Consider the following 57,082-nt stretch of genomic DNA (forward strand, 5'->3'; position numbering starts at 1 on the left):
GTCTCCTCCTTTGGGTCCTGCTCCTCCACCGTCGCAGCCTTCAGCTTCGGAAACAGCTGCAGCACCCGCCCGCGCAGGTTCGACGCCAGCCCTTTGTAGTACTTGTCTGGAGAAGTCGGCTGCAGTGTGCCGATGAAAAGGCCCTGCGGATTGCGCTCTCCAAACTTCTTCAGCAGCGTTTGCGCCGCTTTCTCGATGAAACCTTCCATCTTCTGCGCGTTGCACGGCCAGGTGTGGTCCATCGGAAGATTCCAGCGGACGAATTTCGCCGCCTCGGAGCCGCGAATCGCCGACGGAGTCGCCGTCTTGATCAAGTAGTAATCCTGCCCCAGCTTCGTGCTCGAAACCGCGCCCAGCTTTCTTAGAACCTCGTTCGCGATCCCGGCAAAAATCTCAGGGATGCGCACCAGCCAGGGCTGCACGGCAGGGGGGGAGTCATTCTTCTCGATCTCGCTCATTCGCACCTGCCCTCGCCCCGCATTGTCCCCTTCGCAAGCCCGGGAGTTGTGTCGGCACACTCTGGCGCCTTTCATCCGCATTTGAAGGCACCGATCTTCTTCTACTGGCTCAGGATTCCTTCTGCCATCGGCAGGGTTTCTCGCGTGGGCGTTGCGTTGTTCTTGACCGTTCGCGGCAGCAGTTGCTCCAGAAGGCGCTGCAGCCGTTCCGTTTCCTGGCCTTCATCCATCAGCATCGTCCAGTGCCGCTCACCGCCAAGCCGGCGGCAGCAGATCTGCAGCCGTGCGCCACGTGGACTGCGCCCATGGATCCGCACCTGATGCTCGATCGACCAGTTCAGGATTTGCGCCTTCGTCAGGCGGCCCAGGCCGGACACCTGCACCTGTCCATGCTCACAGCAGACGAAGCGAGGCGCCGCCTGCCAGATGAACACCGCCGCACGGAACATGAAGAGGGTGAACCAGCCTGCCAGAAGACCGCACACCCAGCGTTCGGGAGAGATGTGCTGGCCTCCACCGGCCTTCCATGCCAGCACCATTAAAACCAGGGTCGTCAGCACCCATGCCGCGATCCTGCATTTCCCGCGCATCCTCGCTGCCAGACGGTCATGGCGCGCCCTGTGAAGCCTTGCCGGCTCTTCGATGCGGATCCTGATGTCTTCAGCACACGAGGGATTCGCAGCGCGCTCCCTTCGTCTGCGTTCGCGCAGTGCTTGAAAGCGGCACTTCTCCGCCACCACCTGCCCGGCTCGGGAATTTCCGGACAGCAAAAAGCCTTCGTACAGACGGGCTGCTCTGAAGTGGCTGTTCATGTCCTCCTCCTGTCATCGAATTCCTTGCTTGATGGGGTCCATTTTCTCGATCAGTCAGCGCTGGGAGAAGCTCCCGGCACCGTGTGTTCCATGCCGCCCTGGAAGGCGTTCAGGACCAGCCTCTCGTTGCCAGGGAGAGCTCGCTGTCCATGGCATAGCAGGAAGCCTCCTCCGTCTCCCGTTCCCAGAAATCATCCAGCCGGTCTGCATCCACGGGTGTCATTGGGCGTCCTTCCGAGGCATAGGCCGCCAGCAGTTCTTTCTCGGCCGTGAGCCAGTGCTCAGGACGCAGGTGCAGGCAGCCTTCGTCCTTCCAGTGTTTAAACGCGAGCAGCGCTATCTCTTTGTCTGATGGTGGCGGGCACGGAGTGGCCGTGGCGCGGGGCATGGTTGTCGCGAGGGCATTCATGGCTTAATGGGAGGTCAAAGATGAAATGCTGAACCGGGTGCTAAACGGTGTTTTATTCCGGCCAGTCTGAACCTCTACGCATTTCGACGCAATAGGACGTGTCCTTCTCGTGGCATCAGGGAAACCCTGAACGACCTGTCAGGAAATTTAATTCCAGCTTCTGCTTTCAGGCCCCTTTAATCCTTGGCGAATCCCATTCCCTTTCTACTCTCCGCGCCCCCATGTCCGTCAAGCTCCGCCTCAACACCGCCACCGTCACCAAAGTCGTTCTTGCCAAAGTCGGCAACCCTCTGCGCGAGGAGCCCCTGCAAACCTCCCGCGAAGTCTTTCAGGTCGCCGAGGGAGATCAGGAAACCCTCACCTCTCTCTTTCTGAAACCCTTCAAGGCCTGCATCGCCCACCGTTTCACCCACCACGCCTCCCTAAAGCAGCACGAGGTCAACAACTGCGCCAAGGCCATCTTCGAGGACGAGGACAAGCTCCTCGCCAAAGGCGTCGAGATCGCCCAGCGCCTCTACGCCAAGTCCAATCATCCCAACATCAAGGCCGGCGATCTCTGCATCGCCATGCTCAAGGAAGTCCACATCGAAGGAGAGCTCGTGAGCGGCATCTGCATCCTGAAAAGCGACAGCGTCGTGCCCTTCCTCACCATCACCCCGCGTAATGGCGACCTCCAGCTCAGCACCGAGCACGGCATCAATCCCGACAAGATCGACAAAGGCTGCCTCATCCTGAACTACTGGGCCGAAAAAGGCTACTACGTCCTCACCTTTGACCGCAGCGGTGGAGACACCCGCTTCTGGGTCCGCGAATTCCTCGGCGTCGAAGCTGTGCCAGACGCCGCCTTCCTCACCAACGCCTACGCCAAGATGGCCGTCTCCTTCCTCGAAGAGCAGCAGCCTGCCGATGACGACACTCCCCCCTGGGAAACCGCCACCGCCGCCAAGGATGCCCTCGACTACTTCGAAGACCGCGAAAACTTCAACCTCGAAGAGTTCGGCCAGACCGTCCTCAAAAACCCCGAAGTCATCGCCAAGTTCGACGAACATCGCGCCCGCATCGAAGAAGAGCAGGGCCAGCCCCTCGAAACCAATTTCGAAATCTCCAAGAAAGACCTCACCAAAGCCAAAAAACGCATCGCTGCCGTCCTTAAGCTCGACACCGGCGTCGAGATCCACATCAAGCCCGGCAAAAGCGAAACTGACCCCCAGCTCGAACGCGGCTTCGACGACGACAAGGGCATGAAGTACGTGAAGGTGTACTACAACAAGGACCTCAGCGCCAGCAGCTGATTGACGCTCCGCGATCACGCAAAGCAGCACGGGCAATCCAGCTCGTGCAGGGCGCCCCGCCTGCGGGCAGCATTGCCTTGCCTCCACCCCGCTGTTCAAAGATGAAATGGCGAAGTGCTGTATTAGCCATTACAGAAATCGCACCCGTCCCATGCCTCCCGATCCCGACTCTCCCCAGCGCCTCTGGAAAATGGGGCGCGTCGTCCTCCAGCGTGAAACCGCCCACCGCGGAGGCAAGACCGTCATCGTCATCAAAGACTTCGCCACGCACCTGCCGATCTCTGTCATCGAGACCATCGCCAAACGCGTCCGCTCCGCCTGCGGCTGCGGCGGCACCGTGCGTGACAAGCGCATCGAAATCCAGGGCGATCAGGCCGCCAAAGTCCGCGCCGTCCTGGAAGCCGAAGGCTTTGAAGTGCGCGGCGTGAAGTAGCGCATTGCATTTGTTTGCTGTTGCGGATTATCCTACGCAAATGCTTCGCTGTTTTGTCCTGCTCTTCTGTATCCTGCTCGGTTCCTTGCGCGCAGATCCCGTGATCCCCGGCAACGTGCTGGACCCCAAGACAGCACCGGAAGCCTGGAACGTCATCCGCCTTGCCACCACCAACGTCGAGCGCCTTCTGCAAGAAGGCCGACTTGCGGAGATCGCCGTGCAAATCGCCTACTGCAGCCCGGCTCTGCGCGTGCTGCCGCAGGTTTCCGGCAGCGCTGAAAACCTGCAAAAAGTGGGTCCGCTCTCCGAGCGCGCACTGATGCTGGTCAACACCCTGGCCAAGGCCGCCAAGGACAACAACCCCGGTGGGGCCGAGGCTGTGTACGAAAACCTGCATCAGACCCTCGATGCCATCGCGCAGCACTTCGATCCCAAGGTCGTGAAGGCAGACATCTTCTTCTGCCCCATGCACCCCAACTTCATCGCCGGTGCCGCCACCACTCCCTGCGACAAATGCGGCATGCACCTCCTCACGCGCCGCATTCCCTACAGCTTCATCTACATGAAGCCCGGCGAGCCCACCTTCCGCCTCACCGCCCAGGCCAGCGCGCCAGTCGAAGCGGGAAAAAAGCTGGAGGTGAAAGTAAGGCTCAAAAAAGCGGATGACTCGCCTGTACTCTACGAAGACCTGCTGGTCATGCACACGCAGCCCATTCACCTTCTCATCGAAGATCCTTCACTCAGTGACTATCACCACGAGCATCCGGTGGAAACAGACGTCCCCGGCGAGTACACCTTTTCATTCACCCCTCAGCGCACCGCCCCCTATCGCATCTGGGCAGACCTTGTGCCTTCCGCCACCGGCGTGCAGGAGCTGCCCTTCACCGATCTGCCCTCGTCCGGTGCCGCGGGGTCCGTCACCGACAAGGGAACCAAGTTCACGTCACAGGTGGATGGGTTCAGCTTTGTACTCACACTCGGGGCTGGCAACGGCGAGCCGCTGAAGGCGAATCAAGCCCGCCGCATGGACATCATGGTCACCGATGCGGAAGGCAAACCCGTCACGCACCTGGAACCCGTGATGAACGCCTTCGCTCATCTCGTCGGTTTTTACGATGACTACCGCACCGTCGTTCATCTCCATCCCACCGGGGGCGATGTGGTCGACCTCGCAGCCCGCGGCGGCCCCGGCCTCAGCTTCATGTTCTTCCCTCCACGTGCCGGCTTCATCCGCCTCTACTGCCAGGTCAGCGTGAACGGCCGAATGCTCTTCGCCCCCTTCAATGTCAACGTGGCTCCGTAGCTGCCCGCTGGTGAATGCCTGAAATCATGGTATTTCATGGTCAATCATGCTGCGATGACACATGGTAAACGTCCTCTCTCCACCGTGGGCAGGGAAAGCCCCCAGTTCACTCTTTGGGGAGAAGCGGGGTGAAGAGCGCCCCGGCGATGGATTTCTGCCACTCCTTGCCCCGGCACTCCTACTTCACCACCACATCATCCGACGTCCACATTTTTTTGTCCGGCCCTGCGGAATGGATCTCCATGACTGTGGCTGACATCTGATGAAAAAAGTACGGCGTGCCCCAGCGGTCCATCAATTCTCCCTTCTCATTCAATCCTTCTCCGCCTGCGGGCCCCAGCCGCGCGTGCTTGGGATTTCCTCCCATCAGCGCCGCCATGATCTCAGCGTTCGTGCCCACGGGATTCTCGCGCATGAGCGTGCGGTAGTCCCGCAGCATCAGCCCCACTTGCTCCAGTTCTTCCGCGTACTGTTTGCGTACGTCCAGCGCCATGGGGGAGATCGGCGGCGGATAAGATTTCTTCTCTGCCTCCGCCGCAGGCTTTGCTTCGACCACGGGCGCGACAGGGGCAGGCACTGGCGCCAGCGCCGTAGGCAGGGCAGGGGAGGGCGGCTGCGCAGGCGCACTCTGAACAGCGGGCTTGCGTGCTGGAGGGGACGGACGCGCGGCAACAGCCGGCAGCGGCCTGGAGGAGGACATCCTCCATCCGGCAGCCAGCGCGCCTGCCACCAGCAGGCCGAGCAGAAGCATGGGACGCGTTTGCATGACGGCTGTCAGGTCAGGTTCATGTAACCCAGATCAGAGGTCGGGAAGCGCCCGATATTTGGGAATATGTTGGAGATCTCAGACGGATCCACGCCGAACCATTTCGCCAGCGTCGCGGAATGCTGGTCAACGGAGATGGTGGGAATCCATCGCCCGAGCCCCGTGTCGTTCGGACCATTGATGGCAAAGACGGGCAGGTGGCCGTAAGTCAGCCCCCCGTTTACCGCGCCGCCCATCACCAGGTGGTGGCTGCCCCAGCCATGATCGCTGCCCTGGCTGTTTGTTGGCAGAGTGCGGGAGAAATCACTCGTCGTAAATGAGGTGACGCTGTTGCCCACGCCGAGCTGCTCCATCGCACGCTGGAACGCAAACATGCAAAGGCTCACATCCGCCAGCAGCTTGTAGTGTGCGCCGTTGGCATTGGTAGGCTGGTCCGTGCCATTCACGAGCACCTGCGAAGTGTGCGTGTCATACCCGCCCACGGAACAGAAGAAAATCTGCCGGTTCATGTTGAACGCGCCCGCTCCGCGCGCCTGGATCAACCGCGCGACCATCTTCAGCTGCGTGCCCAGCGTGGTGTTGGGAAATCCTCCCAGCCCGTTGGGTTGTGCCGCTGCTGAATAAATGCCCGTCAGCCCCGTGTTCCATCGCCACGGCGCACTGCTGTTCTGCGAGGTGTAGGTGGCGGGAGAGTCCGTGGGGTCCAGCGAGCTGGCAATGTTTGTGTTCAGCGCGTCTCCCACCGCGATCGCATTGCTGCTCACGCCTGCATAGGCTTTGCGTTGGAGGTTGGTGTGCGAGACTCCGAGGATGTTTTTCAGCGCGCGCGCACGTGCGCTGGTTCCCGACATGAGGCTGCCGCTCAGGACGATCGCGCCACTGGTGGCCACCTGATACTGGCTGATCAAATTCCCCACTTCAAACGTGTTCGCTCCGCTCAGGGACACAGACATCGAAATCGAACCCGAAGGATTTGCCACCGAGTTCAGCAGATCTGCCACCCGCCCGCCCCATCCCGTCGTGGGCGGCTGGTCGGGAATGGAAGTCTGCCATTGCGTCACCTGGTCGCTGTGGGAAAAAAGCTGCGGCGGCCGGTACGCGGCCAGTCCTGAGACATAGTCCGCGCGCGTGGTGGGCCGCACCAGAGTGCCTACGTTGAAGAGCACTCCGAGTTTCTTCTCGCCAAACAACGTCTGCAGATGCGGGCACCCGGGGTGAAAGCCATACGTGTGCCCGTCGGCGTCCGTAAAGGCGGCGTCCGTGGTGTTCGGCCCCTGGCGCAGAGGCAGCAGCGAGGACTGCGGCAGCGCCAGGTTTCCACGAATGGCCGTGTAATCCGCAAACGTGGTGTTGTCCGTCGGCACGATCCAGTTGTTCGAATCATTGCCTCCGCTCAGGAAGATGCACACCAGCGCCTTGTAGCCGGACAGCGGCCCCTGCGCGGCCATTGCCGTGTTGATCAGGCGCAGATCGCGGATCGTATGGCTGGCCACGGCGGCGCTGCCGCCCAGCACGGCGCTTCGGTGCAGAAATCCGCGCCGGGTCAGGATGTTGGGAGCTTGGAAGGGCTTCATGTCGGGTTATCTCTGGATGGTGTAGTCCGGGCTGGTCAGGATCAGGTGCAAAATGTTGCGCAGCCGGTCGCGGATGTTCGTCGTCGATGGCGATGAGTTCGTGTAGGGAATGATTCCCGCATTGGAGCTCGTCAGCACCAGGTTCGTCGTGTTGTTGCAGGTGATCGGCACGGTGAAGGTGGTGGTGCTGCCCCCCGGTACTGTGATCGTAAAGGTGGCGTTGATCGAGCTGCTGAAGTTGCCGCCCGTCACTCCCGTGATCGTCACCGAATCCCCCGTCTGCAGCCCATGCGCGCCTGGCATCGTGATCGTGCACGGATTCCCCGTGCTGATGCCGGCGATCTGCCCCCCCAGCATGTTCATGATCGCCGTTTTAGCACCGGCGGGCAGCTGTCCTGCCAGCAGCAGTGTGTTAAAGCGGTCGATCAGGGTGCTCACGTTCGAGTTGCTCGTCCACACCTCGGTTTGCACCGGCCCTGCCCCCAGCCCTTTGTCCGTGGCATTGCCCATCCATCCGCTCAGATCCAGCACCAGCGAGTTCGTGCCCGTTTTGAAGCTGCTGATTCCCGTCGTGTTGGAGGGATTGAAAATGCCGTTGTACAGGAAGTTCGCCTGGTAGACCGTGCTCGTTTCCGCCGTCAGCTGGAACTCCGGCGTCGTGATGCCCTGGGAGGCCAGCGTGCCGGAGAACTTGAACCCCGGCAGGAAGTAGTTGAACACCGTCGGCGAATACAGCGGCGTCTGCACCAGTTCCAGGTCCGTGTTGTCCATCGTGAAGGTGGAGGCCACGCTCTTAATCGTTCCGTTGCGCACCAGCGGCTGGGACTTCTGCGGGAAGACCACCACCTGGTCGTCACTGTTGATCGCCGCATTCGCCGCGCTCCGCGCCGTTACCTTAAAGGTGGTCGGATCCGGCACGCTCACGATCGTGTACACGAGGTCATTCTCCGTCGAAGTTTCGTTGAACGATGTGGTGTCGCGCGAATTCGTAAAGTTCAGGAAGACAGAGTCTCCCACCGACAGTCCGTGATTCGCCATCCCACCATAGACCGTGGTGCCTCCGTTCGAGGTGTCGATCGTGATCGTTCCTCCCGCTCCCGTGCACGAGTAAGACCCCGCAAATCGCGCGATCATCACATTCCCGCTGCGCGCCGTGGTGTCTGGCGCAGTGAGTGTGAAGGTGCTTCCAGACACATTGCCCACGCCGCTCGGCGTATCGAAAGCGGTGGAGGTCACCACTGTCAGCACCTGGGTGTCCAGGGAGGCGTTTCCATTCGCCGAGCCACTGGTGAAGTCAAACCACGCCTTCCCGCCCGCAGGCAGCCAGTGGCCGTTCATGGTGACTGTGATCGTGCCGGAGCCTGAGACCTGGCTGTACGTGCCCGTCATCCATCCAGGAGAGTTGATGTTGTATTGCGTCGTGCTGCCGATGCTCGCCACCGAATACGTGCCATCGGCCGGAGGCGTGTTGCCGGAGGTGTCGGTAAAGCTCAGCTGCGTGTTGTTCCCTGACTGCAGCAGATGCGCCGCGCTCGTGGCGATGGTGATGGCGTTGGTCCCATTCTGCGTGTATGTGCCCGTCAGATCCGCGGGGCGGAACGCACGTGCTGCCGCCGTGATGCGCATCAGAGGCTCCCGTTGCTTGCCAAAGGCCGGAATGCCGACGAGGTCCGGGCTGCGTGCCTCATAGTCCAGCAGGATCGCCTTGATCACCGCCTTCATGTCCCCCCGCACACCGGAGCCGTTGTCATTGAACTTCTGCACCACGCGGTACAGGTAGTCACGCGAAGGGTTGCTCGTCACCAGCCGCTGAATCAGCTGGCGGCAGATGAAGGGCCCCACGTTGGGGTGGTTGAAAAGCATGTCATGCACCGCATTGAACTCCTGTGCCGGCAGTGCGCGGTACGCGGCGTCCTGGTAATGCGTCGGGTTGTGCGTTGCATAGGGATCCAGCGGCTGGCCGCCTACCGTGCTCAGGCCCGGCAGCACTTGATTGTTCAGCACGCGCTTCGTTCCCATGAAGTGGCGTGCCGGAGTCTCGCGCATTGGGCGCATCCAGTTCGTGGCAGAGGAGAACGAGGTGTGCATGTCGCCGTCGTAGCCGTAGTCCCAGCCCGTGAAGGTATGCGCCAGCCCCACCACCTCGCGCTGCGAGTAAGTGTCGATCGGCGCGTCCTGGGAGCTCAGCATCAGCGTGCCGTCCGGCCACATGCGGTACAGTCCTATGGAGAAGAGCTGCTTGATCTCTCGCGCGTAGTTTTCGTTCGCCGTGCGTCCCACCGTCAGGTCTGGCTTGTCATTGCGCAGCATGTCCAGGTACCGCCCCATACCCGGCGTCAGCGTGGTACCGGCCAGAATGTCGCGGAAGTTCCCAAACGCATTGCTCAGGAGTGTATCGTAGAAATGGGAGATCGCCTGCGAGTTGTCCTCCAGCGGCCCCTGTCCGGACACCACATGGATTTCGCTCAGCGCAAAAGCGATGCGCTGGCGCAGCTGGTCCGCGCCGGTGATCGAGTTCTTCCACCACGTGTTCGAGCTCAGCTTCGTGTCGAACGAGCCAAACACATCCGCCAGCTCGTGGGAAAGCACCTCGGGCAGATGTTGAGTGGCCGGCTTGGTGAACTGGTCGTCGATCCATGCCTCATAGCTCGCCATTCCTTTCAAAGCCGAGATGTCGCCCAGACTCGGGCCAAACGTGGCCTGTGTGAGGAAGCGCACCGCCCCGTTGTCTGTCGTGTGGTCATCCGCAAACGTGGGCGGCGCCGGCGGAGCCGAGAAGGTGCGCGTGCCATTTGCCAGGGTGAAGTTGCCGCGGATTTCTCCGTTGGGATAGGCCGCCGTGTGCAGATTGATGTAGGCCTTCCCTTCCTTGATGATTTCGATGATGTCAGCCTTCGTCAGCGTGCCCACTGGCAGGATCGTCCACTTCCAGCGCCCGTCCGGCTGCAGGCCGTCACCTGCCGTGACTGGCGTGTCGATGTCGAAAACGATGATCGAAGGGTGTGTCAAATACGGGTCCACATGGATGTGCTCGGAGGTGATCGGTCCGGTCAGCCCGCTATAGGTTCGCGTCAGGTATGCGGTGTTCTCATCCTCGCTCACCCTTAGCGTGGCATTGCCCACACCGGTTGTCGTTGCACCATTCTGAGACAGCATCGTGGCCACATACAGCTGCCCCGGCGTGGAGCCCGCGGCTGGTGCCACGTAAGGATTCAGCACATAGCCCGGGATCACCTCGCTCGGCGCTGTGGCCGCCTCTCCCGGCTTGCTCCAGCCCACGGCCAGATTGTCCGTGCTTCCCGTTCCCGCCTTGTGCAGCACTTCAAAGTAATACCTCTGCCCCTGCTCCAGCGCCAGCCAGGGAGACTGCTGCCCGGCTTCATTGGTCCAGTTCCTCGGCGTGCTGCTGCCCGTGCTGACCGCCGCACGGCGGAAAATGTTCACCGGTTCGTCATCGTTCGAGATCCACAGCTCCGCGCTGTTGTTCGCGGCGATCCAGAAGTAGTAGTTTCCGCTCACCGGTGCGGTGATGTAGCCGCGAATGCGCGCGCCATAGTCAGAGCCGGAATTCGTCGGTCCTTCCAGCGTCGTCAGGTCTCCCGTGCCGCTGCTGGGAGAGGTGAGGGGAATGCTTGCCACGCTGTTGCCGCTCACGCTGTCCCAGTGCTCGCGCGGCACCGTGCCTGCATTCTGGTCCACGTGCAAGTTCAGCACCGAGGTGCCCGTTCCCGCGCCGTTTGTGGTGGTGATGATCACCTGGTAGTCTCCTGCCGATCCCGCCGGGGGCGTCCCGCTCAGCACCCCGTTGCTATACGTCAGCCACGCTGGATTCCCGCTCACACTGATGTTTGCCCCGTTGCTGCCGCCGATCTGGTACGAGAAGCTTCCCCCCGTCAGCGCAGTCGCGGACGTATCGCTGATGTGCGCCGGCGGCGCCTGCGGCACGCTTGAAGGATAAAGGCGCTCCGCCGGAATGATCTGCTTCGTCTGGCTCTCGCTGTACCACGAAAGGAAGCACCGCGCCGCCGCGCTGCTCTCCATGTAGTCCAGCTGAATATCATACCGCACTCCCCCGATCATCGGCATTCTCACATAGCGTTCGTTGCCCATCGAGGACCAGTCCTTCAGCGGCTTGTTCACGATGTCCACGCTCATGTTCCCGACGCTCCCGTTTGCGTATTTCCCGGTGCCCATGTTGAAGGCAAAGCCCGAGGTCTGAGCCAGCGGGATGGGACCGCCCGGCTGGGCGCGGATGTTGATGGTGCCCGTCCCTGTGGAGAAGGCCCCCGCTCCGAAGCTCACCGTAAATGTCGTGCCGCTCGTCGCGGTCACAGTATAAGGCGTCGAAAAGAGTCCGTTGAGATTGCCGGAGGTAGGCATCAGTTCCACGCTCGAGTTCACCGGAAAGCTCCCTGCCGCCACGCCCGTCAGGTTCGTGTAATCAATCACCGCCAGTCCGGTGCCGTTGTTGTAGCTGTAGGAGCTGCCCGTCGCATACAGCTTTGTGATCGCTGCATTGCGCGTGTCCGCCACCGTGATGTTGCCCGTCCCGCTCACATACACGCCTGTCCCAAAATTCACCGTGAAGGTGTTTCCTGACACCTCAGTGATCGGATAGGCCACCGTGCTCAGAGCGCTCAGGCTGCCGCTGGTGGGGTCCAGCTCGATGTACTCTCCCACTGCAAAGCTCCCCGCCACGACTGTACCGCCCGGCTGTCCAACAACGAGGTTCGCGTAATCGATCACCGCCAGCCCGGTGCTGCCATCATAGGTGTACGTCGGAACTGTGGCAGGCGCGTGTGAGAGGTTTCCGGACGTGGGATCCAGCCGCACCGTCTCGCCGATCAAAAAGCTTCCAAACGCCGCGGCCAGTGCCGAGTAGTTGAACACCACCTCTCCCGTGCCCGCATTGTAGAGGTAGTTGCTCGTGCCGCCCACGCTCGTGGACGGCGCCGGCATCAGCGTTTGCAACTGCCCGTTGATCCTCAATGTGCAGCCGTCATCCGACTGCACCACGAACGTGTAGTCCTCGCTGAACTGCGGCTGCACCTGCCCGGTCCAGCGCGCCGAAAAAGTATCCGGCTGGATCTTGGCCGCATCCGGAGTTCCCGTGTACCAGATGCCATTGTTTCCGCTCGTCACTGCGGAGTCCACCCCAACGCGGCCCGGTGAACCGCTGAAGCTCGTGTTGGCGTAGCAGAGATTGTACAATCCGGTCGTGGTGCTGCTGCTGTTGCCCAGGATAAAGCCGTTGCCTGTGAGTGTTCCCGTGGCCGGCAGCGCCGCCGTGATCGTCGTGTTCGCCTGCGTGGTCACACTGGTGCCCGTGGTGATCGAAAGCAGCCCTGGGGCGATCGCCGTGATGAGTTCGCCTGCAGGCAGTCCCGTGCCGGTCACCGCCATGCCCGTGCTCAGCCCGTTGATCGATGGCACAGTCACCGTCGGGCTGCCTGCGGTCGTCGCCGCGCTTGCGATGGGGATGGTAAATCCGCTCACCGGCACCGTAAATGCAGTCGTCCCGTTCACAGCGGAAATGGTGTACGTGCCGTTGTAAGTGTTGGTGACGCCCGGCGTGAACATCGCTCCCGTGGAAAACGCCAGCTGCACCGTGTTGCCCACGCTGTAGCTGTGCCCGCCTGTCGGCGTCACCACCAGGTTGCCACCCGAATAGCTGTACGACATCGCCTGCGTATGCGTGAACACGTTTGCCTGCGGGATGTTCGCATAGCTCGTGGTGCCCGGCACCAGCCATTGCAGCCGGCAGCGCGCATCTCCCGTCGTTTCCACCTGGTGTACCACCAGATGGTAGCGCTGCGCCGGGCTCGCCGGAATTGCGAGCGTGATTGCTGCGCTCTGCTTGAAAGTCCCCACAGCATCCGAACCCGGCGTGGTCCAGTTGTGCTGCACGATCTGCGTCAGCCCTGAGCCTGTATCAAGCAGCACCTCCGCCTTGTCATCGGCATCCAGCTGAAAGGTGTAGTTGCCTGCCACGGTCGGGTGCAGATAGCAATCCCAGGTCGATGAGTAGTTGTCCGGCGAATTCATCGGCGAGATCGTGACGCCGTTCGGCGTCCCATACTGCCAGTCAAAGTTCACCGTCGAGTCGATGCGCTCCACGATTCCCGGGTGCGGGAAGGACTGGATGTTGAAGCTGCAGCTACCGTTGGTGGAGGTCGTCCCCCCGAACGAAGTAGCCGAGGAAAGAGACACCGAGAAGGTGGAAGCGGTCACTGCCGTCACCGAGTAGATCAGCAATCGTGCCGCCTGTGTAGGTCACCACGGCCGTTCCCGTGGTTGTAGGGCTTGCAGACCGCGTGAAAGCATACATCCCCACCTGTCCGAAGTTCGCCGCATCCACATACGTGGAGCTGGCCGTGTCATAATAGCGCGCCGTCAGGCCCGTGCCCGTCGCAGCGGTGGAGGAGTTGATGATCACCGTCGCAGCTTTCTGCGCCCCCAGTGTGTAGGCATTTCCGGTGTCCGCCGCCAGCGTTGCCGTCACCGAGCGCCCGCCTTTCACCGCGCTTTGGATTTTCGGGTTCACAAAAATATCCGCCGTCGCAGATCGCCCCGCCGGAAACGTCACCGTTCCCGCCAGCGGAGTGTAGTCTGTGTTCGGCTGCGCCGTCCCCCCCACGCTGTAGCTCAGTGTCAGCGGAAACAGCGTCTGCGTCCGCGTCACCGTCAGCCTGCCCGCAGTGGGGCCGTCCTCGGAGGCAAATGCCTCCGGCGCATTGATGGACACCACATTCGTCAGCGCCACCTGCTGGCTTACATACGTGTAGTCATCCGTGCCCGCAACCGTCTGCGCCTGGTTCGGACTCAGCGCCACCGCTCCCTCCAGCCAGTCGCCCAGCCCGTCCGAGTCCGTGTCAAAATCCGTCACCACGATCCGGTAAAACGAATTCGCCAGATACGGCGCGCTCAGCGTCATCACCGTCCCGTCGCCCAGCGTCTGCACCGGCGTCGCATGCAGCGCCCAGGTGGTCGAAGCACTCATCGCAGTCGCATACTGCACCTGGTACAGCTTCCCCAGCTCCGTTGGAAACTGCATGTCGACCGAGGCACCATTCTTCACGATGTTCTTCACCCGGATCGTCTTTTGTGAGTCAAACGGGTTCGTCCCTGCCGTGATCTCGTCCGAATTCTTCAGCCCGTCCCCGTCGCTGTCCTTCGACATCCACGTCGCATCGATCATTTGCGCATCCGTGACTCCATATTTCAGCTTCCAAGTCGAGCGGGTGAGGCTCGAGTCGATCGCGTTGCCGGCTCCCGTGCCGGCCAGCCAGCAGGCGCAGAGCAGCAGCCACAGGGCTGGGCATGAGGGCAGGGCAAAACTGCGGAACAGCGGGTGACAGCTGCGGTTCTTCATAAACGGTTGGAATTGAGCGCCGCAATTTTGCGGCACTTAATGAGAATACCCAAAAGCCACATCCCATGTCCAGCCTGCAGTTTTTGGCAGTGCGTCTAGTTTAGCGCCCCGTGCAGGGCGGACAGCAGCGAGAGCTCCCCCTTCGCATCCGAGTTCAGCGACCAGATCATCACCCCGCCAAACCCTTGCTCCCGCACCAGCCTTGCCTTGGCCTTCATCGTTCGCAGTCCGTTGTACCAGATCGTATCCCCCGTCTCATCCACCTCCGCAGCCCTGGCATCCTGCTTCACCAGGTCCGCGTAACAGTACTCCTCCTGCCGGAAAGCCTTGCCAAAGCCCCAACCATAAAACGGCACCCCCAGCACCAGCCGCTCCCTGGCCATGCCACGTCCCAGCCAGTAGTCCAAGTTCTGCTGCGCAAACTCCAGCGATGAATGCGGGCCGCCTTTCTTCGGCTGCCACGGTCCCGTCGCGTCGTACGCCATCACATTCACAAAATCAAAGCACCCCAGCGCCGCCTCCGGCACATCCTTGCCACCGTACCCCTTGGACAGCGCCGCCGTCAGCAGTTTGTTCTTCGCCTTCAGGGCGGCCGCCAGCTCCTGAATAAACGCCCCATAGTCCCCGTTGATCGCCGGCCCTTCGAGATCCACGTCCATGCCGTCAAACTCATGCGCGCTCACGTAAGCCGCCAGCCTCGCCACAAACCCCGCACGCTTCGCGGCGCCGATCAGCTCAAAGTACCGCTTTCGCATCCCCTCGTTCTCCGAGGCTGATCCGCCACCTATCGATACCAGCACTTTGACGCCATGCGCATGAGCTTCCTTGATAACCACCTCATCCCCTTCATGAAACGAAAGCGAGCCCTCCGCATCCCGCGGATTCTCAAACGCCAGGTTGATGTGCGTGATCTTCGCGTAGTCGATCTGCGGCGCAAAGACCTTCAGGTCCGTCCAGTTCGGCACATACGCCACCACCTTCGGCTGCGCCCCAGCCACGCCGGTGAGCACGAAAGCCACAGTGGCGAAAAACAGCCGGAACGCTGAAAGAGGGGCGGAAAGCATGGAGAACACAACAGCAGACAATACTCCGAATAAATCAATACCGCAGGAAATGTAATCTCAGAGCTCCAGCGCTCAAGGCTGCTTGAGTGTGGCACAAAAAGTAACAGTCAAAGTTGCTCGGAAGTCATTGATGTAAAACCTCCGTCTCCGAACTTTTTACCACTCATCCATTACCAGCATCCTCACCAACCCTCGAGACTCTTGACCGCAACGAAAGTGATTCAGGAGCCCTCATTCAGAAAATATTCTCTGCGGTCTTCTCATCTCTTGCGTTGCAAAATCACTCGCTCCCTAAATTCCATTTACGCCACCCTCCAGTCGTGACACAATCCCCAACATCATGAGCAGCCGCATCAGCTTCGGGATCATTGGCATCACAGCCATCGCCCTCGCCGCCATGCTGTACTCTCAGCTCCATCAGTCGGCAGCCACAGCCCGCGCCATCCGGGAAAAGACAGCGGAGGAGGCACCGTCAGTTCAGACCCCGCTGCCACCAGCCCCCGTCATCCTGCCCGATCTCGTCCCCGCTCGTCCCGCACCCGCAAAGAAAGGCAAGCCTCCACCCCAAGACCCTGCGGCGCGCGCCGCCCTCAGCCTGGTGGGAAAAGACGCCACAGCAGAGCAGATCTGGCTGGAGGCCATCAACAATCCAAACCTCCCCAGGCAGGAGCGCTCAGACCTCATCGAAGACCTGAACGAAGACGGCTTCTCCAATCGCAAGCAGCCCACCCCTGCCGATCTCCCCCTCATCGAAGCCCGCCTCAAACTCATCGAACGCCTCATGCCCGAAGCCACCGACGAGACCAACCTCAACGCCTTCGGCGAAGCCCGCAAAGACCTCATCAATCTCCGCGCCAAGCTCGGTCAATAACCACCTCAGGCCACTTTCGCTGGCATCATCTCATGCCCACCGCATCAAATGCCGAAATCGACCCACCCGGCGCCGTATGGCAGCAGCGACTTCAGCAGGCTCCGGATCAGGCGCACTCACGTCGGCCCTCTGAAAGCCCGTAGGGCTGTCACAATCGTAGCCGTGGGTGCCAACCCACGGACCTGCATCACCCACACCCCTCAAATCGTGGAACCGCGTAGCGGTGACACAAACCTCCCTCCGCTCTCAACTCTCAACCCCCAGCTCACCAGCATCTGCACCTCCTGAATCTCTCTTCAACTTCCGGCCATAAGCCCACGAGAACTCGATACATCCTGCAAATCATGGCCAGGCTTGCCGCATGAAAACGGCTGATGATACAGCATTTTAAAATTGCCTCTCATCCCGGTTTTCACGGAGGATAGTCCTGATGCACCTCATCAGACACTTCATCGCGCTGACGGTCTCATTCCTCTGCGTGGCTTCCCTCAGTAGGGCCCAAACAATGGCGACGCAATTGTTTCTTCCGAACGGTACTTTGGAAAATAGACCTGCAATCGGCGAGCACTCCACTGAGGTCATTTGGCATCCTAAAAGTGGTGGGCACGAGCACGTGCACACCACAAGTGGCGGAGATAACAATGATTGGACGATTGAGGCAGCATTTGCATCCGAGGGAGTTCTGTCTCTGTGCAGAGGCGCCAGCACTGGAGCGCTGGAGCATTGGCAGTTCAGAAAGAGCGGTTCCGATTGGAAGCTCGCGGCCCGGGCGTTTCTTGGCAGCGGAACCGATGTATATGGTGTCACCATGCCAGACGCTCAAACCATCGAATTCGGGCGCAAAGATCGCACTATCGACAGATTAACCGTCTCAAATCGGCCCATCGGTGGAAATTCGCTCTATCGAGAGGTGATGATCAATGGGAAAGAACTCAGGCCATACAGTCGAGATGTAAGCGTGATAGTAATCACGGGTGAAAAGGTTCCTGAAGGGTCCAGTCCTCAGAGCGCTGCGCCACCTCTCAAATCCGTGCCAGCGCTTCCATCAGTAACGCCCCAGAAAGCCCCTTCATCTGTGCCGTTATCTCAAGCCAGCGAAGTCCCGATCTCAGCCACTGCTTGGAGCTTCATCGCAGCCCTGGCCGTGGTTGCGCTGGGTCTTGTGTGTTTGCTGCTCAAGCGGCGTGGGTGATGCAGGGGGAAGCGGGCCAGGGTGCAAAAAATCAAAAATACCCTCTGACGAACCATCATCAACTCCTCCTCCGCTCTTCTTCATCCACTTCTTCCCCTCCCTCTCTTCCGGACAAACCACCGTCAACAACAGTCAACCACCGTCAACCATCGTAAACTCCCGCCTCCTCTACCGCCCCACATGCACCCGCGTGTCATACTCAAAGCACACCTGCCCTGACACCTCATAGGCCTCAAAGATCCGACGCAGTTCCGCCAGCATCTCCTCATGCCTCGGCTGTCCCTCCGCAGGCGCATAGGAGCTGGAAAGCAGCCGTCCCTTCAGCCCCTCAAAATCGAAGCGCTGCTCATTCGCAAACGTGTGCGTCACATACGCCCCCTGGAAGAACGCACTCAGCGCATCCGCATTCACGTTCTCATGCCGGATCGCCGTGTAGTCCGTGCCAAACGTCAGCAGCAGTTGCTCAAAGGCCTGCAGAAACGGCGTCGCATCCAGCTTGCGCTCATTCCAGATCAGCACCACCCGCCCTCCCGGTTTCAGAATCCGCGTAAATTCCGCCCGCGTCTCCGGCGTGTTGAACCAATGAAACGCCTGCGCCGCCACAATGAAATCCACGCTCGCATCCGCCAGCGTCGTCTCCTGCGCGCTCGCTGCCACACTGTGAAAATTGGGAAAATGCGCCAGCAGCCGCTCCGCCGCCTCCCTCATCTCCCGGTTTGGCTCCACCGCATGCACCCCATTCCCCGCACGCAAAAACAGCTCCGCCGAAATGCCCGTCCCCGATCCCACATCGGCGACCACCGACTGCGGCACCAGCCCCGCCTCCCGTTGCAGCATGGCGATAACCTCCTGCGGGTAGCTCGGGCGATACCTCACATAGTTCTCCACCCGGTCGGAGAAGCGTTGTTCAGGGGCGGCGTTCATTGCATCACCCGAAACACCGTCTTGTCATTCTCCTCTTCGTGGAAACTGCTCCACGTGTAGTCAAAAACATACTCCGCTGTGCGCTTGTCCGCCCAGGTGATGCGCATCTTGTTATTCGCCAGCGTCTCCCACTGCGGCAGTCCTTCAAAGCCATAGCCCGTGGCCGTGTGATCAGCATGAAACTGCAGCTCTCCCTTCTCAGCCTTCCAGCGGCTTTCCGGCAGCCACTTCGTCAGCTCATTCGCATCCTGCGGCCCATAAAAACTCTCCGGCAGAATGTGCTCGTTTTCATACCGCCGCACCTCATGCCGCACCCCATCCTTCACATACGCGATCCACAAGCTCTTCTGCCAGTAAGGAATGGGATCAACGCCCATCGACTCTGGATTGAGCGCAAACCACGTCCTCTTCTCCTCCACCAGTTCCTTCAGCTTCATCGTCACGTCCGCATTTCGGTCCCCGCTGCCCCACATCCCATACAAGATCTGCACCGGCCACCGCTTCGGCGTCACCAGTTCCTTTGGCGCCGCAGGCTGCGTCACCTCTTTGACCGGCACCGATTCCACCACCGGCTTCGCCTGGCCTTTCGGCGCCACATACTTGATCCACGTCGAAGCCCCGCCACCCCACAGCGGCTTGCCCGAAAACCCCGCCCCCGCATTCTGCCTCATGTGCTCATCCCCCTCCTCCCAGGGCTTGGCGATGGCGCTCGCCCGCACCTCCGTCCCCTCATCCCGGCGGCGGATGAAGTCCCTCACCCGGTCCGGATCATCGCACGCCGACCAGGCTTCCATTGCCGGATCCGACACAAAACCGAACTCATTTTCACCCAAAATTCCCGCCACCGCGAAGTATTTCGAGCCGCCCCAGCGCAGGTGATTATTCACCACATGAAACACCAGCCAGTCCCCCGGCCGCACCTCCACATCCATCCGCTCCACCGTCGCCCCAAAGATTTCATTCAAAAGCACCCTCTTTCCATCCTCAATGCGCTTCCCGTTTTTGTAAGCCTCCACCACAAAGTCATCCGTCACCGTGATCAGATGTCTGGCCACCACATTTTTCCTTTCTTTGCCCTCCTTTGCCGCTCCCTGCGCGGAAATGTCGGCAAGGAGCGGCGCAGCGGCTCCCAGGTAAATCAATAGACTCAGCAAGATCGAGGCATTCATAAAGGCAGGAGGTGGAAAGAAGATGAAAAACGGCGCAATTTACCATCGGCGGTCATCCAAGACACGAACTCATTTCCTCCCTTCTTGGGGTGCGGGCCGGATTCCAGCCGGGGAAAACCAGTTGCCAGCCCCCCTTCGGCTGCTAACGCTCAGCCACCCAATCTATGATCGTCGCCCCTAAAATCCGCGGATTCATCTGCACCACCGCACACCCCACCGGCTGTGCTAAACACGTCGCTGAACAGATCGCCGTCGTAAAGTCACGCGGCCCCATCGCCAACGGCCCCAAGAAGGTGCTCGTTGTTGGCTCTTCGACTGGTTATGGCCTCTCTTCCCGCATTGCAGCTGCGTTTGGCTCCGGTGCCGCCACCATGGGTGTCTTTTTTGAGAAACCCGGTGAACCAGAGCGCTGCGGCACCGCGGGCTGGTACAACTCCGTCGCCTTTGAAAACGAAGCCATGGCCGCCGGACTCTACGCCCGTTCCTTCAATGGGGACGCCTTCTCCGACGCCATGAAGACCACCGTCATCGACGCCATCAAGGCGGATCTCGGCCAGGTCGATTGCGTGATTTACAGCCTTGCCTCCCCACGCCGCACCCACCCGAAAACTGCCGAGGTTTTCAAATCCGTCCTCAAGCCCATCGGCTCCGATTCATACACGAACAAGAACCTCAACACCGGCAACGGCGTGGTGAATGAAGTGACCATCGAGCCCGCCAACGAAGACGAAATCGCGCAAACCGTGGCCGTCATGGGTGGTGAAGACTGGGAAATGTGGATCGATGCGCTGCAAAGCGCCGGCGTTCTCGCCGAAGGCGTGCAGACCGTGGCCTACAGCTACATCGGGCCCGAAGTCACCTGGCCCATCTACAAGAACGGCACCATCGGCCGTGCCAAGGAAGATCTGGAGCGCGTGCAGCGCGTGCTGGACGGCAAGCTCGCCCTTCTGAAGGGCAAGGCCTGGGTCTCCGTGAACAAGGCCCTCGTTACGCAGGCCAGTTCCGCGATTCCCGTGGTGCCTCTCTACATCTCCTTGCTCTACAAGGCCATGAAGGCCGAGGGCACCCATGAAGACTGCATCGAGCAGATGGACCGTCTCTTCCGCGAGCGCCTCTACAACGGCAATCCGCAGCCTGATGAAGCTGGACGCATCCGTGTGGACGACTGGGAGATGAAACCCGCTCTGCAGGAGCTTGTGGGTCAGCGCTGGGCCGAGGTGAACACCGAAAACCTCGCGCAGCTCGGCGACTTCGAAGGCTACCAGACCAGCTTCCTCCGCCTCTTCGGCTTCGGCCTCGCAGGCGTGGATTACAACGCCGAGGTGGACACTGGCATCGCCGTGCCATCGATTGCCTGATTTTTCCCATGGAGACGAACCGGCTTGAGGCTTTCAGCGATGGCGTGTTGGCCATTATCATCACCATCATGGTGCTGGAGCTGAAGGTGCCGCATGGCGCCGATCTGGAGGCGCTCAAGCCGCTGCTCCCCGTGTTTCTCAGCTACGTGCTGAGTTTTATCTACGTGGGAATCTATTGGAACAACCATCACCACCTGCTGAAGGCCTGCCGCAGGGTCACAGGCCCGATCATGTGGGCGAATCTGCACCTGCTCTTCTGGCTCTCCCTCTTTCCGTTCGCCACCGGATGGATGGGGGAGAACCACGTCGCGCCCCTGCCCACGGCGCTCTATGGCGTGGTTCTGCTCTGTGCTGCCATCGCTTACTACATTCTGCAGAGCTGCATCCTGAAAGGGCAGGGGGACTCCAAGCTCGCCGGAGCCTTGGGCAGCGATCTCAAAGGCAAGCTGTCACCGTTGGTCTATCTCGCCGCCATCGGCGCCGCCTTTTACCAGCCCTGGATTTCCGCCAGCTTCTACGTCGCAGCCGCTCTTGTCTGGCTCATCCCAGACCGCCGCATCGAGCGTGTGATCGCGGAATGCGAGTGAGCCCTATTTTTCCTTCGCCAGGTCCAGGAACACGATGCTCGAAGGATTGCCCACCGCAGCATAGTGCCCGGTGAAGGTCAAAGCTCCGGTTTTCTTATCCACGCGGAAAATGGCCACGTTGTCACCACGCTGGTTGAGGCAGTAGAAAAACTCGCCGGTGGGGTCAAAGTTGAAGCTGCGCGGATAGTCCCCATGAGTCCATTCCTCGCCCACAAAGCTGAGCGTGCCGTCTTTGCCCACCGAAAAAATGCCAATGCTGTCGTGCAGACGGTTTCCGGCATAGACATATCGGCCGTCCGCGGAGACCAGGATTTCCGAGCAGAAATTGCTGCCCGCAAACCCAGGCGGCAGGCTGGAGATCGTCTGCCGTGAGCTGAGGCGGCCTTTGTCAGCATCATAGTCAAACAGCACCACCGTGGAGCCTTCCTCCTGAAGCGAGTAGAGCCAGCGGTTGTTGGGGTGAAACGCAAAATGGCGCGGACCGTCTCCTGGCGGCAGCGACACATGGGGCGGATCATTGGGTGTCAGTTTGCCCTGCTTTTCATCAAATTTCCAAACGAGGATCTGATCCAGCCCCAAATCGACGGACAGCACATGACGCCCCGAGGCATCTGCCGCGATCATGTGCGAGTGCGTCTGGTCATGCCCGCTGAAGGCAAAGCTGCCGGGAGGCGCATTCGTGGCCTTCTTGGGGCCGATGGTGCCGGCATCCTGCTTGAAGTCCGTGGCTTCGCCCAGGCTGCCATCCGCCTTGATCGGCAGCACTGAGGCGGAGCCGCCGAAGTAATTGGCCACCAGCAGATAGCGTCCTGAGGGGTGCAGGCTCACATACGTCGGACCCTTGCCACCAGAGCTGACTGTGTTCAGCAGTGTCAAATGACCATCCTTGGGATTGATCCCGAAAGCGCTGACAGATCCAGCTTCATTTTCGCCCTGATGGTCCGTTTCATTGGTGGAATACAGGACCGTCTTCGCAGCGTTGAAGGTCAGGCAGTTCGGGCTGGTGCCCAGCTTGTGAATGCCGATGGGCTTCATGGCCCCGGTACTGCGATTCACTTCAAACAGGTGAATGCCCTGTCCGTTTCCAGGCGGCAGGTCCACCTGTGTGGGCTTCATGTTTTGCAGCGGAGAAGTGAAGGTGCCCACGTAGGCGATCAGCGGCGCCGGGTCCTTGGCATGAACCGTAAGGGCTGCGCTGGCAGCGAGCGCTGTGCTGAGGAAAGAACGGCGTGAAATGAGAGAGAGCATGAAGTGGTGGGAATGATTATTTGATGATGGGCAGAATCACGCGGGAGGAATGCGCTGAGTCATGCCAGATGGTGTTGATGGCGCTCACGCCGGGTTCGGTGATGAAATGGCTGATGGGGGCGCCGGTCTGCGTATTGGGTTCAAAGTAGGGCGCGCCAGTGCTTCCCATGGTGATGCGGATGCGGTGGCCTTTGTTGAAGATGATGCTGACCCAGCCGATGTCCCAGGAGAGCTTGGCCACTTCTCCCGGAACCAGCAGCTTCTGATGATCGAAACCTTCACGATATCGTGCGCGCAAAGGGTAGTCCACGATCAGGATGGAGCGGCCGTCCGGATAGACGTCCGTCACGCGCAGGAAGAAGTCTGTATCCTTGGCGGTGGAGGAAACAAAAGCCTCGGCCTTGATGCGGCCGGTGACTTCCAGCGGTTGCGTCAGCACCTCGCTCGTCCAGGTGCGGACCTCCGCCTGTTCTTCAAAGCCGCGTGCATCGCGTGCTCCGGGAAAGCCGGTGTAGGGCAGGCTCATCGGATGCACGGGATCGCTGAGATAAGAGGTGCTCGCTTTGGCGGCGGACGGCTTGGCGGGGGCCAGTTTGCCATCTGGCTGCAGGAACCAGTCAGCACTTGTGCTGGCGGGAGGAAAGTCTTTGGCCTCGCGCCACACATTGCCGGGTGCGCCTTCCTCGCCGGTGGCACCCATGACGTAGTACTTCACCGGTGTGTCTTTCTCGATGCCATTGTCCTCACCTTTGAGGTAGTGGTTGAACCACTTCGTCATGTGCGCATAGACGTCGAACATGGCATTCTCAGGGAAGACCAGTTCACCGATCTTGTTCGACTTTGGATAGCCGCCGTGCAGCCAGGGGCCGATGATGAGCTGCTGCTGGCCGCGTGAATTAGGGCCGCCGTGCTGGTTGCGGCCGATGAAGCTGGCCACGCTGCCCTGGCACATGAAGTCAAACCAGCTCCCAATCGTGAAGCAGGGGTAGTTCATTTTGTCGAAATGCAGGGAGGCATCTTCGTCCTTCCAGTATTGGTCATAGTCCGGGTGCTGGTCCCACTCGCGCAGCATGTCCTCATTGTCCTTGATGTCGCGAGCGACGGCACCGCCCTTGATGAAGCGCTGCGGCTTGGTGGCGCCGCCGATGCGGTAGCCCTCATGATACAAGCTCAGTCCTGTGTCTGTCATGTACTGCGCCACGAGATGCGGCGGCTGGGTGACGGCGAGATAGTTCTGCGCATAACCGGCCTGGGAGCCGCCATAAGTGCCGATCTTGCCGGTGCACCAGGGCTGGGCTGCCATCCACTCGCAAACATCATAGCCATCGCGCAGCGGGCCCCATTGCAGGCCGCGGTAGCCGCGGTACACGCCCTCGCTCTCATGCGTGCCGCGGTAGTTCACGAGAGCGATGACGAAGCCGCCTTCGGCAAACTTTGCGGCGGCCTTGCGCGATCCGGCGCTGCTGATGTCCGCGTAGCGCTGCTCAAAGATGGCCGGGAATTTGCCCTCACCTTTGGGAAAGAACACGTAAGCGGAGAGCTTCTTGCCATCGCGCATGGGAATCATGAGGTGCTCCTCACGAACGGTGCCGAAGTCGATCTTGGCGGGAGCCGCGGCGTGCAGGGAGGCGCAGGCGGCGAGGGAGAAAAAGAAAGCGTGGCGCATCAGTCCATTACGGGTGCCATGGACGGCACGTTTCAGCCACATGCTATGCGAAAGAGGCGAATCCTGATACTCTCAGCTCGCGCCGATGCCACGAATCACCGCAGGCAGCGTTTGCGCCAGGATGCGCAGATCCAGCCAGAAGGACCAGTTGTCGATGTACTTGAGGTCCAGCGCGACCCATTCCTCGAAGTTCTTGATGCCGTTGCGTCCGGTGACCTGCCAGAGACAGGTGAGGCCGGGTTTCACGCTGAGGCGGCGGCGCTGGGCGTGCTTCTCGATGCGCTGAATTTCATAAACAGGCAGGGGGCGCGGGCCGACGAGGCTCATCTCTCCGCGCAGCACGTTAATGAGCTGAGGCAGTTCATCGATGCTGGTGCGGCGCAGCCAGCGGCCAAAGGCAAAGATGCGAGGATCATTCGTGATTTTGAAGACCGGTCCGTCCATCTCATTGTGGGCCTCCAGTTGCTGGCGCTGAGATTCCGCGCCCACGTGCATGGTGCGAAACTTCCACATGGTGAAGGGCTTGCCGTAATGACCGGCGCGTTCCTGCTTGAAGAACACCGGGCCGCGCGAGCCCAGCCGAATGCCGATGATGGCCACCAGCCATACCGGAAGGGAAAGCACGAGAAGAATGAGCGCTCCGACGAAATCCACGATGCCTTTGGACAGAAGTTCCCAGGAGGCTTGCGGAGTGGAATGAAACACCAGCATGAGACGACCGCCCAGAACATCAAAGGTGGGCCGGGCGATGGCGGTCTGGAAAAAGTCCGCAGCGATCCATGCCTCCACGCCTTCCGTTTCACAGGCCTGGACCGCTTCTTCGATTTTGCTGAAATGCACATGCTGTGCCGCAAAGAGTACGCGGCTGATGGAGTGCTCATGGAGGGCCTCCACCAGGTCAGAGATCGGGCGCTGCATGATGTCGATCTGTCCTACGATCTCGATTTCGGCACTTTGCGTGCTGGTCATGCTGGCCACGAAGGCCTCCAGGTCTTTCTGAGCCCCTGCGATGATGACGCGTTCACGTCCTTTCCCAGAGGCCATCTGCCGCCGCAGGATGTCGCGCTGCCAGGCCTCGCGCAGCAGCAGTGACAGGGCGCCGAGCGCGACGGAAAACACGACTACGGCGCGGCTTTCCACCGTCCATTTGAAAAACACGATGCAGAAGGCGATGCACATGCCGATGACGGCCAGCGCCTCAGCCAGCTGGCGGAGCGAGCGTGCGGGGGTCTTGTTATAGATGTTGGAATAAAACCCCCGGGCTTCCAAAATGATAGGCGTGAACGGGGCCACCAGCGCGATCACCCAATAAAATCTATCGATGGGGGGGATTTCAACGGCATCCGGAAAAAACACCGGCACAAGATCGGCACGCAGATAATGACCGAACCACAGACAGAACGCCAGCAGCGTGGTGTCGAGCAGTTCGGTGAGCTGCAAATTGATTTCTTGCTTCCGGCCCAGCATAATGCGCGTAGGATACTGAAACTTCTTTAGATTTATTAAAATTATACTCAAACTAGCCAATGGGACAACTTGTTTCCAACAAAAGCCTGCTTTTCTCCTCCCGTCCCCTAGCCGTGGGGGTGCTTGCAGATGCTGCTGCCTTTGAACACTTTACCTCGCTCGATCCGGCCAACCGCGCCAACCTCTGCGATGTGGCGGAACTGCGTCTGGATCAGTTGAAAATACCGGCGGCAGATCTGCGTGCCGCATTGGCAGGCAACGAAATACCGCTCCTTTTGACCGCAAGACATCCGGCGGAGGGTGGCCAGGCACCGGAAGATCCGGCTGCCCGGGCAGCCATGATCGAGCCCCTGCTGGATCTTGCGACACTCATTGATGTGGAGCTGCGCAGTGCGGCACAGATGCAGGGGACCCTGCAAAAAGCGCGTGCGGCCGGCGTGGGCGTGGTGGGTTCCTTCCACGACTTCCAGGCCACTCCGGCTGATGAAGTACTGCGTGGCGCGGTGAACTTCGCCCAGCAGGCCGGTCTGGACAGCGTGAAACTGGCCACCTACCTGAACACTCAGGACGATCTGGCACGGCTCATGAAACTTGCAGGGGACACCCACCGGCTGCGCCTTTCGGTCATGGGAATGGGCCCCCTGGGGCGGGTTTCCCGGCTGGTGCTGGCTAAATGTGGCAGTCTGCTGAATTACGGCTTTATTGGTGCCTCAAATGCTCCCGGCCAGTGGCCCGTGGCCCGCCTGAAAGAAATCCTCGCTGAACTTTGAAATGATGACCTCCCGAAAGTTTCATCCCCTCCGCCATGGTCTGCTGGCGGGTCTTTTCTGCATTTCCGTGACTGGATGCGGGGACCCTAAGCGCGAGCAGCAGCTCCAGTGGAGGGAGGAGGAAGTCGAAGCCAAAGCCGCCGCCATTGCCAAGCGGGAGCAGGATTTTGCCGGAGAGAAGCAGATGATCGCTCAGGCCAAAGCCGACATCGCCGCGCGCGAGGCCGCCGTGGAGCAGCTCAAGAAAAAGCTGGAGACCCAGCTCGCTGAAGAGATCGAAAAAACCAAGAAGATCCGCAGGGAGATCGAGATCAAAAACCTCCGCGGCTCCATCCCGCAAATCAGTGCCGGACGCTGCATCATCATCGATCCTGAGAATGGTGATGTGCTGTTTGAAAAAAATCCCGATCAAAAGGGGGCAATCGCCAGCACGACGAAGATCATGACCGGTCTGCTCGTGGTGGAAGCCGGGGACCTCGACAAAGTGGTCACCATTGAGCTGGCGGACACGCAGTGCGCTCCGGTGCGCATCGGCCTGAAGGTGGGGGAAACCTACACCCGCCGCCAGCTGCTCACCGCCATGCTGGTGAAAAGCTCCAACGACATCGCCCAGGCGCTGGCCCGGGACAATGCCGGCAGCGTGGCCGCTTTTGCGGAAAAAATGGACGCCCGTGCGCAGGCGCTCGGCCTCAAAAACACGCACTTCGTCAATCCGCACGGCCTGCCATCCCTCACCGACGAAGATCCCTACTCCACGGCACGTGACCTTGCAGTGATCGCCAAGGAGGCGGACAAGCTGCCGGACATCCGCGCCATCGTGAAGCTTCAGAGCTTCAAGTTCATGAAGCCTGACGGAAAGTTTATCGAGCTCTCCAATACCAACCGCGTGCTGCGTTCCGCCAGTTACTGCGACGGCATGAAAACCGGCTATACGGAGGCTGCCGGCTACTGCCTGGTGGCCACTGGCGAGCGCAATGGCCGCCGCCGCATCGTGGTGGTGCTGAACGACAGCCACGACGGTGTCTGGCGTGACGCGCAGGCACTGCTGGACTGGGCGCTGAAGGCGTAAGGGATAGGTTGGGACCTTGTGGTCATACGGACATCAGTCGTCCTTGAATCCGCTTGCGGGTTCCATGGCTTCCCGGCATCATCGCCGTTCCGAAACCATGAAACTCCATACCCTCCTGCTTGCTTCCTTCTGTGTCGCTGCCGCCAGCGTTGCTGAAACCGCCAAGAATCTCGCCATCGATCCCAAGCCCCGTGAAGGCGGCTGGGTAAAGCGCCATGAGAGCTTCAATGAGATCTCCAAGAAAGGGGAGGCGCAGCTGGTGTTTCTGGGAGACTCGATCACGCAAGGCTGGGAGAAGAATGGCAAGGAAGTCTGGGACAAGACCTGGGAACCGATGAAGGCGGCCAATTTTGGCATCGGAGGAGACCGCACGGAGCATGTGATCTGGCGTCTGCAAAACGGCAACTTTGACGGCATCAAACCCAAGCTGGTGGTGCTCATGATCGGCACCAACAACACAGGCCACCAAGGCCGGCCGGCTGCCGAGCACGGCGGCGCAGTGTATTCCAGCAGCGCTGAGCAAACCGCCGAAGGCGTGAAGATGATCCTCGACATTCTGGGCAAGAAGCAGCCGCAGGCCAAGGTCCTCCTCCTCGGCATCTTCCCCCGCGGCGCGACCAAGGACGAACCCATGCGCAAACAGAACGTCGCCACCAACAACCTCATCTCCGGCTTCGCCGACAACAAGCGCATCTTCTACATGGACATTGGCAACACCTTCCTCCAGCCCGATGGCACCCTGCCAAGGGAGATCATGCCAGACCTGCTCCACCTCAATGCGAAGGGCTACCAGCTTTGGGCTGACGCCATCGAGCCCAAGGTCAAGGAACTCATGAAGTAACAAGCATCCGAAAGCGGGGACATCTGGTCCCCGCTTTTTTAATGCATTCACTTTACGCTGATATTTTTCCAATCATGAAAACTGTTCTCATTCCGCTGTTTCTTTTCGCGACTTCGTCCTTCGCGCAACTCGCCGATCACGCGACGCCGGTAGATAAAATCAAAGTCGCCAAAGGCTTTAAAGTAGAGCTGCTTTACTCCGTTCCCAAGGAGCAGGAAGGCTCGTGGGTCTCCATGACTCAAGATGACAAAGGACGCATGATTTGCAGCGACCAATACGGCGCGCTGTATCGCGTCACTCCTCCCGCATTGAATGGAAGTCCCGGCGAGACGAAGGTGGAAAAGCTCAGCATCGACTTCGGTCACTGCCAGGGTTTGCTTTTCCATGCAGGCGCTCTCTATGGCGTGGTGAATGATGAGGCCTACCAGGGGCGTGGTCTCTACCGCTGCAAGGATACGAATGGTGATGACCAGTTCGACACCGTGGAGCAGCTGCGTGCCTTTCCGGGCAAGGCTGGTGAGCATGGGCCGCATGGCGTGATCGCCTCGCCGGATGGCAAAAGCCTGTATGTGATGTGCGGCAACCAAACGCCCGAGCCAAGCTGCGAGACGAGCCTGGTGCCGCGTCATTGGGCGGAAGATCAGCTTTACCCCATGCTGCTGGGGCGCGGCTTCATGCGTGATGTGCTGGCCCCCGGTGGGTGGATGGCCAAGACGGATCTCGACGGCAAAAAGTGGGAACTGGTGAACACCGGCACCCGCAACACCTACGACATCGCCATGCATCGCAATGGCGACGTCTTCGGCTTTGATGCCGATATGGAGTGGGACACCGGCATGCCCTGGTACCGCCCCACCCGCGTGTGCTTCATGCAGAGCGGTGGCGAGTTCGGCTGGCGCACGTGCAGCAAGAAATTTCCCGTGCGGTGGGAGGACAGCCTGCCGCCCGTGGTGGACATTGGCCCCGGCTCGCCCACGGGCGTGGCCTTTGGCTATGGCGCGAAGTTTCCAGCGAAGTATCAGGACGCGCTTTACATCTGCGACTGGAGCTATGGGAAGATGTATGCCGTGCACATCTCGCCCAATGGCGGAGGCTACACGGGCGTGGCCGAAGAATTCATGAGCGCCTCACCGCTGCCTCTGACGGACATTGAAGTCTCGAAGAAGGATGGCGCGATGTATGTGAGCGTGGGTGGGCGCAAGGTGCAGTCGGGGTTGTATCGGGTAACTTATGTGGGGGATGAAAAAGCCGCAGCGATCGTGGCCAAGTTCGTTGAGGTAGGACGCGGTACCCAAGAGCTGGATTTCAAATGGCTGCTGGAGGTGGACAAAAATGACGCCTCGGAATTACGCAGGGCTATTGAAGCCACCTATGGCATGAAGGATCCCAAGGTCGCTGACGCTGTCTGGCCTGGCCTGGGCAGCACAGATCGCAATGTCCGCTTCGCCGCCCGTATCGCACTGGAGCATCAGCCCATCGCTTCATGGAAGGACAAGGCGCTCAATGAGTCCAATCCGCGTGCAGCTTTGACGGCGCTCATGGGCCTCATTCGCAGCAGCGGTGGTGACAAAGCACTGCAGCAGCCGGTGCTGACCGCGCTGAACAAGATCGACCTCAAGGCGCTCAAAGGTCTCGACCGTGTCACGCTGATCCGTGATTACATGCTCGCTTTTACTCGCATGGGAGAGCCGGATGCGGCGACGAAGGATTCGCTGATCAAGCATCTTGCGCCGCTGTTCCCCACGAATGATCCGGCCTTGAACCGTGACCTTTGCGAGGTGCTGGTCTATCTGGGAGACGCAGGCATCGTCGCCAAGGCTGAGCCGTTGGTCAATGGCTCGCCCACGCAGGAGGAGCAGATCGACTACGCCCGCATCCTGCGCTTTGCGAAGACCGGCTGGACGAAGGAACTGCGCGCTGACTACTTCCGCTGGTTCCTGCGCGCGGCGAATTACAAAGGAGGGGCGTCGTTTGACCTGTTCATCGGGGAGATCAAGCAGAACGCGCTCTCCACCATGACAGAGGAGGAGAAGCTGGCCATCAAGGATGTGCTTGATGCGAAGCCGGAGGCCAAAGCGCCGAGCTTCACGGTGAAGCCGATGCAGTTCGTCAAAGCCTGGACACTCGATGAACTTAGCAAGTCACTTGGTGTTGGACTGGAGGGCAATCGTAACTTCGCCAACGGCCGCAACATGTTTGGCGCGGCTACGTGCTTTGCCTGCCACCGCTTTAACAATGAAGGTGGTGCCGTAGGTCCTGACCTGACCAGCGTGGCAGGCAAGTACAGCCCGCGCGATCTGCTGGAGCACATTCTCAATCCGAGCAAGGAGATCAGCGATCAGTATGGCAGCACGGTCTTTACGATGCAGGATGGCAGCACGGTCAGCGGTCGCATCGCCAACATGAAGGAGAACATCATGATGGTCTGCACGAACATGATGGACCCGAACAACTTCACCAATGTGGATGCGCGCAAGGTGGTGAAGACGGAGGAGAGCAAGATCAGCATGATGCCGCCTGGGCTGCTTTTCATGCTCAAGGAGGACGACATCCTGGACCTTCTGGCCTACCTGCTGAGCAAAGGGAATCCGGATGATCCCATGTTCGTGAAGTAACTTCTTTGGCAAAACAAAGGCCCCGGTTCGTGAGAACCGGGGCCTTCGTCATTCAAAGAGTCTGAGGAAGTTACTTGGCTTTCTTGTCAGCAGAAGCTTCACCCTTCTGCTTGGCCCAGCGCTTGCGCTGAGCGTCAGCGATCTTCTTGCGGGCGGCGTCGGACATGACGCGCTTCTTCTTGGCGGGCCTGCCTGGCTTGCCCTTGGCAGGTGCGGCCTCGGAACCTCCCAGAAGCTCTGCAAGTTCAGCCTGCATGGCTTCAATTTTTTCCTGCAGAGTGGCAGCGCGGCGAAGTTGGGACGAGGATAGGTTCATAGCTTGTTTTTATTTAAACTGGGTTACAACCTCTTGTTTATGAAAGAGATAGCTCAAAGTCAAGCACATAACCTGCGGCAATCGCCCTATTTAGACCTCAGAGCTCCTTGTCATAGATGCTTTGGAAGACTTCCGCGGCATTGGGGTCGATGATCGTAATGCCATCTTTCCCAAACCGGGCCGTGACTGTGGCTCCTTTGCCTTCCTGCATGTATTTCCAGTTAAGATCGCGCACACGGGCAGCGGCATCGACCATGGCGCAGGTAATGCGAGCATCTTCCGCGGTGGGATAGAGTTCCGCCACGGCATCGCGGGATTCTTTGGCAAACTTGACCCGGCAGATGGCGACGAGTCCCACGGTGAGACTATCGACACCATAGCCGATGTAGCCTTTGCTGCCGTCAGGGCGGGTAACTTCGCGGGTAAAGTGGTTGTTGCTGGTGCGCGAGCCGCCTCCCTGGTTCCACCAGCGGAAGCCGCGATACTGCTGGTCACTTTCGACTTTGCCATCGGCGCCCACGATTTCATGGCCCTGATTGACCGGGCCTTCGAAGTCGGCGGGAGTCACCCAGTTATTGTGGAAGTTGATGGACATGCCGTTGTCGAAGTCCACGCGAACCTGCACGGCATCAAAGGCGTTGATGCCGTCGCGGATGAGGCGTTTCTTTTGCCCCACCGCGGTGAGGGAGACGGGCTTGCTGTGGTAGTAGCTCCAGATCAGGTCCGTCCAGTGCGGGCCGACGTAGCTGAAAGGATCGCTGCTTTCCACCCACTTGAAGGTGCTGGTGCTTACTTCGAGAGGTTCTTCGAGATAGGCGGTGCCATAGAGTGGCGCACCGATGCGATTCTGAATGTCATCCCGAATGCGCAGGTGGTCGGGATCGTAGCGCTTGTGCATGTCCACGGCCACGATGAGGTTTCCGGCCTTGGCTGCGGCAATGATCTCGTCGGATTCCTGAATGGAGAGGCACATGGGCTTCTCGGTGAGCACATGCACGCCTCTGGCCAGCGCGGCGAGGATGGGCTGGGTGTGCAGATGGTCGGGGGTGGCGACGGCCATCACATCGAGATCAGGAAAGGCGGCGAGGATATCAGTCCAAGGCTCATCGCCATGAAAGGCGCGAGGCTCATGTCCGGTGATGTCTTTGAATGCGGCAGCGGCTTTGAGTGCGGACTTCTCGCTGCGAGTGGCCACGGCGACGAGGTCGAATTTCACCCCGGCGAGTTCGCGGGAGTATTTGTCCAGTCCGACGCGTGCGAGCTGCCCGGCGATGCCGAAACGCTGCAGATCCGCGTAAGCACGCGCGTGAACATCTCCGCCGAACATGCCGGCGCCAACGAGGGCGATCTTGATGGTGGGTTCCATGGTAGCTGGCATGGAACGCGAAGTCCGGCGGCATGCAACCGGTCTGGCTAATACCTGAGTGCCGGGTTCGCATGTTTTGGTGAGCCTGCCGGGATTGAGACGGCAGGGTTTCACTGTACGATAGGCCGATGAAACAGTCCTTGTTCCTTGCGGGCCTGCTGGCCTTGTCCTGCCAAACACCAGCGACCGCCGCCTTTTTGAACGAGGTCCAAGCCAACTTCAGTGCATGGGACTCTGATCAGGATGGCGTGCTTTCAACGGCTGAAATCGAGCGTGGAGTGGCCTCTCCGTTGTTCAAGGGGCCTGCAGGTGCCGCCATTGCCAGCCTGCGGCGTGCCGTGCGTACTCCGGATTTCAAGCTGCCACCGCTGACGCTGGTGAACATTGAAAAGCTGTCCCTTAATGCCAAGGATCAGCGGGATGTCCCGGATTTCGAAGGCATGTATGAGTCCGCGCTGCGGAAGATCGAGGCCAGCCCGCCGAAGCTGCTGGAGCTCTCCAAGCTGAATCTGGAAAGCCTGGAGCAGGGAAAGCTGGGGGATTGTTTCTGTCTGGCGCCCCTGGGGGCGATGCTGGGAAGCAGACCTGCCGAGGTGGCAAAAATGTTTGCACTGACGGGAGACGGGCAGGTCTCGGTGACTCTGGGTGGAGGCCTCGTCTTAAAGGTGCCGTTTCCGACCGATGCCGAACGAGCGCTGATGGCCACCACCGAAGGCAGCGGCATGTGGGCGAACTGCTATGAAAAAGCGGTGGGGAAAATGAGAATGAAGAGCGATGATGCCGAACATCCCACCGAGCTGAGCGTGGTCACACGGGGTGGTTCAGCAGGGACGATGCTATCGATTTTGACGGGGCATGAAATCGAGCGGGCCTCGTGCTCGCCGTTCCGAGATCCCAAGACGACTGAGGAAGAGAAGAAAGAGCTGCTGGCGAAAATCCGGAGCCAGATGAACGCCACCCAGGCCGCGGGCAGGCTGATCTGCGGCGGTACGCTGCGGGGAAAAACGGCAGACGGGCACCGGCCGCCGGGGGTGCGCGGCCCACATGCGTATGCCGTTCTCCATTATGACACGAAGGCGGATGTGGTGACCCTGTGGGATCCGCATGGAGATGATTTCAAGCCCAGCGCCGAGCCGTCTGGACTGGTCAACGGCTACGAACGCAGCCAAGGCCGGATGAAGGTGCCGCTGACCGAGCTGGTGCAATGGTTTGGAGGCTTTTCCTTTGAGACGACACTGCCGCTCAAGAACAAAGCCGGCTCTCCGCCGCCCACGAACGAAACGCTTTAAGTTCGCATCCAATAAAAAACGCGGGAGTCTTTCGACTCCCGCGTTTGGATTATTTCTCGATGAGAGACGCCTGCTTATTCAGCAGCGGCGGCTTCCTTCTTGGCGGCGGCCTTTTTCTTGGCCGGCGCTTTTTTCTTGGCCGGAGCAGCGGCTTCTTCGGCTGCCACGGGTTCGGCGGCGGCTTCAGGTTCAGCGGCTGCGGCGGCTTTTGGCACGTAGGCGTCCACCCACTCGATGTAGGCCATCGGAGCGGAGTCGCTGCGGCGCTGGCCGAGCTTGGTGATGCGGGTGTAGCCACCGACGCGGTCCTTGGAGGCCACGGCGATCTCTTCGAAGAGCTTCTTCACCATGTCTTTGTGACGCAGTGAGGAGAGGGCGGTGCGGCGGGCGTGGAGGGTGCCGCGCTTGCCGAGGGTGACGAGCTTCTCAGCGTAGGGGCGGAGAGCCTTGGCCTTGGCCAGCGTGGTGCGAATACGACGATGCTCGATGAGGGAGCAGGTGAGATTCATGAGCAGCGCGTCGCGGTGATCCTGCTTGCGCTGAAGTTTGACGATTTTTCTTCCGTGTTTCATGTCCTAAAATTCTAACTAAATGGGTCTTCTGTTATCTGTGATTTGATTACTCGTCTTCGTCATCTGCGTCCGGCAGATGGCTGTCCACCAGCTTGCTGAAGTCGAGGGAGTCGGCTTCTTCATCGTCGTCGCCGATCATGCTGCTGCGAGCGAGGAGGGAGACACCGCCAGGGGTGGCCTCAAGCAGCGCAGGATCGAACTTCATGCCGAGAGACAGACCCAGCTCGGCGAGCTTTTCCTTGATCTCGGTAAGGGACTTCTTGCCGAAGTTGCGGTAGCGGAGCATTTCGCCTTCGGTCTTCATGGCCAGCTGGCCCACGCTGGTGATGTTGGCGTTGTTCAGGCAGTTGGCGGCGCGGACGGAGAGTTCGATCTCGTTGACGCTCATGTTCAGGAGCTTGCGCAGCTCGCTGTTTTCCTCGCTCTGAGCTTCCGGTGCGGCTTCGAATTCGATGGCCTTGTCGTCGTAGTTCACGAAGACGTCCAGGTGGTGGCGAAGGATGGCGGCGGACTGCAGAAGGGCGTCCTGCGGGGTGATGCGGCCGTCCGTCCAGATGTCGAGCACCAGCTTGTCATAGTCGGTGTTCTGACCCACACGGGTGTTTTCCACCGCGTACTTCACGCGGGTGACAGGGCTGTAGATGGAGTCGATCGGGATGACGCCGATGGGGGTGTCAACGCGCTTGTTTTCTTCCCAGGTGGAGAAACCGCGGCCGACGCGCACTTCGAATTCGCACTCGAATTTGGTCTTGCGGTCCAGCGTGCAGATCACGAGGTCCTTGTTGATGACTTCGTAGTGGTTGTCTTCCTTGATGTCGCCGGCAGTGACGGCACCTTCCTTGTCAGCCAGGATGGAAAGGAGGCGGGGCTCCTTGGCATCGCTGTGATGCTTGAAACGGACCTTCTTGAGATTCAGGATGATCTGAACAACGTCTTCGAGCACACCGGGGAGGGTGGTGAATTCGTGTTCCGCACCGCGGATTTTCACGGAGGTGATGGAGGCGCCTTCCAGGGAGGAAAGCAGCACGCGGCGGAGGGAGTTTCCAATCGTGTGGCCATAACCTTTGTCAAAAGGTTCGGCGGTGAACTGGGCGTAGGTTTCGGTGGCCGTGGCCTCGTTTTTCACAAGGCGGCTTGGCATCTCAAATCGAGCAAGACGGACTGACATAGGATTTGTACTGACACTAACGGCCGGGTTACCTCCGGGCGAGAACCCTGCACATCTCGAAGAGAGGCAGGCGCGGAGACCAACGGCGAATGGATGACGACTCGCAGGGGGCGTGGAGTATGGAAGCCGGTCTTTAGATTGCAACCGGGATTTTTGGGGGAGAAGGGGGGCGGAAAACCCGCCGAAAGGCCGTTTTTAGCTACTGCTGCGGCAGCTTCAGCTCCAGCCGATCCTTGCCACGCAGCACGACGGCGGGAATTTTCTCGCCGGGCAGGTGGTGCAGCAGGAGGTCGCCGATGAGGGCGCTTTCGGTGACTCGCTGCCTCTGGTCACCAATTTGGACAATGATGTCGTCCTTTTTGAAGCCTTCTTTTTTGGCGGCGGCATGCTGGCCGAACTCGCCCACGTGGAAGATGCGCAGGGCCATCTGAGTCTTTTCCAGGCCGAGGGTGGCGCGCTCTTCATCGGGGATGTCGTCGATTTTCATGCCGCCGAAGGCCATGGCGCGCATCGGCCAGGTGCCGACGCGTTTGCCGATGTCCGAGCTCTGGCGCCATCCGGAGGGCAGGTCGAGGGTGATGGCGGTTTCCTTGCCACCGCGCAGGAGGGTGGCTGGCAGTGGACCGGAATCTGGGGAGCGATGAAGCACCCAGCTGACATCCGCGATGGAAACTAGGGGCTGCTGGCTCAGTGAGAGGAAGCTGTCGCCAGTTTGGACCCCGGCTTTGGCCGCAGGCGAGTTCGCCGCAACAGCCTCCACTTTGGCAACGTCGTCGGTGGCAAGGGTGATGCCGAGGGTTTCGATGGACGGCTGCGGATAGATCCACTCCACAGGCACGGGCTTGTTCTGGCTGCGGTAATAGGCACGAAACGCGTCTCCCACCATGTGGCAGTGGACGCAACTGGCGACAACCTTGCCGTTCCAGTCGAGCTTGCTCTGATATTTGCCGGCCAGGGCAGGGAACTCGATGGGGGTCTGGTAGGGGGTGGGGCCGCCCTGTTTGCCGCTCAGCTGGGCTTTGTTGGCTGGGTACCCCTGATGAACGGAGAGGGCTGCTTCCAGGGCCTTTTTGAAGCTGGTGGTCGTTTTGTTCAGCGGATCCTTCTGGTGCAGCCAGGAGCCGTAGCGGCCGTAGATGGTGCCGTCCCCATTGAACATGATGGCGGAGAAGGAGAGATCGTAGTCAAACTGGAAGCGGGAGAGATCGAGCGCGTTGGCATTGATGACGCGCACGCAGACGAACTGGTCCAGCAGGGGCACGAGCTCCTGCTCTTCCAGCACGCTGGCGTCGATGCCAGCGCAGGACATACAAGGCAGGCAGCGTAGCACCACGAGCAGCGGCTTGCCGGTCGTCTTGGCCAGACGGAAGCCGCCATCGAGGTCGTTCCAGTTCCAGCGCGGATCGTTTTCCATTTTGGCCTTGTCTCCGCGCACTGCGCCTTCGCGGTCTTTGACAGTGGCGGTGAAGGCAGGGGTGGCGAGAGCAAGGAAAAGGAGGAGAAGTCTCATTGGCGAAATGGTACTCAGTCGGTTCCCTGCAAGGCAAGCCAAAATGTTTTGCGCCGGTTTTTGGAATGGACAGGGTTCGGTTTTCTTCTGTTAATCCTGCCCAGCTTCCACCCAACTCGCATTTATGTCTGAAGTCACCGCCATTTCAAAATTTGCCTGTCCAGCCTGCGGTGCCGAGGCGGTCTGGACGCCCGCCAAGCATGCCCTGGTCTGCCCCTACTGTGGCACGGTGTCTCCGGCAGAACTCAAGGCCGACGGTGCTCTGGTGGAGGAGAATGATCTGGTGGCCATGCTGCGGGCCATTCCGGAAAGTCAGCGTGGCTGGAATGCCGCGCGCAAAACCGTGAAATGCCAGAGCTGCAATGCCATCTCGGTGTTTGATGAAAAGCGTGTGGCGCAGAATTGTGACTTCTGCGGTTCCCCGGCGATCATCGCTATGGATGATGTGGGCGCTCCTATCCGGCCTGGCAGCCAGCTTCCTTTTAAGGTTCCCGAAAGCCGCGTGCGGGAGGACATCCGCCGCTGGTACGGCAGCCACTTTTGGGCGCCGAATGCGCTGGGGCAGAAGGCCATGACAGACACCCTGCACGGCATGTACCTGCCGTTTTGGACCTTTGACGCGCATGCCGAATGCCCCTGGGAGGCTGAGGCGGGCTATCACTACTACACCACGGACGACAAGGGGAACCGCCGGCAGCACACACGCTGGGAGTATGCGTCCGGCCACTACAGCGGCGATTTCGACGACTTGCTGGTTCCTGCCTCGAAAGGTGTGCACGGGCATTTGCTGGAAAAGCTGCAGCCCTTTCCCACCACCACTGACCTGCTGCCCTATGATCCGGGCTATCTTTCCGGCTGGGTGGTGGAGCAGTATCAGATTGATCTGGTGCAGGCGGCCGAGGACTCGCGCAAAAGGATGGACGACATCCTTCGCCGTGCGTGCCAGCAGCAGATCCCCGGGGACACCAGCCGCAATCTGCAAATCTTTCCGGAGTACAGCGCCGTCACGTTCAAGCATGTGCTGCTGCCAGTCTGGCTGCTGACCTACACCTATGGCACGAAGACCTATCAGGTCACCGTCAACGGGGCCACGGGCAAGATCGGCGGCGAATACCCGCTGAGCTGGGTGAAGATCACGATCGCCATCGTGATCCTGCTCATCATCCTCGTCATCTTCTTTGCATCGCAGAACTAAGACTGTGTGAACTTACGCTTTCGAGAACTGCCCATTGTCATCGCATTGCTCGCGGTCTGCATGTTCTTTGCCGTCAAAGAGCCGGCCTTTCTGGGAGCGCGCAATCTCTCGATGCTCGTCACCGAGCTTTCGATCACCGCCACGCTGGCCATGGGCATGCTGCTCGTGCTGCTGCCGGGACACATCGATCTTTCCGCGGGCAGCGGCGTGGGACTGCTCGGCGGCATCGGGAGTGTGCTGGTCATGCATCAACACCTGCCGGCACCGGCAGCGCTGGGGCTGGGATTTCTCTGCGGTGTATTGATCTGGATGGCCATGGGGGCCTTCATCGTTTGCGAGCGCATGCCGTCCTTTATCGTGACGCTGGGGGCCATGCTGATTTTCAAAGGTCTTTTCTGGCGCGTGATCAACAACTCAACCGTGCCGGTCGTTCCGGGCGGGCAGAGCAATTTGTACTCGCTGCTCACCACCTACTACCTGCCTGCGAATTATGGCTGGGTACTGGCGGCGGTGCTCGTGCTCGCATTGATCTTAACCACCCTCAGCGCGCGCAGGCAGCGTATGGCGCATGGCTTTGCGGTGGAGAGCAGGGAGATGGCCTTTCTGCGCTTGTTCATCGCCGCGCAGGCCGTGGCCTTGTTTGTGCTCGTCACGGGCCAGTTTCGCGGCATCCCGCTGCCATCGTTGATCCTCGGCGGTGTGATGCTGATCGTGTATGCGCTCACGCAGCACACTGCATTGGGCAGGCATTTGTATGCCATCGGCGGGAGCGCGGAGGCGGCGCTGGTTTCGGGGGTGCCGATGAAACGGAGCGTCATCGCCGCGTATGGCTGCATGGGGGCCATCGTGGCCATTACCGGCTTCATGCAGACAGCGTATGCGGGATCCTCCACGACGACGGTGGGTGATCTGATGGAGCTGGATGCCGTGGCAGCCTGTGTGATCGGCGGAGTCAATTTGCGCGGCGGCCGCGGCACAGTCTTGGGCGTGCTTTTGGGAGCCCTGATCATCGCGTGCCTGTTGAACGGCATGCAGCTCATGTCCGTTGAGAACGATAAAAAATTCATTGCCCGCGGTGTGGTGCTTATTCTCGCGGTGTGGATGGACATGCGGCTGAGCCGGAAGTCGTGAGGAAAAGTAAAAAACTCTGCGATTGGTGGCCATGAACACTGACAAACCTGTGAGGATCTCGTGCCTTTATCTGGCGCTTTGGTTTTTGAGCATTGTCACTTTCGCGTTTCTTGCGCTGCAAGTGGAGGCCAATCGAATCACACGTCTGAGCACCGTGGGGCTCATCTTGGAGCTGGTGGCTGCGTTCTTTACATTTATCTGGTCCTGGAAGCGCCCAAGAAAAGCGTGCCTTGCCGCAATGGCGCTCATCGCATTGCTGCTGGTCTGTCCATGGAAGATTCGCACTTATCCAGAAACGTTGCGTGCATCCTATGTGAAGCATCTCCGGACGTTTGAAGGCTGCCCTTACTATTGGGGTGGAGAGTCACGCCGTGGCATCGACTGTTCCGGATTGATCCGCCGAGGGCTCATCGACGCCTGCCTATCCGAGGGAGTGGTCCGCCTCGACCCGGGCTTGATCAGGCACGGCCTCTCTCTGTGGTGGCATGACACGAGCGCCAAAGCTCTGGGGGAGGAACATCAAGGTCTGACAAAGCGTCTGTTTGAAGCAGATGCTCTGAAGACACTCGACTATTCGAAGCTGCGGCCAGGAGACGTGGCGGTCACCCAGGACGGGGTGCATACCATGGCCTACCTGGGTGAGGAAACGTGGATCGAAGCAGACCCTGGCAAGCTCAGAGTCATCACGGTGCATGCGCCCACCACCTCCAACGGGTGGTTTCTACGTCCCGTCCGGATTTTGAGGTGGCGAATGCTGGGTGAATGAGTGCGAATGAGCCAATCTCCGCATTCGACATTCACGGGGCATTGGGCATTTTGAAGTCCTTTCCATGTCAGCCGCCTCCGACCTCCTCAAACAACACCTGCAGCAGCGCCAGCTTCAGGGGAAGACGCACGTCGCTCTGCGGCCGGGAACGATGGAGAAGCTGACCGGCGTCAGTCATGCACCGGTGGCGCGTGCCACTCCCGCAACCGAAGTCTTCAGGACGGTGGCAGCGGCGGCAGCACCGGCACCAGCGCTGGCGTCCTCACCTGCGTCTGCGCTCAGTACTCTTCGGGAAACGCCGCCTCCGGAGCTCAGGAAAGCGGGTTTGCTGGAGGTGGCTGGAGCTACGATCGAAGAAAAGCTCGCGGCGCTGCGCACCTTGGCCGAAACGTGGGAGCCCGCGCGTGCGATGAAGACCCTGCGCCAGACGATGGTCTTTGCCGTGGGAGATCCTTACACCAGCCTGATGTTTGTGGGCGAGGCTCCGGGTGCGGAGGAGGAAAAAATGCGCGAACCGTTTGTGGGGCCGGCCGGGCAGAAACTCACCGCCATCATCAAGGCGATGGGGTTGGATCGTTCTCAGGTGTACATCAGCAACATCTGCAAATTCCGTCCGGCGATGGAGAATCAGGGCAGTGGCAATCGCAAGCCGGAGGCTGCAGAAATGAAGGCCTGCCTGCCGTTTGTGCTGACGGAAATCGATCTCATCAAGCCGAAGGTCATCGTGGCCCTCGGTGCTACAGCGGCAGAGGGACTGGGCATTCCTGGCAGCGTGGGCAGCCTGCGCGGGAAGTTTCACAGCACCAGCGGCATTCCCACCATGGTCACCTACCATCCTTCCTACCTGCTGCGGGAGGAGAAAATGGGAGACGGCATTCGTGCCAAACGACAGGTGTGGGAGGACATGCTCAAGGTGATGGAAAAACTCGGGCTGCCCATCAGCGCCAAGCAGCGCGGTTATTTCCAGGCGAAGTGATTCATTCCACTCTTTATGAACAAAAACCTCGTGCTTCTGCTGGTCTCGGGTGTGTTTTTTGCTGCGGTTTGGCTGAACTGGCATCCGACCAGAACAACGCCTGACACGCCGTCGAAGAAGCCGACCCCAGCTCAGGTGGCCGCTCCTGCCCCGGCAGCCGCGGTGGCCGCGGTCTCTTCGGAAGATAAGGCGGTGCCGAAACACTATCGGCCGAAGCCGGTGTCTGAAGCCGTGCGGCGCAAGGTGGATGATATCATCCGCCGCTACAAAGACGTCGCTCCCGAAGAAGCGGTGAAGAGCCAGGAAATGGCGGACATGATGAAACGCTTTGGGCAGATGATGGAAAGGCCTGAATTTCAGAGCGAGATGGAAAAGCGTATGGAGGCCATCAAGGCTGCCAAAGGGGCGGAACATGGGACGCTCATGATCGGCACTGGCAAACTTGACGACCCGGAGAGCCGGGCCTGGCTGGAGGCGGTTTTCTCCGACGATGCTGACCTGCTGATGGATTACATTCTCAACAAGATGGATGGCGCCATCTTTGAGTTTGCCTTTGATCCCAGTCTGGAAAATGCAGGGAATGGCGTGACTGTGAAAAGCGCGCCTGCTCCTGCTCCCGCCCCCGAGGCCACCAAGCTGCCAGATTGAGAGCTTGTCTTTCGCCTCTGCTCTGGATTTAAATCGTGCGCATGAAGGCCAAAGCATTCTCCCGTCGTGATCTTTTTAAGCTGGGCACCGCAGGTGCCGCGGTGCTGACGACCAGTGCCGAAGTGCAGGCGGCAGGAAAGAAAGCCGGTCCTGTATGTGAAGAGGGCGGCTGCTGCATCACACCCTCAGGGGATTTTTACAACGTGGAGCGTGGCAACCCGCTGCCCTACAAGCTGCCTCCTGAAAAACTGCGGGAGATCGGCATGGTGCGCGAGACGTGGCAGCTCGAAATCATTTCAGACCCGACGAGCAATGCGAAGATCGAGCGGCCCATGCTGCGCAGCGAAGGCACGGCGCTGACTTTTGACAGGCTCATGGAAATAGCGAAGACGAAGGCGGTCAGCTATTTGAAGGTCATCACCTGCAACAATCTGGCCGATCCTCTGGGTCATGGGCTGTGGGAGGGGGTGCCGCTGCGCGATGTGCTGTGGGAGTGCGGGCCGGTGGAAAATCTGCGCCACGTCTGGTACCATGGCCACCACAACGAAGATCCGAAGCAGATCTTCAAGTGCTACCTGCCGATGAACCGAGTTTTTGAAGATCCTCCCGGAGAACTTCCTGTCATGCTCTGCTACAAGCTGAATGGTGAATTTCTCACCGGCGAGCGCGGCGGTCCCGTGCGCATGATCGTGCCGGAGGCGTATGGCTTCAAATCGGTGAAGTGGCTGCAGCGCATCGGCTTTACCAATGCGCACCAGTCCGATGACACCTACGCCAACGGCAACAACGACATCAACTCATGGCTGAAGACGTTTGCCCGCTTCGGCGATCTGCCCGCGCAGATCAAGGCTGCCGATCCGCTGACGCTGCATGGCAATGCGCAGGTGGGCATCTCCGGTCTCAAAAAGGTGCAGTTCTGGATGCGTGATGTGAGCGCACCTATGCCTCCGAATGATCCGTACTTCGCCAAGGCACCGTGGCAGGACGCAGAGATCGCGCCGTTTGATGGCAGTGGCATCGCAGGCTTCAAAGGCGCGCCGCTGCATCCCGTGCAGTTTGATCCCGCCACGCGCCAGCCGCGAGAGTGGCCGCTGCGACACACACTCTGCCGCTGGACGGCCAAACCGGTGAAGCTGCCACCCGGCAGGTATGAACTGCGCTGCCGCACGGTGGATGCCAACGGTACTGCGCAACCCCTGCCGCGCCCTTTTCCGAAGTCGGGAAAGAACAACATTCAGAAGGCGCTGCTGGAAGTGGTGGCGTGAGACGGTGCCTGCCGGATCGAAGGCTAGTCTATGAAGCAAGCGCAAGCTGCCCCTTCAGAACGCTGTGCAGCGTCTGCAGCAGGGTTTCCGTGGTGTAGGGTTTCGGAATGAAGTGCTTCACGCCCTCCCGCGTGGCTTTGGCCGCATTGCTGCTGGTGCTCAGGCCGCTGGCGGCGATGATGCGCACCTCCGGATTCATGTTTTTCAGCGCCTGGATCGTCGCCGGTCCGTCCATGACGGGCATCATCATGTCGGTGATCACCGCAGCGACCTCTCCCTTTCGGCTGGCATACAAGGCCGAGGCCTCGGAGCCGTCCGAAGCCAGCAGCACCCAGTAGCCAAACGCCTCCAAAATCTGCTGCACGACCTGCCGCACGTCGGCCTCGTCGTCCACCACGAGCACAAGTTCGCCATTGCCACGCGGCAGTTCGGTGGGTGCAAATGTCTCCGTTGCTGGAGTCGCGGCAGTCTGAGCCGGCAAATACACGAGGAAGCGGGTGCCTGCCCGCGGGGTGCTCTCCACGTGGAGAAAGCCATGATGGCTTTTGATGATGCCGAGAGAGGTGGACAGGCCGAGTCCTGTGCCTTTGCCCAGTTCCTTGGTGGTGAAGAATGGCTCGAAGATGCGCTCGATCACTTCTGGCGGCATTCCAGCGCCTGTGTCCTTCACCTGAATGACAATGTACGGTCCGGGTTTTCCTTCACCATTGCTGCCGACGTAGTGCTGTTCCAGCATCAGATTGCACGCGGAGAGCGTGAGTCTGCCGCCGTCGGGCATGGCGTCGCGCGCATTGACGCAGAGATTGAGCAGCACCTGGTGGAGCTGGGTGGGGTCTCCCTGCAAGGTCCACAAATTTTCCGGTATCTCGCTGCTCACCTGAATGGTCTTGAGAAAGGTTTCATTGGCGATTTTTTCGATTTCCCTGAGCAGCGGACCCACCTGCACCACCATCTGTTTTCCTTCCATGCCGCTGGCAAAGGTGAGCAGCTGCCGGACCATGCCCGCACCGCGCTTGGCGCTGCTGTCGAGAGTGGAGATCACCGTGAGGCCGCGCGGATCCTTCTCGCGCATTCTGAGCAGCTCAATGGACATGAGGATGGGCGTCAAAGCATTGTTGAGGTCATGCGCGATGCCGCCTGCCAGCGTGCCGATGCTGTCCATGCGCTGGGCGCGAAGGCACTGCTGCTCGAGTTTTTTCTTTTCGGTGATGTCGGTGTTGATGGAGAGAATGCCCTGCGGCTGGCCGGCGGAATTGCGCAGCAGTGTCCAGCGCGCCTCCACCAAAAGCTTGCCGCCACTGCGGTTGATCTGCTGCAGATCACCCATCCATTCACTGTGTTTGACAATGCTCGAAACCGCCGCTTCAAACGGGGCAAACTCACGATAGAGAAGTTCATAGGCCCGGTGGCCGATGGCCTCCTCCGCGGTCCAGCCGTAGATTCGTTCCGCTCCTTTGTTCCAGTAGGTGATGCGGTGCTCGAGATCGCTCACGACGATGGCGTCGGTGGTTTTGTCCAGCAGGGCGGCCTGCTCGCGAAAGCGCTTTTCAAGACGCCCGCGCTCCTCCATTTCATGACGCAGGCTTTCGAAGGAAAGCCGCTCCTTTTCGCGACTGCGCACAGCCTCCTCCATGGAAGACTCCAGCTCCTTGGTGCGCAGCTGCACCCGTGCCTCGAGATCGTTCATGAGCCATTTGAACTCCTGCTGCAGACGCCATTTTTCCGTGAGTGCGTTGGCGAGCTGCAGCACCTCCACGGTATCAAAGGGTTTTTTGAGGATCAGCAGCCGGTCGCGCGGCTTGATCTGCTCCTGCATCTCATTCCATGAGTAGTCAGAGTAGGCTGTGCAGATCACGATCTGCAGGTCCGGGCAGATGGACCAAATCTGGCGCGTCGTCTCGATGCCGTCCCAGCCCGGTGGCATGCGCACATCGACGAAGGCCATGGTGTAAGGTCTCTTTTCCTCCAGCGCCCGCCGGATGAGGTCCAGCCCTTCCTTTCCTTGGGAGGCGGAATCCACCTCGAACAGCAGTCCCGTCGGCGCGCTGGGGGCAGGGATGTCACCAAAGATGGCAGCTTCATCCGCCTCGATTCCGCTTGCCTGTGCAGGCGCGCTGGCGGGGACCAGGATTTTGCGGAAATCTTCGTGGATCGCAGGATTGTCATCGATGATCAACAGGCGGCGGTTTTCGATGCGAGGGGAGGGCTGCATACGCTGAATAAATTAGGAGGAGAGTGCTACCGGCAGTTCGAGAGTGAAGCTGGCGCCGCGGCCGGGGCCATCGCTGTGGACGCTGAGCTGGCCGCCCATTTCCTTGGCCGCATTGGCCGCGCTGTGGAGGCCGAAGCCATGGCCATCCTTTCGGGTGGTGAAGCCGTGGCCGAAAATGCGAGTGAGGTTCTCCGGAGCGATGCCCACGCCGTTGTCGATGATGGAGATGCTGACCCGGCCGTTGCCGCTGGCCGAGCGCATGATCATGCGTTTGTCCGCACGCCCGGATTCGTCGCAGGCATACTTGGCATTGCGGATGAGGTTGACGAGGATCTGCAGCACCTTGTGTTTTTCGACTGGGACCGGAGGCACCGGCGCGTATTCGCGGATGGTTTCCACCCCGTGGCGGTCCAGCGCACAGGTGTTCATGCGCAGCGCGTCCTCCACCAGGTCATTGATCTGCACCGTCTCCACCAGACCCGAGACACGGGCGTAAGTCTGCTGCATGGCGATGATCTCCTTGACGTGCTCGACGTTTTTGGTGAGCGCGGCGGATTCCTTGTGCAGCCTCTGGTTCTCATCATCGAGCAGGCAGGAAAGTTTGACGATAAACGGCGGCACCAGCCGGCCCTGCGGGTGAGACGTGAGAAAGGCTGTGAGGTCGGCGCTGTGCTCCTCCAGCAATCCTGCGATGCGGACGAGGCTGGAGGTTTTTGACTGGCGCAGGATGTCCTGCGTCATCGTCGTGGAGACATTCATGCTGTTGAGCACGTTGCCCACATTATGCAGTACACCCGTGGCCACTTCCGCCATGCCCGCCTGGCGGGAGGTGTCGAGAAGCATCTTGTGCATGGATTTCAGCTCTTCCTCAGCCATCTTGCGCTCAGTGATGTCCTGTGAAGTGCCAAACACCTTCGCCGTTCCTCTGCCATCCGCCGCCATCACGGCTTCACCACGTTTGTGGATCATCCGCTCGCTGCCGTCCGGACGCACGATGCGATGCTCGAAACTGAAGGGCAATCCTTCGTTCAGCGCTCGGATCATGGTTGTCTCAGCCATGACACGATCTTCCGGATGGATGAAGCTCATGGCCGCCTGATGCGTCACGGCGTATTTGCCGGGTTCCAGGCCATGGATGCGATAGTTCTCGTCGGACCAGACAATTTTGCCGGATGCCATATCCCATTCCCAGCTGCCGACACGGGCGATGATCTGGGCGGTGGCAAGCTGCATTTCACTGCGCCGCAGTTCCCGTTCCGTGCGTTTGCGTCCCGCAATTTCGATCTGGAGGCTTTCATTGGCGGCCTGAAGTTCCTCCGCCTGCCTGCGCAGCGGGCCGCTGATGCTCCGGGTGATGAAGGTGACGAAACCGATTGCAGCTAGCAGGGCAAGGGCCGCCACCATCAGGCTCCGGGAGCGGCGCTGCTCATAGAACTCGATTCGTGTTTGCAGAAAGGTGTCCAGTTCCTCGGAGGCGATCCGCCATAGAGCGAAGCTGGCGGCGCGGGCCTTGCTACCCGCCGCCACATAATCCGCTTCCGTCACACTCGTGCCTTCCACTCCGGCCAGATGGTTCGTGAGGCTGATGAAGTGCTCGGTGGCATCCGAGTACTCCTTGAGCGCAGGCGGGACCCTGGCCTGAAGGGAGGCGCTGCGGCCATAGAAATTCGCGTCCTCATTCAGCGCTGTCTGCAGACTGCCGATGACGCGGTCCATGTCCGCCTCCTTCAGCAGCGTGGCGTGGATGGCCAGTTGCTGCCGTTCGGAATTGGTGATGGTCTGGCGGTGGAGGATGCCTGCACCAAACGCCAGCACTGCGGCCAGCCGGTCCTGCGTCTGTGGCAGGCCCAGGAGGGTCACGTCCATGAGATAGTAGCTGTCCAGATCGGGGTCGAGAATGAGATTGGACTGGTCTCCCGCATGCGTGATCATGATGCGCAGGTCTGCCACAAGGTGCAGATGCTGCGCCGCGACAGCGTCCGGATGCAGTTGTCCCAGCCGGCTTTTCAAATCCTCCCACTCCATTCGCACCGTCCGCGCGCGGAAATGCTCCCTGTGGCGTTTTGCCAGACCTTCGTCGGTAAATTGAAGGTCATGACTCAGCAGCGCATCCACCGCTTCCAGTGCATTGAACGCATCTTCGATCTGTTCCTCCACTCTTCCCAGTTTTACTCGTACTGAAGGATCGCCGGAGCCGGAGGTTTGCGCCAGCAGTCGATGCTGCGGGATCAGCTCGAGCAGGTCCTCCAACGGCCGCTGATAGGCATTGCCCTTCTTCTCCAGCCGGGCAAACTCAATGTTGGCATTGATACCCGTGATGAAGAAATAAAGCATTAGGGAGTCGGGCATCACAAAGAAGATGCTGATGAGCATCAGCTTTTGGGAGACCTTCAGACTGGCAAACCATTGTTTCATTTCGTGGGAGACGAAGGGCTCTTCAGCAAGAACGGCAGCGAGGGGCTGCCGCCGGCCTTTCGCAAAGCCGGACACTTCATCTTCACGAAGTTAATCCGCCAAAGAGGAAGCGGGGTATAAGGGAAGGCTTAAAAACACCGTCGTCTTTTCGCAGACCACTCGGGACGCGCCGAGCAAAAGGGGCCGTCTTGTGACAAGAATAAAGCTGACCGGCCCGGATGCTGCTCTATTGCCGCTGCATGTATCCACCCTCAGTTCCTTGGAAAGTCTTATCCGCCGGTGTCACCGTCAATGTTCTCACGGAGGGCTGGAATCTCGCCACTCCCGAACCGGGGGCGGAAGAGGAGATTCGCAAGTTCATCGTGGACGTGATTTTTGACACCGCCTTTTCCTCCGTGCCCGTGGTGCAGATCGGGCTCAGCGGCTTCGACATCGATCAGCGGGACAGCGCCCGTCTCACCATTAAAGCGGAATTCATCAGCGAATATGGTTTTCAGGCCACCCTCACCACCTGGGCTGGCAGCCGCGTGTATGCCGCCGATTTCAACTGGTTTGCCATCGGGCCTTGAACTCAGCTTTTGCGGAAGCACCAGGAGCGGTAGGAAAGCTCGCCGGACTTCAGCGCTTCGTACACCCGCGCGCCCGGTAGGCCGGCAAAATCGCGGCCCAGCGAGTGCAGAAACTTGGGCAGGCGCTGGCAGATGAGAGCCTCGCTGCGTGCGGCGTTGATCTGCATTCCACGCAGGACTTCGGCATGGATGTCACGCGTCTGCACGAGCTGTAGCGGGGCGTTCGAGATGGCCTGCTCCCATTCAGCCCATTGATCGCGAAAGCGGAAGTCAGCATAGAGAAAATGACCTCCCGTCTTCAGCACCCGCGCGACTTTGGCCAGGAAGGCGGGGAAATCCGGATAGCAGTGTGAGGCCTCGACATTGATGACGGCATCGAGTGATTGAGGCGGAAAGGGGAGCACCTGCGCGTCTCCCTGCACAAAGCGGAGGCCCGGCACCTGATGACGTTTTTGGCAAAAGGCGATGCCGGTGGGATTGAGATCAAGACCCGTGTAGCTCGCGGGATGCAGGGTGCGGGTGAGCCATGAAGCGCCGCCCCCATGACCGCAGCTCACTTCCAGCACGTCCTTTCCCTTCAGGTCCACCTGCGTGGCAACGTGATGATAAAGCTGGATGCAGGCACGGTTGGGTTCGTCCGCGGGCTCCAGCTGCAGGCCCACGGGTGGATCCGTCTCAAAAGCGTAATTCAAAAAAAGCACCTCCTCTCCTCGCAGCCGCCGGGTGAGAAAGGGATACCACAGCTGCCAGATGGCTTTGCGGACGGGGCCGACGGAGAAAAGACGTTCGAGAAGGGACATGGAACAGCCAGCCTGTGAGGTGATGGCGGCGGATGCAACTTGCCAGTTGGCATTCGTTGTGCGGGAATATCCCGGGAGCCAGCGCCTCCTACACGAAACGCGTGCTTCGCTCATCATGAAAGACAGCCCCCACATTCCCTCGAGCGAGATCACACCGGAGGAGACTTTTCTCAATCGGCGCTTCTTCATGAAATCCGCCATCTGGGCCGGATCCACGCTGGCCACGGCGGGGCTGTACCGCACCTTTAGCCCGCGGCCTGAGGTGAAGAACACTGGCGCTGCCATCGCCACCGTGGCCGAGCCATCGCTCCAGACGGGGCTGGCGGCTGATGAAAAGGTCAACTCCTTCACCGACATCGCGGGCTACAACAACTATTACGAGTTTTCGACCGACAAATCCGAGGTGGCGGCCAAGGCCAAAAACTTTGTCACGGATCCCTGGAGCGTTCAGGTCGGAGGATTGGTGAAGAATCCGCGAACCTATGATCTCGCCGATCTGCTCAAATTCGAATCGGTGGAACGGACCTATCGTTTCCGCTGTGTGGAGGGCTGGTCCATGGTCATACCCTGGGTGGGCTTCCCTCTTTCAAAGCTGTTGAATCAAGTGGAGCCGCTGAGTGCCGCCACTCACGTGGCCTTTGAAACTTACTATGACATCAAGCAGATGCCTGACTCGCGTTTCGCGGGCATTGATCTGCCCTACCAGGAGGGCCTGCGGCTTGATGAAGCGATGCATCCGCTGACGCTGCTGGCCACCGGCCTGTATGGCAAGACACTGCCCAATCAAAATGGCGCGCCAGTGCGTCTGGTGGTGCCGTGGAAGTATGGCTTTAAGAGCATCAAATCGGTGGTGAAGATCACCCTCATGGACCGCGAGCCGGGGACTACCTGGAGTCTCGCCAATCCGGGGGAATACGGCTTCTACTCAAACGTGAACCCCACGGTGGATCATCCACGCTGGTCCCAGGCCCGGGAAAGACGCATCGGTGAACTGGGCACGCGCCCCACCCTCATGTTTAACGGCTACGCGGAACAGGTGGCGCATCTCTATGCGGGCATGGACCTCACCACAGATTTTTGAGACATGACGACTTTCAGCGCAGACTCACGCTTTCACCGGCAGCTCCTTCTCTTCAATGGACTGCTGCCAGTCCTCCTCATCCTGGTGGATGCCTGGCGCGGCAGACTGGGCGCGAATCCTGTGGAGTTCGTCACGCGCGCTTCCGGAGTGCTGACGCTCGTTTTTCTTTTTCTGACGCTGCTGGTCACGCCTCTGCGCAAGATCTACGGTTGGAACTGGCTTCTCAAGCAGCGCCGTCTGCTGGGCCTGTATGCGTTTTTCTACGGGCTTGCGCATCTGGTGACCTACCTGGCCTATGATCGCGACTGGCAGCTTCAGACCGTGATCGGAGATGTGTACAAGCGCCCCTTCATCGCCATAGGGATGTTCAGCTTTGTGCTCATGGTGCCGCTCGCAGTCACGTCCACCAATGCCATGATCAAGAAGCTCGGCGGTGCCCGCTGGGCGCAGCTCCACCGCCTCACCTACTACATCACCATCGGTGGTGTGCTGCACTACTGGATCATTGTGAAGTCAGACATCACCTATCCGCTCATCTTCGCGGTGGTGCTGGCGCTTCTGCTGGGATACCGCGCGGTGGCTGCCATAAAAAAAGCGCGAGGTGCAGCCGCACCCCGCGCTTCCTGAGTCGTTGCGGACAGCCTATTTCGCTGGTGCGGCGTTCCAGACTTTGATGTCGTCAAACCAGCCGCTCTGACCAGCCACGCCGAGTTCGATCTTGGACTTCGTTTCATGGCCGATGCCAGGAGACTTCAGGAATGCGACCGCTTTGCCATCAATGCTGACGCGCATCTCATCTCCGACAGTTTCCACCACGACGGTATACTCCTTGTTCTGCTCCAGGCTCACGGGGAAGGTGGCGCTTTTGCCGGCCATCATCTTGTTCACTTCATCTTTCTTCGCGGGATCCTTGCGCATCTCCTTGATGATGAGGTTCTGGCTGCCTTCGCGCTCATCCATGATGGTCACCTTGTCCAGACGGATCTGCGCACGGCTGAGGTGGCCGTAGTGGGCTGCGGTGTATTTGCGGTCGTCAAACTCCACATCCATCATCGTGCAGCCGTCGAAGCGCATCTTCACCTCCACCACGCTGTCCTTGGTGGGGACTTCCAGGCCATACACGGCCGCATGCGCGGTGATGATGGATTTGCCATCCTTGGAGGGCATGTCTTTCACGCGTGTTTGCGTGCCTTTCAGCGCGTCTTTTTCAAACACGAAGGTGTCCACCACGCGGTGCCAGCGTTTGTCATGCTCGCTGCCGGACATGTCGTCGGAGAACAGCAGCTCCTTCTTTTCCGCGATGGGTTTGGCGGGAACCTTTGGCTGGTCGGCGGCGAAAGCGGCTGCGCTGAGAAAGAGACAAGGGGCGAGGAAGAGTCGGATGTTCATGGGGAAGTTTTAAACGAAACAATTCAGGGACTATATCATTGGCATGGATTTGTTACGGCACTTCAGGCAGTGCGTAGTAGGCGCATTCGGCAAAGAAGAACTCCGCCATGTGCAGCTTGGAATAATCGTAGTGGCGGAGCGCTGCGTTGATTTCCGCGCGCGCCGAGTCTCCGCCGAGAGCCGCTATTGCCGCCGCCGCGAGAGGGTTGCGCATCCATCTGGCTTCGTAGTATTTGCGTTCGCCTCGTTTTGCCTTGTCTCCCGTTTCGGAGAGCTTCGCTGCATCGGCCTGGGTGTGCTGGGGAACCCAGGTGGAGTAAACAGCCCGCCAGTCGGCGTTGCCAAAGACTTTGGTGTCGTTGTTGTCGAACTGAGAATGTGCTTTGATCGCGGCAACCACACTCCTTGCGTTCAGGGCCAGACCCGCACGGTAGAAGGCCCGGGTGGGCTCGTGTGTTTCCATGGTCACAAGCTTCGCCAAAGAGCCCTGGCATCCCACATAGATCCACAGCTGGAAGTCATCGATGTGCTTGATCGCCTCGTGATCAAAGGCATAGCCCTCGGCGCAAATCTCCGCCCGCGTTTTGTCGGCATTGGCCGGATGCTCGGCGAGGGCCTTCTGGTAACGTTCCAGCCAGACGCTTTCGCCAGTGATCTCATGCGTGGCACGGAGCAGATAGAGATAGCGCACGGCATCGCGGAACAGATGTCCCTTATACCCGCCGCGAAACTGCCCTTTGAAAGAGGCATCGCAAGGGCATTGCCAGCCGGTGGATTCCAGCACTTCGGCCACCTCTTTTACCTTGGCCGAGATCTGCCGGCGCTCTTGCTCGGAGGGCAGTCCGCTCTTGTAGTAGGCATGCAGGCCGTAAAACCACGGGTGGGTCTGATCATCCGATCCCAGCGGATAGTGACAGCGTCCGTCCGTACCGATGCCGCGTGCGATGAATCCTGGCACGTCCGAGACCGAGGCACACTTCAGCAGGCCTTGTGCAAGCTGTGAGGCGTGGGTTTTGTCGATGGCATCGCCACTGCGGCGGGCGCGTTCGCAGGCGGCAGGGAGGTACAGACCGGTGAACATGGGGCCGTTCTCAATAGGGCTCCACCAGCCAATGGCATTCGGCTTTCCCAGGGCGCAATCTTCCGGCGTGGGCCGCTCACCCACGAAGTCATTGATGATGCCGTGGGAATCCACAAACGAGCTCCACAGCACTTTGTGAGCTTGCTCCACCGCCGCGGAGACTGTGGCGTGCTGCGCTGAAAGGCTTGTGCCAGCTGAAGCACAGATCAACAGTAGGCTGGCAAAAAAGTTGGCGGCAGCAGCGGGTTTTCTTGGCATGGATATCATGAGAACCAGCAGCCAAGCATCTCTGCCATCCTGCGCAACCATGTTCGGGCAATATCAGGCCAGTGTGCGCCAGGGATGGCGTTGACTGAGCGCTTGAATTTCAGTTTTGTGGCGTGTCTGTTCCATGCCTATGAGCCAACCTGCCTGCCCCATGTGCGAGATGAATGATGTTTTGGACCACACCGACCGCTTTGAATGCATGACCTGCGGTCACGAATGGCCCAAGGAGGCCGTGGCAGATGAGCCGGATGCCGAACGCGTCGTCAAAGACGCCTATGGCGCGGTGCTGGCCGATGGCGACATCGTGGCAATGATCAAGGATCTGAAGCTCAAAGGAACCAACGAAGTGCTCAAGGTCGGAACGAAGTCCAAACCCATCCGTCTGGTGGATGGCGATCACGAAATATCCTGCAAGATGGACGGCATCGCGATTGGCCTGAAAGCCTGCTTTGTGAAGAAGGTGGTGGTGTAGGGGCTTTCTTCAGCTCCCAGTGCTTTCTTCATGCGTGGACTTGCCTGTGCAGGGCTATATGTCTGGCAGTCCAGCAGGCAAATTGCTTCTCCGGCTGGTAAAAATGGAACGGATTTGCAATCGCAAGATGCCCGACACGCATGATGATGAGGCCGTCATGAACAACACCACGCTACCTTCCACACACAACAAACTGGCGGGCTATCTGCTTTGGATTTTTGGTTTTACCGGCGCTCACCGTTTTTACTTCGGCAAAACCAAGACAGGAATCTTGTGGTTTTTTACCGGTGGTCTCATCGGCGTCGGCTGGCTGATTGACTTGTTTCTTATCCCAGGCATGGACCGCCAGGCAGACCGCAGGTTCGCCCAGGGCCGCTTGGATTATACGGTCGCCTGGGTCTTGCTGACCTTTCTGGGGGTCTTCGGCCTCCATCGCTTCTACCTGGGCAAATGGGTCACCGGCCTGCTTTACCTCGTGACCGGCGGCGGATTCTTGATCGGCATCGTCTACGACTTCTGCACCCTCAATACACAGATCAGCGAGATCAATTCCGCGGAGAACAGCCGTGCCATTGTTTGAAATACCCGCGGTGCGGGCTGGCTGAAAATAATGCGGGAAATTGGCGAAGGAGTTGTGTGCGGGGCTGCGTTCTGGCAGAAGTTCTGTCTGTCTTCCAACCCGATCCAACCATGACCTCACGCCGTTCCTTCATCACCCAGTCCGCACTTGCGTTCACCGCTTTGTCTGCCAGCCGCGTGCTGGGGGCCAATGATACCATCCGCATCGCCTCCATCGGTCTGGGCGGGCAGGGTTTGGGCAATGCAGGACGCATGGCCAAGGTCCCTGGCGTGGAAATCGCCTATCTGTGCGATCCCGACACCGCGGCGCTGGACAAGGGCAAGAAGGCTTTCCCCAATGCGAAGACTACCCAGGACCTGCGCAAGGTGATGGAGGACAAGAGCATCGATGCCGTCGTCGTTTCCACCGGAAATCACTGGCATGTGCTGGCTTCCATCTGGGCCATGCAGGCGGGCAAGGACGTGTACGTGGAAAAACCCGTCTCCCACAACATCTGGGAGGGGCGCAAACTCGTCGAGGCCGCGCGCAAGTACAACCGCATCGTGCAGGGCGGCACGCAGCAGCGCAGTGATCCGCTGCAGGAGGAGATCAAAGGATTCCTGGATGCCGGGACGATCGGCAAGATCAAATACGTGCGCTGCAATCACTACAGCATGCGCTCCTCCATCGGCAAACGCGCAGAGCCGCTCACACCACCCGCCACGTTGAATTACGACATCTGGCTTGGCCCTGCGAAAGACGAGCCCATCTACCGCGAAAAATTCCACTACGACTGGCACTGGAGCTGGAACACCGGCAACGGCGAGATGGGCAACTGGGGGCCGCACATTCTTGATGATCTGCGCAACGTCGTCTTCCGGGACAAGGTCGCGCTGCCAAAACGTGTGATCGCTGGTGGCGGTCGCTTCGCCTGGGACGATGCCGGCGAGACACCCAACACCCATTTTGCCTACATGGACACCGGCAGCATCCCGGTGATCATCGATTTCCACAACCTCCCGCGTCAGAAGGGTGTCAAAGCTCCGGACGTGTACCTGCGTCGTCGCACGGGTGCTTTCCTCATCATCGAGTGCGAAGGCGGCTACTACACCGGCAGCCGCGGCGGTGGCACCGCCTACGATGCCGCAGGCACCAAGCTCCACACCTTCAAAGGGGATGGTGGCAAAACCCATGCCGCCAATTTCATCGAAGCCATTCGCAGCCGTAAGTCGGAAGACTTGAAAGGCGAGGTCGAGAAGATCCACTACTCCAGCGCCTGGTGCCATCTGGCGAACAACTCCTTCCGCCTCGGCCAGAAGTATGTCCGGGAGCAGGCCGAAGCTGCGGTGAAGGATTTCCAGCCGTGGAATGACGTGATCGCCGATTTCCACGAGCACCTCATCAAAAACGAACTCGATGCCTCCAAGCTCGACATCAAGATGGGGCCGATGCTGGAACTCGATGTCGCCAAGGAAACCTTCGTGGGAGACACCGCGACGCCGGAGGCGCTGGCCCTGCTGAAGCGTGAGTATCGCCCCGGCTTTGAAGTACCGCAGTCCGTTTGATCAGCGAAAGAAAAGAGCGTCAGGAATGTCCTGACGCTCTTCGCATGATTTACGAAGGAGGCTTCTCTATTTTGGTGTGGCTGGCGCTGCGGGAGGTGCAGCAGGGGCAGGCGGCGGTGGTGGATTGGGTGCCGGAGCAGGAGTCAGAGCGTCCTTGGCCTTCTTGGCAGCGTCTTCGAGAGCCTTGGCCGCCTCGGCGGTTTTTTCTTTCGCTTCTTCCTTTAGGACGACAGCCTCTTTCTTTGCTTCTTTGCCAAGTTCGATGGCTTTTTCCTTGGCGGCTTCCAGTTCTTTGGCCGTTGCGATTTTGACGGATTCGGCGGCCTTCTTGGTGTCTTCCATGGCCTTGGTGTTCTCAGGCGTTTTTCTGCATGAGGAGATGCCGCATGTGAGCAGCGCGATGGCAGTTAGATAATGGAGTTTCATGATGCTTGGTGTGGAGTGGTTTGAGTTGGGATGAAATCGGGAACGTTATTTCGCATCCAGCGTCAGCTCAGTGAGCGCGTTGGGTTTGATCTCCACTTCCTGCTCGGCCTTCTTGCCGTCCTTGCTGCGCACCACCAGCACCTTGCCAGCAGGGAGGAAGAGTTTTGCATTTTGATCATAGGAGTAGGTGATCTTTTTGCGTTCGCCCTCGGCATTCACGGGGCCAAACACCTCCCAGTCACCCGGAGTCGAGGAGCTGGCCTTGAGCGTGCCTGCGTTCAAATTCATCTGCATGGTGGTCATCTTGCCCGCCTGGATCTCAATCTCCGCATTGGCGGTGGCGGCCCCGCGAGTCACCTCCACGCGATACTTGCCGGCCTTCAGATGAAGCTTTGGCTGCGCATCGTAGCTGTAGGTCACTTTCGCTCTTTCGCCTTCCGCGTTGGGTTCTCCAAAAACATCCCAGTTGAGGCCTTCCGGCACCGGATCAGCGCCATGCGCCATGATAGCACTGGTGGAGAATGTGCCGGCGTTGAGGATGATCGGCGCTTCCGTGAGCTTGCCTGCGCTGATTTCCACCTCTTGCTTCGTCTTGGCGGCACCCCATTCGTTTTGCACCGTGTATTTCCCGGCAGGCAGGCTGAAGGAGGGCTGGCCGTCATAACTGAAGCCCGCCTTGGCGCGGTTTCCTTCAGCGTCAGCAGCGCCCAGGATTTCCCAGGACAGATCCTTGGAAATTGGCTCAGCCCCTTCTGTGGCGAGAGCGGAAAGCTTCAGCTTCCCG

Annotated in this window: 49 protein-coding genes (2 of these 49 cut by a window edge); 24 read left to right on the forward strand and 25 right to left on the reverse strand. The window is 59.7% G+C overall.

Annotated features, from left to right (window positions below; genetic code table 11):
- The 3 genes from ACILSR_RS21890 to ACILSR_RS21900 all read right to left on the reverse strand — a co-directional run.
- A protein-coding gene (locus tag ACILSR_RS21890) for an SAM-dependent methyltransferase (RefSeq protein WP_395751931.1) crosses the window boundary here: on the reverse strand, positions 1–458 show its 5' end (the start). Its footprint begins 625 nt before the window's first position; the window shows 458 of its 1,083 coding nt (coding positions 1–458); the start codon lies at positions 456–458; the stop codon falls past the left edge of the window.
- A 101-nt stretch (positions 459–559) separates the two neighbouring features.
- On the reverse strand, positions 560–1,270 hold the full coding sequence (locus ACILSR_RS21895) for a hypothetical protein (protein WP_395751932.1): 711 nt from the start codon (positions 1,268–1,270) through the stop codon (positions 560–562).
- A gap of 109 nt (positions 1,271–1,379) precedes the next feature.
- Positions 1,380–1,679: a hypothetical protein gene (locus ACILSR_RS21900; RefSeq protein WP_395751933.1), complete on the reverse strand. Its 300-nt coding sequence runs from the start codon at positions 1,677–1,679 to the stop codon at positions 1,380–1,382.
- Between the two features lie 221 nt (positions 1,680–1,900).
- On the opposite strand from ACILSR_RS21900, the gene ACILSR_RS21905 reads away from it, so the two are divergent.
- From ACILSR_RS21905 to ACILSR_RS21915, 3 genes are all read left to right on the forward strand, one after another.
- Complete coding sequence (locus tag ACILSR_RS21905) at positions 1,901–2,971, forward strand: nucleoid-associated protein (protein WP_395751934.1); 1,071 nt, start codon at positions 1,901–1,903, stop codon at positions 2,969–2,971.
- 151 nt (positions 2,972–3,122) lie between these two features.
- A complete protein-coding gene (locus ACILSR_RS21910; protein ID WP_395751935.1) occupies positions 3,123–3,404 on the forward strand; it encodes a translation initiation factor in 282 nt (93 codons plus the stop codon).
- Between the two features lie 40 nt (positions 3,405–3,444).
- Positions 3,445–4,707: a hypothetical protein gene (locus ACILSR_RS21915; RefSeq protein WP_395751936.1), complete on the forward strand. Its 1,263-nt coding sequence runs from the start codon at positions 3,445–3,447 to the stop codon at positions 4,705–4,707.
- A gap of 178 nt (positions 4,708–4,885) precedes the next feature.
- Here the strand turns inward: ACILSR_RS21915 and ACILSR_RS21920 are convergent, their stop codons facing one another.
- The 5 genes from ACILSR_RS21920 to ACILSR_RS21940 all read right to left on the reverse strand — a co-directional run bounded on the left by ACILSR_RS21920 (position 4,886) and on the right by ACILSR_RS21940 (position 15,483).
- Positions 4,886–5,473 (reverse strand): hypothetical protein, encoded by a 588-nt coding sequence (locus tag ACILSR_RS21920; protein WP_395751937.1) that lies wholly within the window; start codon positions 5,471–5,473, stop codon positions 4,886–4,888.
- Between the two features lie 8 nt (positions 5,474–5,481).
- Positions 5,482–7,047, reverse strand: coding sequence for a DUF1501 domain-containing protein (locus ACILSR_RS21925; protein WP_395751938.1), 1,566 nt, complete (start codon positions 7,045–7,047; stop codon positions 5,482–5,484).
- Positions 7,048–7,053: 6 nt separating this feature from the next.
- Positions 7,054–13,278 carry a DUF1800 family protein gene (locus ACILSR_RS21930; RefSeq protein ID WP_395751939.1) on the reverse strand — a complete coding sequence of 2,075 codons (6,225 nt, stop codon included), beginning with the start codon at positions 13,276–13,278 and terminating at the stop codon, positions 7,054–7,056.
- Positions 13,205–14,419 (reverse strand): hypothetical protein, encoded by a 1,215-nt coding sequence (locus tag ACILSR_RS21935; protein WP_395751940.1) that lies wholly within the window; start codon positions 14,417–14,419, stop codon positions 13,205–13,207. Before ACILSR_RS21935 ends, ACILSR_RS21930 begins: the two co-directional genes overlap by 74 nt.
- 95 nt (positions 14,420–14,514) lie before the next feature.
- A complete protein-coding gene (locus ACILSR_RS21940; RefSeq protein ID WP_395751941.1) occupies positions 14,515–15,483 on the reverse strand; it encodes a glycosyl hydrolase family 18 protein in 969 nt (322 codons plus the stop codon).
- Positions 15,484–15,823: 340 nt separating this feature from the next.
- On the opposite strand from ACILSR_RS21940, the gene ACILSR_RS21945 reads away from it, so the two are divergent.
- Positions 15,824–16,354, forward strand: coding sequence for a hypothetical protein (locus tag ACILSR_RS21945; RefSeq protein ID WP_395751942.1), 531 nt, complete (start codon positions 15,824–15,826; stop codon positions 16,352–16,354).
- A gap of 430 nt (positions 16,355–16,784) precedes the next feature.
- On the forward strand, positions 16,785–17,546 hold the full coding sequence (locus ACILSR_RS21950) for a hypothetical protein (RefSeq protein ID WP_395751943.1): 762 nt from the start codon (positions 16,785–16,787) through the stop codon (positions 17,544–17,546).
- 168 nt (positions 17,547–17,714) lie between these two features.
- Here the strand turns inward: ACILSR_RS21950 and ACILSR_RS21955 are convergent, their stop codons facing one another.
- On the reverse strand, positions 17,715–18,470 hold the full coding sequence (locus tag ACILSR_RS21955; protein ID WP_395751944.1) for a class I SAM-dependent methyltransferase: 756 nt from the start codon (positions 18,468–18,470) through the stop codon (positions 17,715–17,717).
- Entirely contained in the window at positions 18,467–19,639 is a 1,173-nt protein-coding gene (locus ACILSR_RS21960; RefSeq protein ID WP_395751945.1) for a hypothetical protein, read from the reverse strand. The genes ACILSR_RS21955 and ACILSR_RS21960 overlap by 4 nt, the downstream gene beginning before the upstream one ends.
- Positions 19,640–19,803: 164 nt before the next feature.
- On the opposite strand from ACILSR_RS21960, the gene fabV reads away from it, so the two are divergent.
- Positions 19,804–20,997 carry an enoyl-ACP reductase FabV gene (fabV, locus tag ACILSR_RS21965; protein ID WP_395751946.1) on the forward strand — a complete coding sequence of 398 codons (1,194 nt, stop codon included), beginning with the start codon at positions 19,804–19,806 and terminating at the stop codon, positions 20,995–20,997.
- Positions 20,998–21,005: 8 nt separating this feature from the next.
- A complete protein-coding gene (locus ACILSR_RS21970) occupies positions 21,006–21,584 on the forward strand; it encodes a TMEM175 family protein (RefSeq protein WP_395751947.1) in 579 nt (192 codons plus the stop codon).
- Between the two features lie 3 nt (positions 21,585–21,587).
- On the opposite strand, the gene ACILSR_RS21975 is transcribed toward ACILSR_RS21970, so the two are convergent.
- The 3 genes from ACILSR_RS21975 to ACILSR_RS21985 are packed head-to-tail and all read right to left on the reverse strand — an operon-like array spanning position 21,588 to position 25,938.
- Positions 21,588–22,832: a lactonase family protein gene (locus ACILSR_RS21975; protein ID WP_395751948.1), complete on the reverse strand. Its 1,245-nt coding sequence runs from the start codon at positions 22,830–22,832 to the stop codon at positions 21,588–21,590.
- A gap of 16 nt (positions 22,833–22,848) precedes the next feature.
- Entirely contained in the window at positions 22,849–24,540 is a 1,692-nt protein-coding gene (locus ACILSR_RS21980; RefSeq protein ID WP_395751949.1) for a CocE/NonD family hydrolase, read from the reverse strand.
- Positions 24,541–24,570: 30 nt separating this feature from the next.
- Positions 24,571–25,938: a sugar transferase gene (locus ACILSR_RS21985; RefSeq protein WP_395751950.1), complete on the reverse strand. Its 1,368-nt coding sequence runs from the start codon at positions 25,936–25,938 to the stop codon at positions 24,571–24,573.
- An 86-nt stretch (positions 25,939–26,024) separates the two neighbouring features.
- On the opposite strand from ACILSR_RS21985, the gene ACILSR_RS21990 reads away from it, so the two are divergent.
- The 4 genes from ACILSR_RS21990 to ACILSR_RS22005 all read left to right on the forward strand — a co-directional run bounded on the left by ACILSR_RS21990 (position 26,025) and on the right by ACILSR_RS22005 (position 31,260).
- A complete protein-coding gene (locus tag ACILSR_RS21990; protein WP_395751951.1) occupies positions 26,025–26,735 on the forward strand; it encodes a type I 3-dehydroquinate dehydratase in 711 nt (236 codons plus the stop codon).
- Position 26,736: 1 nt separating this feature from the next.
- Positions 26,737–27,804 (forward strand): D-alanyl-D-alanine carboxypeptidase family protein, encoded by a 1,068-nt coding sequence (locus ACILSR_RS21995; RefSeq protein ID WP_395751952.1) that lies wholly within the window; start codon positions 26,737–26,739, stop codon positions 27,802–27,804.
- A 97-nt stretch (positions 27,805–27,901) separates the two neighbouring features.
- Positions 27,902–28,645: a platelet-activating factor acetylhydrolase IB subunit gene (locus ACILSR_RS22000; protein ID WP_395751953.1), complete on the forward strand. Its 744-nt coding sequence runs from the start codon at positions 27,902–27,904 to the stop codon at positions 28,643–28,645.
- A gap of 74 nt (positions 28,646–28,719) precedes the next feature.
- Positions 28,720–31,260, forward strand: a complete 2,541-nt coding sequence (locus tag ACILSR_RS22005) for a c-type cytochrome (RefSeq protein ID WP_395751954.1) — start codon at positions 28,720–28,722, stop codon at positions 31,258–31,260.
- A gap of 70 nt (positions 31,261–31,330) precedes the next feature.
- On the opposite strand, the gene ACILSR_RS22010 is transcribed toward ACILSR_RS22005, so the two are convergent.
- Both ACILSR_RS22010 and ACILSR_RS22015 read right to left on the reverse strand, forming a co-directional pair.
- Positions 31,331–31,516, reverse strand: coding sequence for a hypothetical protein (locus ACILSR_RS22010; protein WP_395751955.1), 186 nt, complete (start codon positions 31,514–31,516; stop codon positions 31,331–31,333).
- A gap of 157 nt (positions 31,517–31,673) precedes the next feature.
- Positions 31,674–32,942, reverse strand: a complete 1,269-nt coding sequence (locus ACILSR_RS22015) for a Gfo/Idh/MocA family protein (RefSeq protein ID WP_395751956.1) — start codon at positions 32,940–32,942, stop codon at positions 31,674–31,676.
- A gap of 128 nt (positions 32,943–33,070) precedes the next feature.
- Here ACILSR_RS22015 and ACILSR_RS22020 point away from each other — a divergent pair, with 128 nt between their 5' ends.
- Positions 33,071–34,231 (forward strand): hypothetical protein, encoded by a 1,161-nt coding sequence (locus tag ACILSR_RS22020; protein WP_395751957.1) that lies wholly within the window; start codon positions 33,071–33,073, stop codon positions 34,229–34,231.
- Positions 34,232–34,305: 74 nt separating this feature from the next.
- Here the strand turns inward: ACILSR_RS22020 and rplQ are convergent, their stop codons facing one another.
- The 3 genes from rplQ to ACILSR_RS22035 all read right to left on the reverse strand — a co-directional run bounded on the left by rplQ (position 34,306) and on the right by ACILSR_RS22035 (position 37,481).
- On the reverse strand, positions 34,306–34,803 hold the full coding sequence (rplQ, locus tag ACILSR_RS22025; protein ID WP_395751958.1) for a 50S ribosomal protein L17: 498 nt from the start codon (positions 34,801–34,803) through the stop codon (positions 34,306–34,308).
- Between the two features lie 46 nt (positions 34,804–34,849).
- Positions 34,850–35,971 (reverse strand): DNA-directed RNA polymerase subunit alpha, encoded by a 1,122-nt coding sequence (locus ACILSR_RS22030; protein WP_395738787.1) that lies wholly within the window; start codon positions 35,969–35,971, stop codon positions 34,850–34,852.
- 199 nt (positions 35,972–36,170) lie between these two features.
- Positions 36,171–37,481: a Trx7/PDZ domain-containing (seleno)protein gene (locus tag ACILSR_RS22035; RefSeq protein WP_395751959.1), complete on the reverse strand. Its 1,311-nt coding sequence runs from the start codon at positions 37,479–37,481 to the stop codon at positions 36,171–36,173.
- A 124-nt stretch (positions 37,482–37,605) separates the two neighbouring features.
- Here ACILSR_RS22035 and ACILSR_RS22040 point away from each other — a divergent pair, with 124 nt between their 5' ends.
- The 6 genes from ACILSR_RS22040 (at position 37,606) to ACILSR_RS22065 (ending at position 43,462) form a co-directional block, all read left to right on the forward strand.
- Positions 37,606–38,676, forward strand: a complete 1,071-nt coding sequence (locus ACILSR_RS22040; protein WP_395751960.1) for a zinc ribbon domain-containing protein — start codon at positions 37,606–37,608, stop codon at positions 38,674–38,676.
- A gap of 6 nt (positions 38,677–38,682) precedes the next feature.
- Complete coding sequence (locus tag ACILSR_RS22045; protein ID WP_395751961.1) at positions 38,683–39,807, forward strand: sugar ABC transporter permease; 1,125 nt, start codon at positions 38,683–38,685, stop codon at positions 39,805–39,807.
- Positions 39,808–39,838: 31 nt separating this feature from the next.
- Positions 39,839–40,573, forward strand: a complete 735-nt coding sequence (locus ACILSR_RS22050) for a hypothetical protein (protein WP_395751962.1) — start codon at positions 39,839–39,841, stop codon at positions 40,571–40,573.
- 64 nt (positions 40,574–40,637) lie between these two features.
- Entirely contained in the window at positions 40,638–41,549 is a 912-nt protein-coding gene (locus ACILSR_RS22055) for a uracil-DNA glycosylase (RefSeq protein ID WP_395751963.1), read from the forward strand.
- Between the two features lie 15 nt (positions 41,550–41,564).
- A complete protein-coding gene (locus ACILSR_RS22060; protein WP_395751964.1) occupies positions 41,565–42,197 on the forward strand; it encodes a hypothetical protein in 633 nt (210 codons plus the stop codon).
- Between the two features lie 41 nt (positions 42,198–42,238).
- Positions 42,239–43,462 (forward strand): molybdopterin-dependent oxidoreductase, encoded by a 1,224-nt coding sequence (locus ACILSR_RS22065; RefSeq protein ID WP_395751965.1) that lies wholly within the window; start codon positions 42,239–42,241, stop codon positions 43,460–43,462.
- A 28-nt stretch (positions 43,463–43,490) separates the two neighbouring features.
- Here ACILSR_RS22065 and ACILSR_RS22070 read toward each other — a convergent pair whose 3' ends face one another.
- Positions 43,491–45,674 carry a response regulator gene (locus ACILSR_RS22070; RefSeq protein WP_395751966.1) on the reverse strand — a complete coding sequence of 728 codons (2,184 nt, stop codon included), beginning with the start codon at positions 45,672–45,674 and terminating at the stop codon, positions 43,491–43,493.
- A 12-nt stretch (positions 45,675–45,686) separates the two neighbouring features.
- A complete protein-coding gene (locus tag ACILSR_RS22075) occupies positions 45,687–48,089 on the reverse strand; it encodes a sensor histidine kinase (RefSeq protein WP_395751967.1) in 2,403 nt (800 codons plus the stop codon).
- A gap of 239 nt (positions 48,090–48,328) precedes the next feature.
- On the opposite strand from ACILSR_RS22075, the gene ACILSR_RS22080 reads away from it, so the two are divergent.
- A complete protein-coding gene (locus ACILSR_RS22080; protein ID WP_395751968.1) occupies positions 48,329–48,658 on the forward strand; it encodes an H-type lectin domain-containing protein in 330 nt (109 codons plus the stop codon).
- Between the two features lie 2 nt (positions 48,659–48,660).
- Here ACILSR_RS22080 and ACILSR_RS22085 read toward each other — a convergent pair whose 3' ends face one another.
- Positions 48,661–49,458: a phthiotriol/phenolphthiotriol dimycocerosates methyltransferase gene (locus tag ACILSR_RS22085; protein WP_395751969.1), complete on the reverse strand. Its 798-nt coding sequence runs from the start codon at positions 49,456–49,458 to the stop codon at positions 48,661–48,663.
- 115 nt (positions 49,459–49,573) lie between these two features.
- Here ACILSR_RS22085 and msrP point away from each other — a divergent pair, with 115 nt between their 5' ends.
- The gene (gene msrP / locus ACILSR_RS22090) at positions 49,574–50,539 is read left to right on the forward strand and encodes a protein-methionine-sulfoxide reductase catalytic subunit MsrP (RefSeq protein ID WP_395751970.1); all 966 of its coding nucleotides are present in this window, start codon (positions 49,574–49,576) and stop codon (positions 50,537–50,539) included.
- A 3-nt stretch (positions 50,540–50,542) separates the two neighbouring features.
- On the forward strand, positions 50,543–51,166 hold the full coding sequence (locus ACILSR_RS22095) for a sulfite oxidase heme-binding subunit YedZ (RefSeq protein WP_395751971.1): 624 nt from the start codon (positions 50,543–50,545) through the stop codon (positions 51,164–51,166).
- Positions 51,167–51,181: 15 nt separating this feature from the next.
- Here the strand turns inward: ACILSR_RS22095 and ACILSR_RS22100 are convergent, their stop codons facing one another.
- Both ACILSR_RS22100 and ACILSR_RS22105 read right to left on the reverse strand, forming a co-directional pair.
- Positions 51,182–51,928, reverse strand: coding sequence for a hypothetical protein (locus ACILSR_RS22100; RefSeq protein WP_395751972.1), 747 nt, complete (start codon positions 51,926–51,928; stop codon positions 51,182–51,184).
- 52 nt (positions 51,929–51,980) lie between these two features.
- The gene (locus tag ACILSR_RS22105) at positions 51,981–53,267 is read right to left on the reverse strand and encodes a hypothetical protein (protein ID WP_395751973.1); all 1,287 of its coding nucleotides are present in this window, start codon (positions 53,265–53,267) and stop codon (positions 51,981–51,983) included.
- A gap of 139 nt (positions 53,268–53,406) precedes the next feature.
- Here ACILSR_RS22105 and ACILSR_RS22110 point away from each other — a divergent pair, with 139 nt between their 5' ends.
- From ACILSR_RS22110 to ACILSR_RS22120, 3 genes are all read left to right on the forward strand, one after another.
- Positions 53,407–53,748, forward strand: a complete 342-nt coding sequence (locus ACILSR_RS22110; protein ID WP_395751974.1) for a zinc ribbon domain-containing protein YjdM — start codon at positions 53,407–53,409, stop codon at positions 53,746–53,748.
- Positions 53,749–53,905: 157 nt separating this feature from the next.
- On the forward strand, positions 53,906–54,328 hold the full coding sequence (locus ACILSR_RS22115) for an NINE protein (RefSeq protein ID WP_395751983.1): 423 nt from the start codon (positions 53,906–53,908) through the stop codon (positions 54,326–54,328).
- 110 nt (positions 54,329–54,438) lie between these two features.
- Complete coding sequence (locus tag ACILSR_RS22120) at positions 54,439–55,872, forward strand: Gfo/Idh/MocA family protein (RefSeq protein WP_395751975.1); 1,434 nt, start codon at positions 54,439–54,441, stop codon at positions 55,870–55,872.
- 66 nt (positions 55,873–55,938) lie between these two features.
- Here the strand turns inward: ACILSR_RS22120 and ACILSR_RS22125 are convergent, their stop codons facing one another.
- Complete coding sequence (locus ACILSR_RS22125) at positions 55,939–56,298, reverse strand: hypothetical protein (RefSeq protein ID WP_395751976.1); 360 nt, start codon at positions 56,296–56,298, stop codon at positions 55,939–55,941.
- A gap of 45 nt (positions 56,299–56,343) precedes the next feature.
- Positions 56,344–57,082: the 3' portion of a VWA domain-containing protein gene (locus ACILSR_RS22130; RefSeq protein ID WP_395751977.1), read on the reverse strand. It continues 1,661 nt past the right edge of the window; only the last 739 of its 2,400 coding nucleotides appear in the window; its start codon lies off the right edge, out of view; it ends in the stop codon at positions 56,344–56,346.

Origin of the sequence: Prosthecobacter sp., assembly GCF_044222565.1 — a bacterium.
GTDB lineage: Bacteria > Verrucomicrobiota > Verrucomicrobiia > Verrucomicrobiales > Verrucomicrobiaceae > Prosthecobacter.

What these genes read in the sequence shown, in the direction of transcription:
- ACILSR_RS22040 (WP_395751960.1), top strand. Translation starts at nt 37,606, where the DNA reads ATGTCTGAAGTCACCGCCATTTCAAAATTTGCCTGTCCAGCCTGCGGT.
- ACILSR_RS22070 (WP_395751966.1), bottom strand. Translation starts at nt 45,674, where the DNA reads ATGCAGCCCTCCCCTCGCATCGAAAACCGCCGCCTGTTGATCATCGAT.
- ACILSR_RS21980 (WP_395751949.1), bottom strand. Translation starts at nt 24,540, where the DNA reads ATGTGGCTGAAACGTGCCGTCCATGGCACCCGTAATGGACTGATGCGC.
- ACILSR_RS21900 (WP_395751933.1), bottom strand. Translation starts at nt 1,679, where the DNA reads ATGAATGCCCTCGCGACAACCATGCCCCGCGCCACGGCCACTCCGTGC.
- ACILSR_RS21995 (WP_395751952.1), top strand. Translation starts at nt 26,737, where the DNA reads ATGATGACCTCCCGAAAGTTTCATCCCCTCCGCCATGGTCTGCTGGCG.
- ACILSR_RS21950 (WP_395751943.1), top strand. Translation starts at nt 16,785, where the DNA reads ATGCACCTCATCAGACACTTCATCGCGCTGACGGTCTCATTCCTCTGC.
- ACILSR_RS22125 (WP_395751976.1), bottom strand. Translation starts at nt 56,298, where the DNA reads ATGAAACTCCATTATCTAACTGCCATCGCGCTGCTCACATGCGGCATC.
- ACILSR_RS22020 (WP_395751957.1), top strand. Translation starts at nt 33,071, where the DNA reads ATGAAACAGTCCTTGTTCCTTGCGGGCCTGCTGGCCTTGTCCTGCCAA.
- ACILSR_RS22080 (WP_395751968.1), top strand. Translation starts at nt 48,329, where the DNA reads ATGTATCCACCCTCAGTTCCTTGGAAAGTCTTATCCGCCGGTGTCACC.
- rplQ (WP_395751958.1), bottom strand. Translation starts at nt 34,803, where the DNA reads ATGAAACACGGAAGAAAAATCGTCAAACTTCAGCGCAAGCAGGATCAC.
- ACILSR_RS21975 (WP_395751948.1), bottom strand. Translation starts at nt 22,832, where the DNA reads ATGCTCTCTCTCATTTCACGCCGTTCTTTCCTCAGCACAGCGCTCGCT.
- ACILSR_RS21920 (WP_395751937.1), bottom strand. Translation starts at nt 5,473, where the DNA reads ATGCAAACGCGTCCCATGCTTCTGCTCGGCCTGCTGGTGGCAGGCGCG.
- ACILSR_RS22055 (WP_395751963.1), top strand. Translation starts at nt 40,638, where the DNA reads ATGTCAGCCGCCTCCGACCTCCTCAAACAACACCTGCAGCAGCGCCAG.
- ACILSR_RS22005 (WP_395751954.1), top strand. Translation starts at nt 28,720, where the DNA reads ATGAAAACTGTTCTCATTCCGCTGTTTCTTTTCGCGACTTCGTCCTTC.
- ACILSR_RS22115 (WP_395751983.1), top strand. Translation starts at nt 53,906, where the DNA reads ATGAACAACACCACGCTACCTTCCACACACAACAAACTGGCGGGCTAT.
- fabV (WP_395751946.1), top strand. Translation starts at nt 19,804, where the DNA reads ATGATCGTCGCCCCTAAAATCCGCGGATTCATCTGCACCACCGCACAC.
- ACILSR_RS22100 (WP_395751972.1), bottom strand. Translation starts at nt 51,928, where the DNA reads ATGAACATCCGACTCTTCCTCGCCCCTTGTCTCTTTCTCAGCGCAGCC.
- ACILSR_RS22010 (WP_395751955.1), bottom strand. Translation starts at nt 31,516, where the DNA reads ATGCAGGCTGAACTTGCAGAGCTTCTGGGAGGTTCCGAGGCCGCACCT.
- ACILSR_RS21915 (WP_395751936.1), top strand. Translation starts at nt 3,445, where the DNA reads ATGCTTCGCTGTTTTGTCCTGCTCTTCTGTATCCTGCTCGGTTCCTTG.
- ACILSR_RS22030 (WP_395738787.1), bottom strand. Translation starts at nt 35,971, where the DNA reads ATGTCAGTCCGTCTTGCTCGATTTGAGATGCCAAGCCGCCTTGTGAAA.
- ACILSR_RS22105 (WP_395751973.1), bottom strand. Translation starts at nt 53,267, where the DNA reads ATGCCAAGAAAACCCGCTGCTGCCGCCAACTTTTTTGCCAGCCTACTG.
- ACILSR_RS22035 (WP_395751959.1), bottom strand. Translation starts at nt 37,481, where the DNA reads ATGAGACTTCTCCTCCTTTTCCTTGCTCTCGCCACCCCTGCCTTCACC.
- ACILSR_RS21945 (WP_395751942.1), top strand. Translation starts at nt 15,824, where the DNA reads ATGAGCAGCCGCATCAGCTTCGGGATCATTGGCATCACAGCCATCGCC.
- ACILSR_RS22075 (WP_395751967.1), bottom strand. Translation starts at nt 48,089, where the DNA reads ATGAAACAATGGTTTGCCAGTCTGAAGGTCTCCCAAAAGCTGATGCTC.
- ACILSR_RS21895 (WP_395751932.1), bottom strand. Translation starts at nt 1,270, where the DNA reads ATGAACAGCCACTTCAGAGCAGCCCGTCTGTACGAAGGCTTTTTGCTG.
- ACILSR_RS21970 (WP_395751947.1), top strand. Translation starts at nt 21,006, where the DNA reads ATGGAGACGAACCGGCTTGAGGCTTTCAGCGATGGCGTGTTGGCCATT.
- ACILSR_RS21905 (WP_395751934.1), top strand. Translation starts at nt 1,901, where the DNA reads ATGTCCGTCAAGCTCCGCCTCAACACCGCCACCGTCACCAAAGTCGTT.
- ACILSR_RS22000 (WP_395751953.1), top strand. Translation starts at nt 27,902, where the DNA reads ATGAAACTCCATACCCTCCTGCTTGCTTCCTTCTGTGTCGCTGCCGCC.
- ACILSR_RS21955 (WP_395751944.1), bottom strand. Translation starts at nt 18,470, where the DNA reads ATGAACGCCGCCCCTGAACAACGCTTCTCCGACCGGGTGGAGAACTAT.
- ACILSR_RS22015 (WP_395751956.1), bottom strand. Translation starts at nt 32,942, where the DNA reads ATGGAACCCACCATCAAGATCGCCCTCGTTGGCGCCGGCATGTTCGGC.
- ACILSR_RS21990 (WP_395751951.1), top strand. Translation starts at nt 26,025, where the DNA reads ATGGGACAACTTGTTTCCAACAAAAGCCTGCTTTTCTCCTCCCGTCCC.
- ACILSR_RS21910 (WP_395751935.1), top strand. Translation starts at nt 3,123, where the DNA reads ATGCCTCCCGATCCCGACTCTCCCCAGCGCCTCTGGAAAATGGGGCGC.
- ACILSR_RS21960 (WP_395751945.1), bottom strand. Translation starts at nt 19,639, where the DNA reads ATGAATGCCTCGATCTTGCTGAGTCTATTGATTTACCTGGGAGCCGCT.
- ACILSR_RS22110 (WP_395751974.1), top strand. Translation starts at nt 53,407, where the DNA reads ATGAGCCAACCTGCCTGCCCCATGTGCGAGATGAATGATGTTTTGGAC.
- ACILSR_RS22095 (WP_395751971.1), top strand. Translation starts at nt 50,543, where the DNA reads ATGACGACTTTCAGCGCAGACTCACGCTTTCACCGGCAGCTCCTTCTC.
- ACILSR_RS21925 (WP_395751938.1), bottom strand. Translation starts at nt 7,047, where the DNA reads ATGAAGCCCTTCCAAGCTCCCAACATCCTGACCCGGCGCGGATTTCTG.
- ACILSR_RS21940 (WP_395751941.1), bottom strand. Translation starts at nt 15,483, where the DNA reads ATGCTTTCCGCCCCTCTTTCAGCGTTCCGGCTGTTTTTCGCCACTGTG.
- ACILSR_RS22085 (WP_395751969.1), bottom strand. Translation starts at nt 49,458, where the DNA reads ATGTCCCTTCTCGAACGTCTTTTCTCCGTCGGCCCCGTCCGCAAAGCC.
- ACILSR_RS21935 (WP_395751940.1), bottom strand. Translation starts at nt 14,419, where the DNA reads ATGAAGAACCGCAGCTGTCACCCGCTGTTCCGCAGTTTTGCCCTGCCC.
- ACILSR_RS22065 (WP_395751965.1), top strand. Translation starts at nt 42,239, where the DNA reads ATGAAGGCCAAAGCATTCTCCCGTCGTGATCTTTTTAAGCTGGGCACC.
- msrP (WP_395751970.1), top strand. Translation starts at nt 49,574, where the DNA reads ATGAAAGACAGCCCCCACATTCCCTCGAGCGAGATCACACCGGAGGAG.
- ACILSR_RS22050 (WP_395751962.1), top strand. Translation starts at nt 39,839, where the DNA reads ATGAACACTGACAAACCTGTGAGGATCTCGTGCCTTTATCTGGCGCTT.
- ACILSR_RS22120 (WP_395751975.1), top strand. Translation starts at nt 54,439, where the DNA reads ATGACCTCACGCCGTTCCTTCATCACCCAGTCCGCACTTGCGTTCACC.
- ACILSR_RS22060 (WP_395751964.1), top strand. Translation starts at nt 41,565, where the DNA reads ATGAACAAAAACCTCGTGCTTCTGCTGGTCTCGGGTGTGTTTTTTGCT.